We start from the raw sequence: 57,671 nt of genomic DNA, 5'->3' as shown, positions 1-57,671 counted from the left end.
TCCAGCCCTGAGTTCGGCATGATGACCTCGATGCTGTTCGGGAACGGCTCGGCGGACGCCTTCAGGCTCGCGGTCATCGGCGCCGGGAGGTCGCGGCGCTTCGGTCCCGCCGTCACCTGTGGGGACGCGCTGTCCAACGTGGCGGCCGTGGTGGATCGGATGGCCCGCACGCTCGGCTGACCGCTCCCGGTATCCCGCGCCGGACCGGCCGCGGGCCGGGCGTCCGGGGCGGGTGAGCGCCGCGGGCGGTGCGATCAGGGCGAGGGAAAGCACCAGTGAAGGTCTCGGTGTACTGCTCCGGTTCGATCACCAAGGGTTCTCGCGACCGCGGGAAGCTCACGTGGTCCGACACGGAGAGGATGGAGGTCGCCAAGGGAGCCGCGCCGCACGAGGTCGTCTTCCTCAACCCCGACGACCCGATCACCGACCCGGGCAACACCCTCGGGCAGTTCGGCCGTGACATGTACCAGGTCATGATCGCGACAGCGGTCGTGGTGGACGCGCGCGAGAGGCGGGGCCTGGGCATCGGCGTCGAGATGGCCGCCGCGGCGGCCTTCGGCACGCCCGTCGTCACCGTCGCGCCGCCGAACTCCAAGTACCGGGCCGACCTGCTCGAATATCGGGGAGCGACCGTCCACGACTATGTCCATCCGCACGTCGCCGCGCTGTCGGCGGCCGTCGTCGAGGACTTCCTGCGCGCCGGCGAGGCCCTCGCGGCGCTGGTGGAGGCCGGTGGCGTGCCCGCGACGGGCGACGTGCCCGGCTGGCTCGGCGGGGCGATCAGCGAATACCGCCACAACGTCCTCCACGGGGACGTCCCGATGCTGGAGGCGCTGCGGCTGCTCGACCGAACCCCGGGATGACCGGCACCACCTGAGGGCCGGCCCGGATCCTGGACGACCCGAAGGAGGCCCCATGGTGCTCGACACCGAAGGCAGCACCGCGGAACTGATCGAGACCGGGACGCACGGCTCCCGGCTCTACGTCGTGCGCAACGAGGCGCTCGAACGCATGCTCTTCGACCGCAACCTCATCGGGGCCGGATTCCGGCGCGCCTGCCTGGCGTCCAGCCGTCACTTCGCCGGCCACCTCGCCGACGAGTACGACCCGGCCAGGACGGCCGAGCTGGTGATCCTGAGCAAGGGGCTGGTGTACCAGCTCGGGGACGCGGTCCTGCGGCAGAGCGGGCACAATCTGCCGCTGAACCTGGTCGCCACCTCGCGCGTGGCCGTGTCGGGCGCGTCGGCGCACGTCGAGGTGCCCTACGCGCAGATCGAGGCGCCCGCCGACACGCTGCTGATCGCCGACACCGTCGCCTCCGGGGCCACCGTCATCGCCGCCGTCGGCCGCTACCTGGAGACGCACGCGCTGAAGCGGCTGTACGTCCTGTCCTACGCCGGGGCGCTGCGCGGGGCGCGGCGGATCGCCGCGTACTGCGCGGCCAGGGGCGTGCGTCCGACGTTCCTGTTCGGACTGGCCGCCTTCGGCCTCGGCCTGAACGGCTTCGACCTGTCCTTCCTGCACCCTGAGACGGTCACCCGGCGCGCGTACGTCGAACGGGCCGCGCGGCAGTTCTCCGGCAAGGCGGTCTCGGCGGTGGGATGGGACTTCGGCTCCCAGGTGACCGCGCCGGGCAAGTACCGGCGGCTGTGCTGGCTGGAGGCCGAGGTGTGGGGCCTGCACGGTAGCGACTGCCTTGCAGTGGCCGAACGGCCCGAGAGCTGGTCGGGGCTCGTCCACGAGCGCGCCGCCTACGCCGCCGCCCTCGGCCCCGGCTGGAAGCGCGTCATCGACGCCCCGGACAGGTGACCCGCGACAGCCGACCCGCCGGCCTCGGGGAGGCGGGCGTCCGCCGGTCGCCACGCCCGCCTCCGCCAGGACGACCCGGGGTCGCTCCGCCCGGCGATATCCATCAGGCGCTGCGCATGGTTCAGCGGCTGTAGTCCAGGAACAGCGTGCCGTTCTTGCCCCGTTCGACGTCGAGCAGCGTCCACGACTGTACGTCGTCGCCCTCGAACACCCGCCTGCCGTGCCCCACCACCGCCGGTGCGACGACCAGTCGCAACTCGTCGACGAGCCCGGCCTGCAGCAGGGAGCGCGCCAGGTCGATGCTGCCGTGGACGCCGATGTCACCGCCGGATCCCTGCTTGAGGGCGGTCACGTAGTCGCGCACCGGGGTGGTGACCGGGGTGGAGTTCGCCCACTCCTGAGTGAGCGGGCTGGAGGTGACGACGTGCTTGCGGGTGCCGTTGATGAAGTCGGCGAAGGGCTGGAAGTCCGACGTGGGCCAGTAACCGGCCCAGTAGTCGTAGGTCCCGCGTCCCAGCAGGACCTCGTCCTGGGTGGAGATGACCCGGTCGAGGTAGGCGATGAGCTGGGGGCCGTCGTCGGCCATCCAGTCGCCGTCCTCGAAGGCGATCCCGTCCAGCGACATCAGATGGTAGAGCACGATCTTGCGCATGTGGCACTCCTAGCCGTTGATCGCGTTCGTGGCGGAGATGCTACCGCGCTTGCGGCCCGATCCGAGCGGCCAGCCTGGCGAGAGGGCGGGCTCAGAGGCCGCCGGCCTCGCCCCATTTGCGGGCGTCGAAGGCACGCTCCGGGACGTCCTGCGGAAGGTCGGTCTTGATCTCTTCCACCATCTGGCTCGGCAGGATCCGCTCGGGCAGCTGCCCGAACCTGACGAAGCGCAGGAAGGCGTACTCCTCGTCGGTGAAGCGCTCCGCGGGCGCGTCGTCGTCCTGGCCCATCGGTGACCTCCTCGGTGCCGGATCCATTGTCACCGGCGGCCACCCGGAGCCGCAATGCGGGTCTTTCACCCGTTTCCGGGGTCGGATGATGTGACACAGGTCACGAGATGTCCGGTTTACAGCCATGTAATCGATTACATACCCTCATGAAATCGATTACATGGAGGACCGATGGCCCGGATCAAGGATGTCGCCGCGCAGGCCGGCGTCTCCGTCGCCACGGTCTCCCGCGTGCTGAACGACAGCCCGTCCGTCACCGAGGAGACCAGGAGCCGGGTGTACGCCGCGATGACGGCCCTGAACTACGTGCCGAACGCCGTGGCGCGCTCCCTGCGCACCGAGGCGACCCGGACGCTCGGGCTGATCATCGGCGACATCCTCAACCCGTTCTTCACCGAATTGGCGCGGGCCGTCGAGGACGGGGCGCGGGAGGCCGGATACACCGTGGTCATCGGCAACGCCGACGAGCGGGCCGACCAGCAGGACCACTACGTGCGCACCCTGCTGGAGCAGCGGGTGGACGGGCTGCTCATCTGCCCGACCGCCGAGGTCACGCCGCTCATCGAGGAGGTCGCGCGCGGCGGGCGGCCGCTGGTCTTCCTAGACCGGACCCTTCCCGGCCTGGACGTCCCCTCGGTGCGCGCGGACGGGACCGAGGCGATCAGACGGCTGGCCGGCCACCTGCGCGCCCTCGGCCACCGGCGGGTCGCCTTCATCTCGGGGCCCGGCACGCTGTCCACCGGCCGTGAGCGGACAAGGGCGTTCCTCATGGCGGCGGCCGAGACCGGGCTAGAGGTGCCCCCGGAGTACGTCCGGGTCGGCGACTTCCGGGCCGGCAGCGGGCAGGCGCTCACCGCCGCGTTGCTGGACCTTCCCGAGCCGCCCGAGGTCATCTTCCTGGGCGACAACCTCATGGCACTCGGTGCGCTGGACGAGATCCGGAAGCGGGGGCTTCGGATACCCGGCGACATCGGGCTGGCGTCGTTCGACGACGTGCCGTGGTTCAGTCACACCGACCCGCCGGTCACCGCGATCAGCCAGCCGACGGCGGAGCTGGGCCGCGGCGCGGTGCGCGTGCTGCTGGACATCCTGGGGGGAAGGCGCGCCGACTCGGTGGTGCTCCCCGCCCACCTCGTCGTCCGCGAGTCCTGCGGCGAAGCCCGACCGCACGCACGTCCCCCGGACGGGCACGACCGCACACCGGACGGGCACCCGGACACACCGGACGGGCACGAGGTCAGACCGGACGGGCACGGGGACACACCGGACGCGGTCGTCGGAAGGGGAACGGCATGAGCGAGCGGGGGGCGGGCCGCACGGACGCGCGGGAGGTCCTGCGGGTCGAGGGCCTGGGCAAGCGGTTCCCGGGCGTGGTGGCCCTGGACGGCGTCGACCTCGTGCTGCGCGCGGGAGAGGTGCACGTCCTGCTGGGCGAGAACGGCGCCGGCAAGAGCACGCTGATCAAGATGCTCTCCGGGGCCTACCACCCCGACTCCGGCCGCATCCTGGTGGACGGCGCGCCGGTCGAGATCCGTTCGGCGGCCGACGCCCGGCGGCTCGGCATCGCCACCATCTACCAGGAGTTCAACCTCGTCCCCCAGCTCACCGTCGGGGAGAACCTCGCCCTCGGACGGCCGCCACGCCGGTTCGGCCTGGTCGACACCCGGCGGATGCACGAGCAGGCCCGCGGGCTGCTGGCGCGGGTCGGCGTCGAGGTCGACCCGCGCACGAAGGTCGCCGACCTGGGCATCGCCCGCATGCAGATGGTCGAGATCGCCAAGGCGCTGGCGCTGGACGCCCGCGTCCTGATCATGGACGAGCCGACCGCCGTGCTGACGACCACCGAGGTCCAGCGGCTGTTCACCATCGTCCGTCAACTGCGCGACCAGGGGGTGGCGGTGGTGTTCATCACCCACCACCTTGAGGAGATCGGGCAGGTCGGCGACCGGGTGACCGTGCTGCGGGACGGGCGCTCGGTCGGCGAGGTGCCGGCGACGACGCCGCAGGAGGAGCTGGTCCGGCTCATGGTGGGCCGGCCCATCGACCAGCAGTACCCGAGGCAGGCCGCCGACGCGGGGCCGCCCCTCCTACGGATCAACGGCCTGACCAGGGCCGGCGCCTTCACCGACGTCTCCTTCGAGGTGCGGGCGGGGGAGGTCGTGGGCCTGGCGGGCCTGGTCGGCGCCGGCCGCACCGAGGTGGCGCGGGCCGTGTTCGGCGCCGACCGCTACGACTCGGGCGAGGTGCTGATGGACGGCCGCCCGCTCCCCCGCGGCGACGTGCACGCCGCGATGGAGGCCGGGCTCGGCCTGGTCCCCGAGGACCGCAAAGGCCAGGGGCTGGTCCTCGGCGCGGACGTCGCGGAGAACCTGGGCCTGGTCACCCTCCGCCGCGCGACCCGCGGCGGGTTCGTCGACCGCTCCGGGCAGCGGGCCGCGGCCGGCCAGGTCGCGGCGCGGCTCGGCGTGCGGATGAGCCATCTCGGCCAGGAGGTCCGCACGCTCTCGGGCGGCAACCAGCAGAAGATCGTGATCGGCAAGTGGCTGCTCGCCGACGCCCGCGTGCTCATCCTGGACGAGCCGACGCGCGGCATCGACGTCGGGGCCAAGGTCGAGATCTACCAGTTGATCAATTCCCTCACCGCCTCCGGGCACGCGGTCCTCATGATCTCCAGCGACCTGCCGGAGATCCTCGGGATGAGCGACCGCGTGCTGGTCATGGCCAGAGGCAGGCTCGTCGGCGAGCTCGACGCGGCCGAGGCGACACAGGACTCGGTGATGGCCCTGGCCGTCACCGAGGTGGAGGATGCTCGTGTCCACTGACGTGCTCACCCGGCGCCCCGCGCTGCGCGGGCTGCTCGCCGAGAACGGCCCGGTCGTCGCGCTGGTCGTGCTCGCGGTCGCGCTGTCGCTGATGTCCGGCGACTTCCTGACCGTGACGAACCTGCTCAACGTGGGCGTGCAGGCGGCGGTCACCGCGATCCTGGCGTTCGGCGCGACGTTCGTCATCATCACCGGCGGCATCGACCTGTCCGTCGGCGCGGTGGCGGCGCTGTCGGCGATCACGCTGGCCTGGACGGCCACCTCCGCCGGGCTTCCCTGGCCGGTGGCGGCGGTGGTCGCGCTGGTCGTCGGCCTGGCCTGCGGGCTGGTCAACGCCGCGCTGATCGCCTACGGCCGGCTGCCCCCGTTCATCGCCACGCTGGCCATGCTGGGCGTGGCGCGGGGGCTGGCGCTGGTCGTCTCGCAGGGCAGCCCGATCGCGATGCCCGACGCCGTCTCCCGTCTCGGCGACACGCTCGGCGGGTACCTGCCGGTCCCGGTGCTGGTCATGGCCCTCATGGGCGTGGTCACGGCGGTCGTGCTGAACCGCACGTACGCCGGGCGCGCGATGTACGCCATCGGCGGCAACGAGGAGGCCGCCCGGCTGTCCGGCATCAAGGTGGACCGGCAGAAGCTGATCACCTACGCCCTGTCCGGGGCGTTCGCCGCGATCGCCGGCATCGTCCTGGCCAGCCGCCTGGCCTCCGCGCAGCCGCAGGCGGCGTCGGGCTACGAGCTGGACGCCATCGCCGCCGTCGTCATCGGCGGGGCGAGCCTGTCCGGCGGCAAGGGCCGGGCGCTCGGCACCCTCGTCGGCGCGCTGATCCTGGCCGTGCTGCGCAACGGCCTGAACCTGCTGTCGGTCTCGGCCTTCTGGCAGCAGGTCGTCATCGGTGTGGTGATCGCGCTGGCGGTGCTGGTCGACACCCTCCGCCGCCGCGGCTCCGGCTGAACGCCCCGGCGCCGCGCCACCGTCACCGCCCCGGCGCCGCGCCACCGTCGCCGCCCCGCCATACGCCCGCGGCGGCGGCCGGGCGGCCGGGCGGCCGCACCGCCCGCCCAGACCGTCCATGCCCTCTGTCCCCGACCTTCCGAACCACCGCGACACCAACGAGGTAGACCATCATGCGAATCCCCGCCCTTGTCCTGGCCGGCGCGGCGCTCACCCTCGGGCTCGCCGCCTGCGGTTCCGGCTCCTCCGGAGGCGCCTCCTCCGGGGGTTCCGGCGGCTCAGGCGGCTCAGGCGTGAAGATCGGGATGTCGATCTCCACGCTCAACAACCCCTACTTCGTGCAGTTGCGCGACGGAGCCGAGGCCGAGGCCAAGAAGCTCGGCGCCACCCTGACCGTCACCGACGCGCAGAACGACGCGTCCCAGCAGGTCAACCAGGTGCAGAACTTCACCAGCCAGAGCATGAAGGCGATCATCCTCAACCCGGTGGACTCCGACGCCGCCGCGCCCGCCGTCAAGCTGGCGGAACGTTCCAGCATCCCGATCCTCGCCGTCGACCGCGGCGTCAACAACGCCCAGGTCGCCCAGACGGTCGCCTCCGACAACGTGGCCGGGGGCAAGCTCGCGGCCAAGGAGCTGGCTGAGCAACTGGGCGAGAAGGGCAAGGTCGTCGTCCTGCAGGGCGTCGCGGGCACCTCCGCCGCGCGCGACCGCGGGCAGGGCTTCACCGACGGCGTCAAGGCCTACGCCGGCATCCAGGTCGTCGCCCAGCAGCCGGCCGACTTCGACCGGACCAAGGGCCTGGACGTCATGACCAACCTGCTCCAGTCCCACCCGGACATCACCGGCGTCTTCGCCGAGAACGACGAGATGGCCCTCGGCGCCATCAAGGCCCTCGGCGCCAAGGCCGGCAAGCAGGTCAAGGTCGTCGGCTTCGACGGCACCCCCGACGGTCTCAAGGCGATCCAGGACGGCACCCTGGCCGCCAGCGTCGCCCAGCAGCCCGCGTTGCTCGGTCAGCAGGCCGTCCAGAACGCCGTCAAGGCCGCCGGCGGCGAGAAGCTGCCGGCCACCCTCGACGTGCCGGTGAAGATCGCCACCAAGGACAACCTCTCCGAGTTCTCGGCCTCCTGACCGTCATGGCCACCGATGAAGTGATCAACGACCGCCCCCCGGACGGCCCCGGCGACCCCCATGCCGCCGGGGGCGCACCAGGGCCGCGGCCGTACAGCCCCGCCACGACCCCCGGCGCCGACCCAGACGAGCCCGTCGCGACCACCGGCAGCAAGCCGGACGAGCCTGTCGCGGCCACCGGCGCCGGGCCGAGTGGTGGTGGCGCGGCGTGGCCGTACGACGTCGTGGTCGTGGGGTCGGTCAACATGGACCTGGTGGTCCGCGTCGACCGGCGTCCTCGCCCCGGCGAGACCGTCCTCGGCTCGGACCTGGCCACCTATCCCGGCGGCAAGGGCGCCAACCAGGCCGTGGCCGCCGCCCGGCTCGGCGGGCGCGTGTCGATGCTCGGCCGGGTCGGCGACGACGCCTACGGCGGGCTGCTCCGCGAGGCCCTCGAACGCGACGAGGTGGACCTCCGCCACCTGCGGCCGACGGCCGCGCCGACCGGGGTGGCGATGATCTCGGTTGGGCCGGAGGGCGACAACAGCATCATCGTCTCCCCCGGCGCGAACGCACGGCTGAGCGAGCAGGACGTGGCGGAGTCCGGCGACCTGCTCCGTTCGGCCCCGATCGTCTCCCTCCAATTGGAGACGCCCCTGCCCACGGTCCTCGCGGCGGCGCGGGCGGCGCGCCGCGTGGTCCTCAACCTCTCGCCGCCCGCTCCTGTGCCGGACGAGTTGCTGGCCCGGTGCGATCCGCTCGTCGTGAACGAGCACGAGGCCGCGATGGTGCTCGGCGTGGCGGCGCGGCCACACGTCCAGGCCAAGGCGCTGCTCGCCCTCGGCCCCCGGTCGGTGGTGATCACCCTGGGCGCGGACGGCGCCCTCGTCGCCGGCGCCTCGGGGATCACCGCGATCCCCAGCCCGCGGGTCGAGGTGGTGGACACCACGGGCGCCGGGGACGCGTTCACCGGCGCGCTGGCCTGGCGGCTGGCGCGCGGTGACAGCGTCGCCGCCGCCGCGGCGTTCGCGGTGCGGGTCGGCGCGGCGACGGTGCGCGCGGCGGGGGCTCAGAGTTCGTTTCCGACCTTGGAGGAGGTCGAGGGGCCATGAAACGCACGGGCATCCTTAACGCCGCCCTCGCCGGGGCCATCGCCCGGCTCGGGCACACCGACGAGGTGCTGATCTGCGACAGCGGCATGCCGCTGCCGTCCGGCGCGCAGGTCGTGGACCTGGCGTTCCTGCCAGGGATCCCCTCGTTCGCCGACGTGCTGGACGGCATCCTGGCCGAGATCGTGGTCGAGAGCGCCATCGCCGCCCAGGAGGTCCGCTCGGCCAACCCCGGCTGCGCCGCCCTGCTGGCAGAACGGCTCCCCCGCCTGTCGCATGTGCCGCACGAGCGGCTCAAACACCTGACCGGCGCCTGCAAGCTCATCGTCCGCACCGGCGAGGCCCACCCCTACGCCAACGTCATCCTCCGCTGCGGCGTCGCCTTCTGACCGGTCGGCCCCCTTCCAGGGACGCCCCCCAGCAGCCTGTCACTTCACCTCGCGACCGCCTCAGCACCCTGGTTACCGGCCCGTCAACGAAGTGGCCCCGGGAAGACCATGGTCAAGAGCAGCAAGGACGCCTCACGCGGTCGCCTCAGCACACCCCATGGCCGGTCCGTCACCGAAGCGGCCGGCGGAAGGGCCATGGTCAAGGGCGGCGAGGATGCCCTTCGCGGTCGCCTCGGGCATCTCGGCGTGCGGGTAGTGTCCGGCGCCCTCGACCAGCAGAAGCGCAGCCGGACCGCCCAGCTTGGCGGCGATCGACCGCGCCTCGGCCGCCGGGTCGGCGAAGTCGCGGTCCTTGGTGCCCATGACCACCAGCGCCGGACAGCGCACCTCCGGATAGCGGGTCACCACCCCTGCCAGGGACACCTCGATCTGGGCGCGCAGCGCCGCCGCCCGTCCCGGCTCGCGCAGGTTGGTCCTGATCGCGCGCAGGTGGTCGTCGAAGTCGGCGGGCCGCGCCGTCGGGTAGGACGAGCGCAGGAACATGCTCCACAGATACGGACTGCGGCCCACCGCCCGCGAGGCGAGCCTCATCCACGACTTGACCGGCGTGTCCCCGGAGAACGAGCCGATCAGCACCAGCTCGGCGACCAGCCCGGGCTCCCGCGCGGCCGCCCACACCGCCGAGGCGCACCCGATGGAGTGCCCGACCACGATGGCCGGACCGCCGAGTACGCGGGCGAGGGCCAGCACGTCCTCTCCGATCGGCACGACGTCGTAGCTCGGCCAGTCGGCGCTCGACTCCCCATACCCGCGCACGTCCATCGCCGCCACCCGGTACCCGGCCCGCGCCAGACGCGGCCCCAGGAACCGGAAGGTCGCCCGCGTGTCCCCCATCCCGTGCACCAGGATCATCGGCCGCCCGTCCTCGGGCCCCGTCACGTCGTAGGCGACCCGCCCCCCGGCCCTTTCCAGAAACCTGGTCCGCATCGCCGCTCTCCTCCCACTTGACGAGAGCACCGCTCTCCCGCAGGACCAGTCAACACGAGACCACCCATCACCGTCAAGAGCAGTGCTCTCGAACAAGTGCACTGCCTACCATCCCCCATGGCGGCAGAAGGACGCCGCTCCCCCACCGCAACCAGGCGCCGCCACCGCCGTGACCTTCTCCCACCGGGTCAGAAGGCGGTCTTGGTCAGCCAGCGGTCGAGGAGGGGCCGGTCGCCGAAGAGCTCGTAGCGGTCCTCGGCCGGGTCGCGGCGGCCGTAGAGGAGGAGAAGGAGATCACCGGCGGTCCCGCGTACGGCGACGTCGCCCTTTCCGTGGCCCCGCTCCCAGGTGAAGCCGCCGGGCACCAGCGTCACCGTCCACTCCCCCGCCTCGCCGGCGTCCGTGGCATGGAAGTGCAGCCGCTCTCCGCTCCCCGCCGGCTCGGCGAAGCCCTCGGTGAGCCACGGGGCGACCCGCAGATTGTCCAGGAGTTCCTCGGACCCGTCCACCGCGACCGGCACGGCGATGTCCGGCTCGCGCCCGAGCGCGATCTCGGCGTCCGCCCGGTGCACCGTGGACTCGTGCAGCATCCGCCGCGCCCAGAACACCGAGTTCGTCTCGCCTCCCCATGACCACACCGGGACCTCGCCCCCCGCGGCCCGCAACGTCGTCACCAGGGTTTCGCCGCCCTCTGCCAGCCAGGAGGAGTACTCCGCGTCGTCCTCCGGCAGCTTCACCGGCACCTCCCGCGACGTGACCGGCGTCCGGGTCCGCTCACGGACGATGTGCTCCGCCCACCGATGGATGATCCCGACGTGCCTGACCAGCTTCCCCACCGTCCACCCCGGACAGGTGGGCACCTCCACCGCGAGGACGGCCCCCTCCACGACCTCCGCGAGCCGCGCCACCTCCGCCTCGACCGCCGAACAGTACCTCTCGTGCGACCAGCCATCTCCCACAGTCATGCCCGTGAGCGTAACCCCGCACCGTCCCCACACCGAGAGAGAAACCCGCCCCGGCGGCATTACATGGTGACGCTTCGGACACCAGATCATCGGTCGGACATGTGTCACAGTAATGGCAAATGGCGATGAAACCTCCACAACAACCGCAGAGAGTCCTGGCGCGAAGACGCCCATAGGCGCACAGAATGGCAACCAGAGGGCTGGAACGAATGCTTTTAGGGGACCCGTGACCCGAAGCGCGCTATGGTAACCCGTACCTACGTCGCGTAAGGTTGAGGGACCTTCGCTGTGCGGTTCGGCAAGGCCGACGTTGGAACATCTCAAGGCGTCGGCTCATCCGGGCAGGCCCGGCGGGGTGCACTCCTACGTCACGCCTGTGCACGCATCGTGTCATGGCACGTGTATTTTCGGCCATGATTGCGCCGGGGAGGCATCCGCGTCTCGGTGAACCCCACCGGCCGCGGGTATCCCTCGGCTCGACGACGCTCTTGGATGGGGAGAGATGTGCTGACCGAGCACGATGTGCCGCCGACGCGTGACGTGAGGCTGCAAGATGGCGTGCCCACAAGGAGCATCCCCTACGGGCGAGACGGCCGGCTCGCCGTCACCGAGTGGGGCGACCCCTATGGCACTCCCGTCTTCTTCTTCCACGGCACTCCCGGATGCCGCGTGGGGCCACTGCCGAAGACATCCTTCCTCTTCCGTCACCGCATCAGGCTCATCTGTTACGACCGCCCTGGTTACGGCCGTTCCACCAGGCGTGAGAAACGCGCGGTGAGCGACGGCGCCGACCAGGTGCGCACCATCGCCGACCGGCTCGGCATCGAGCGTTTCGCGGTCGTCGGCCGATCGGGCGGCGGGCCGCACGCACTGGCGTGCGCGGCGCTCCTGCGTGAGAGGGTCACCAAGGCGGCGACCCTGGTGACGCTGGCGCCGCCCGACGAGGGCCCCGACGGCATGGGCCGCCGGTGGTACGACGACATGGCGCCCTCCAATATCAAGGAGTACGAGGCCGCGTCGCAGGGCACCCGGTATTTCACCGAATTCCTCGAGCCGAGAGCCCAGGATATCCGCGAGAAACCGACCTCCCTGATCCGCGGGTTCTTTCATGAACTTCCGCAGTCCGATCGGCGTATCGTCATGAATGCGGTCGTCCGTAAATCGCTGACCCAGGGTTATGAAATCGCGTTGAAGAGCTCTTTCGGCGGCTGGGTGGACGACGCCGTGGCATTCCGCAACCCGTGGGGGTTCGACCTGGCGCTCATATCGGCCCCCGTCCGACTGTGGCACGGCGCGGATGACATCTTCTCCCCCGTGAGTCACACTGGATGGCTCGCCGAGAAGATACGCGGCGCCGAACCGCTCATCCAGCAGGGCGTCGGTCATTTCTCGGCCATTTACGCCCTGCCCAGCCTTCTCACCTGGCTCACGGCCGGGGCGTCGTCCTTCGCCCGGCCGGCCTACTGCGGATGAGCGCGAGCGCCGCCTGACCCACGGGTTCGGCACGGCCGGGCCCAGGCCGTCCAACGGCCTGGGCGTGCGGCGTACGGGCGCGCGTGGTCAGACGGGGAGCGCCTCCAGGTCCAGGGTCATCCGGCGGTCGCCTTCCAGGAACTCCAGCAACTGGTGGGTTTCGCCGAGCACGGCGCGGAAGGAGTTCAGCGTCTCCTCCCGCAACGACCGCGCCTCGGAGTCGTGGTCGGCGTAGGACAACGTCTTGGCGAGGTTGGCCGAGCAGGCCAGGGTGTCGGGGTGCGTCGGTCCGAGCGTGTCGCGCAGCGCCTGGAGCGTCGCGCGCTCCAGGCGCAGCGCTTCACCGAGGTTTCCCAGGTCGGTCAGGCAGTTGGCGTAGTTGACGGCGCTGTACAGGGTGTAAGGGTGGTTGTCTCCGAGCATGACTTCCATGGCGCGGAAGGTGTCGGCGGCCATGCCCGCGGCCTTCTCGGGGGACTCGGCCTCGCGAACGTAGATCGACAGGTTGTTGGCCGCGATCAGCGTGTAGGGATGCTCGGGTCCCAGCATTCCCGCGAACGCGTCGCGCACCTTGCTCACGATGTCGCGGGCCTGGCTCTTCTCACCCAGCGCGGCGAGGTCGGAGGCCAGGTTGATGCGGCAGACCAGCGTGTCGGGGCTCTCCACGCCGTACACCCGCTCGAACAGCTTGCTGGTCTGCTCGGTGAGCTGGAACGCCTCGGAGTAGAAGCCGGCCTTCCGCAGGGAGACGCCGAGGCTCTTCGCGGTGCGCAGCGTGTCGGGGTAGTCCTCGCCGAGCAGCGTGCGGTGCTGCTCGTACATCTGCCGCAGCAGCTGCACCGACTTGGTGTACTCCCCGGCGTCCCGCAGGTCGCCGCCGAGGTTGGCGCCGGAGAACAGCGTGTAGGGGTGCTGCGCGCCCAGGACGAGGATGCGGCGCTGGTAGGTGTCCTCGTCCACGTCCCGGGCGTCGGCGAACCTGCCCACCGTGCGAAGCGACACCGCCAGGTTGTTGGCCGCGGCCAGGGTGCGCGGGTGATCGTCGCCGAAGTTCTCCTTCAGCCGGTCGAAGGTGTCGGTGGCCATCCGCAGCGCGTCGGCGTACTCCCCCAGCGCGCGCAGGTCGGCGGCCAGCCCCCCCGCCGTCATCAGCGTGTGGGGATGGTTCTCGGCGTTGGCGCCGAAGAAGACCCGCTGCCGGGTGAGCACCTCGTCGTCGGTGCGCCGCGCCTCGATGTAGAGGCCCTGCGATCGCAGGACGTTGGCCACCTGGAACCGCAGGTGCAGGATCTGCCGCTCGATCGTCTCCAGTTCCTGATCATCGGGGGCGGGTTCGGGATCGCCCGTGAGCCGCCCGCGGACGAGGGGGTAGCGCACGAGCCACGCCGCCTCCAGTTCCTCGCCCAGGGCGATGGCGTCCTCGAACTGGCCGCGCCGCCACAGATAGCGCACCCGCTCGATCAGCAGGTCGCGGATCGGCTCCCTGCCCCACTCGATGGCCTTCGACGGATCGAGGTGCGGCCAGATCTTGTCGTACTCCTGCCACTTGCTCTGGTCGTCCACGTCGCTGTCCCACGGCCGGGCGCGCACGAGGATGGCGTGCACCTCGCGCGCGGCCGTGACCTGCTCGTCCTCCGACATCCGGTGGCGGACCATGCCCTGCACGAGCCGGTGGACGACCACGGACTTGATGGCCTGGTCGAGCCGGGCCAGCCCGAAACGGCTGATCTCCTTGATGACCCGTCCCATGACGAGCTTCTCGCGCAGCGCCGGGTCGTAGGGCACCAGCGCGCGCCTGGCCTCGTCGCTGTAGAGCATGTCGATGGAGATGGCCTCCGGCGCGAAGAAGGCGCAGAGCTGGAGCAGCCGGGTGCCGGCGGGCGAGCGCTGCTGCAGCTCGGTGAAGGACACCTCCCAGGCCGCCGCGACCGGGGTCGGGTAGTTGGCCGGCTTGTTGAGCGACAGGACCTGCGACATCTTGGTCTTGAGCTGGTCGACGTAGTCACCCGGGGCCATGCCCGTCTCTGAAAGCCAGGCGGCGGCCTGCTCGATGGCGAGGGGCAGGTCGCCGAGAGCGTCCGCCACCATGTCGGCGTCCTCACGGCTCAGCGCACCGACCCGCTGCACCAGGTGCTGCACGCTCTCTTCGCGGGTGAAGACGTCGACCTCGAGCGGGGTGGCGAGCTGTGACCACTCCTGCCCGCGGGAGGTGATGATGACGTGGCCGTGCCCGCCGGGCAGAAGGTTCTCGATGTCGGCCGGCTCGTGCGCGTTGTCGAACAGCAGCAGCCAGCGGATCTGGGTGTCGCGCTGCAGCTTGCGCCGCAGGCTCTGCAGAACGTCCTCGACGTTGTCGCCGACCGGGATGCCGAGGTGCTCCGCCAGGTCGACGAGCGCGGGAATGGCCAGGGCCGCCTGAGCGGAGGGGACATACCAAAGCACGTCGTAGTCGGCGGTGAAGCGGTGGGCGTACTCCAACGCCACCTGGCTCTTGCCGATGCCGCCCAGGCCGTGCAGCGCCTGCGGCACGACCGCGGCGGTGTTATTGCCGCCGATGAGCTGGTCGCGCAGCCGCTCCAACAGCGTGCCGCGGCCGGTGAAGGCGGTGTTGCGGGTGGGCAGGTTGCTGATCACCGGCTGGGTGCGGGGGAACCGCGCGCCGGAGGAGGCCGTCGCCGACAGGCTCTGCACGTCGCGCGGCGACTGGCCGAGCGCCCGCATGACCGCCATGGTGGCCTGGTCCTCGTCGATGCGGACGAGATCGACGGCCGGCGGGTCGCTGAAGGGGTAGGCCGTGCGCATGTCGGCGACCCGCACCGGCACCACGACCGGGCGCCCGGCAGAGCCGGCACCGGCCGACAGGCCCGGCCACAGCTCGCGTACCCGGGGCGAGCGGACGTAGGCGGGAGAGAGCACGGCGATGAAGTGGTCGACGCCGCCCCGCTCGGGCCTGGCGTCGGAGGGCTCGTCGAGGGTCTCGCAGTGCATGTGGACCCGGAAGTCGGCGCGGACGAGCAGAGACTGCAGCCACTCCGCCCAGATGCGGTCCTCGGGGACGTAGCTGAGGATCACGTCCCCCGGTGCGACCGGCCGGACACGGGTGAACAAATCGCGATAGCGGAGCCGCTGCTTCTCGTCGATGGGTACGTTGCTGAGCTCGATGCCGGTGACGACCTCGGTGAGGCTCTCGTAGGCCTTGAGCATCGAGCGAGCCGTGTTGGGGACGTCCACGAACGCCGCGAGGATCTCCTCGAAGGCGTAGAAGGGGCGGTAGGGGATCTCGACGGAGGCCCAGTAGCGGTCGGGCTCGGCCCTGCCGGGGCCGGTGAGGAAGCGGTCGAACTTACTGCGGGCGTAGGCCCGTCCCGCGTCGAGCTTCTCCTTCTCGGCGCTTTCTTCGACCCGCATGGGGACGGGGAAGATCTGCATGCTGCGGCCGGTGCTCGCCTGGCTGACGTCACGGGCGACGTTGGCCGCGCCCTCGATGCCCTGGTCGCTGAGAGTGAAGCAGTCGACGAGCCGGTCGGGCAGGTGCATCGTGCAGATGTCGGCGATGTCGCTCAGTCCGGTGCGGCTGTCGATCAGCACGAAGTCGTAATCGCGTTTGACACTGGACCGCAGCGCGTCGAAGAACAGGCCGCCGCCGAGTTGGTCCCAGAAATTGTCCCAGTCGAACGAGGCGATCAACGACGAGTACTCGCGGTTCTGCCTGCCCGCGGACATGAAGTCCAACCGGCCGGGGGCAGGAAATCCGTTCCACTTCAACGGGGTCACATACGGATGGACCTGCGCGTACTGCTCATACCAGTCGTCGGGCCGCGGCTCGTCCAGAACGGCCGCCCACGCGTATTCCTGCAGCATTTCGACGACACCCGGCGTATCGCTGATGCCCGCGGTCAGGAATGGATGGAAGAACTTGTGCAGCCCCGGCGACTCCAGGTCCCAGTCGATGGCCAGCACCTTATGGCCGTTGCTCGCGAGGATCCACGCGGTGTTGGCCAACGCCATCGTGCGTCCCGTTCCACCCTTGTACGAGTAGAAGGTGATGATCTGACCTTCTTGGTGGTCACGCATCTCGATCCTCACGGTTTATCCGATTCTCTGCGCCATCCGGTCCCCGCAGTCTCAGGCGCGAGGCCTGCGGCCCGGTGGGAGGATGAGCCGTCGTATGCTTGAGATACTGATTTCCCACGCGGTGCACAACGGCGCGCAGAGTGCGGCCGAACTCTTCGATGGTCGATGTATCCCGTGCCGAAATCCTAGAGCTCATTCGCCCTTCCACGAGCCTGCGGCGCAGAACCTCCTCCAATTTCCGCGCCAGCTCGCCTTCGAGCCGATACGTCTGATCGTCGTCGCGGTTCCAGGGGACGATGATGTCGATCCACGGCTTGTCCAGATCGTCCAGCCGCCTGAGTTGCCGGAGCAGTTCGGGATCGTCGCCCGCCCACGGGTCGATGATGAGCACCGCGGGCGCCGAGGGCGGCTGGGACCCGAGCACCTCCTCGGCACTGTCGCGCAGAATGAGAACCTCGGGGGCGTACTCCAGGTTGCGCACCAGATCGGTCGCGTAGTCCGCCAGAGTGGTCGTGCTCTGCGGATAGTACGGATTCCACTCGGCGTCCTCACCCCCGTAATAGGCGCCGCTCCTGGCGGGGGCCCTCTGGGCCGGGGCCAGCACGATCTGCAGTTTTCGGCGGGGATAGCCGGTGAAGGCGTTGTGCACCGCCTGGTAGCTCATCTCCTCGCCCGGCAGCACGCGAGAGGACTCGGCCGCGTCGACGATGCGCTGGGCCAGTTCGGCCACCGACGCCTCGTAGGCCTGGTTCAGATCGGTGCGCATCATGCCGTAGAGGCCGAGCCGCTGGTAGGTCTCGCCCATCGCCGCCGCGTCGAACTTGACCTCCTCGGTCGCGGCCGGCACCTTCGGCGGCGGCGTCGGCACCCACAGAGCGGGGACGATCGCCTTGATCTGCTCCGACTCGCTGACCGACCGCCTCACCCGGCGCGCGAAGACCGCCCACTCGCGCCCGCAGCGCTCGCTGACGAAGTAGCGCGGCGCGTAGAGCGGGACGAAGACGCGGCACGACCGCAGCGCCGCGGCGGTGCGCGGCGACCAGCCGGCCCGTGGCCGCTCGTCGTCCATGTAGCCCACCACGTCGGAGTCCCCGAGCGCCGTCGACTCGGCGACCACGCGCGACAGCCTCTCGAAGAACGCCCTGACCCACTCGTCCGGGTCTCCGGTGTCCTCGGGCCCGTATTTCGGCGTCGGCTCGTAGCTGAGAAAGAAGTAGGGAGCGCGATGGTCGATGTCGCCGGGCGTCAGAATGGACATGTCACATCACCTCGCCCGCGCGATGACGGGAATAGGGGCGGCCGCGTACCGCGTCCCGCTCAGCACTGCGCCTCATCGAAGACGTTCCTCAGGTTGGTGAAAACCGCGGGGTCGCACGGCGCCAGACGCGTGCTCGTCGCGACGTCGACGATCGCGGTCGCTATTTCGAAGGTCGCGCTGACATACCCCTTGTGGAAGTCCTTCATGATCGCCAGTCGGTAGAGGCAGTCTCCTCCCGGCTCGGGGTGGCGCACCTGAAGCTCACTGGCGACCTTCGGGAGGTGGTTCATGTCGACCGGAGCCCACAGCACGGGAAGGATCGCGGTGAAGGGGTAGTACCGTTCGTTCCGGTGCAACTCCACGCGGCGGGCGAAGGCGTCCCACTCCTTGCCGCAGAATTCGCTGGTGAAATATTTGGGCTGGTACAGCGGCACGAAGACCTTGCAGGTCGCGAGGGCATGCATGATGTCGGCGTTCCAGCGGTTGCCACCGAGTATCGTGCGGTCGATGAATCCGGCCGGCACCCCGTCCGGATGGTCGGTCAACTGCATGATGTGGCGGCACAGATCTCTGTAGAACTCGACGACATGGCCATCTTGCTCCCCGCTGTCGGTCGGCCCGATATGGCGGTAGGACAAGAAGAAAAACGGCCCGCCCAGTCCATCGCCGGAGAACGATCCGTCTGCCATGAGGTTCCGTCTCCCGACCTCGCGGTTGCTCCTCCCCACCCAGAGGAAGCCGGACGCGGAAGTGTTCGAACACTTACCACGATAAAGGTAATGCAACGCGACCGCCCATCAATGGTCAAGCGCTACACGGCATCTGTTTCAGATGAAGCACACAGAAGATCGCGTAAATCAGTCATCAGACCATGATTCGACCGTAGCCCGTATTTTCCCGACGAACCGTTCGCCGAGCGGGGTGAGAGACCCGCTGTCGATCAGCGTGCCGCACGCGGCGAGGGTGCCGGAACGCCAGCGCCGATACCGGATCTCCGCGGCGCGGGTGTCGGCCTCCGCGCCGCCGTGCCGCCGCACCCGCCAGAAGTCGGCGACCGCCACGTGCGCGTAGGTGCCCTGGAGCAGCCCCTCCAGCGGACGCCTGTCCGCGCGCCAGGGCGCCTCGTACAGCCTGGTGTCGCTCTGGTGGTACAGGTGGAGCTTGTACAGCCCCAGCAGGTCCATCACGGCGCCCAGTTTGACGTGCTGGAACTCGTGCATCATCAGCAACGCCAGCGTGGCCGGGTCGCCGGGAAGGGCGACGCCGATCGCGCCGCCGGCGTACCTGGCGGTGGCGCTCGCATCGGCGTCCGGCCCTGCCGAGGCGAGCGGCGTCATCACCCGCAGCCCCGCGGCCAGGGCGGGGGCGTAGGCGGCGTGGTCGGCGAGGATGAGGTCCCATGCCCGCGCGAACATCTCCTGCCATTCCTCCGCCCGCTTCCGCGACAGCCGCGGCGAGACCGGCGTCTCGTAACAGTCCCGGTGGGGGTCGGTGTCCTCCAGGACCACCGAGAGGCCCTCCGCGGCGAGCCGGCGGACCGGCCGCCAGTCGCCGCCCGCCCGATCGTCCAGCCGGACCTCCCAGCGGCGGCGGCCGGCGGTCACGGCGAACCCGCCGGGACCGGTCTCGACCCGCGCCTCGGCGACGCGCCCCGTCACCAGGCCGCCCAGCGTGGGCAGATGCAGCAGCCCGCCCGTCACCGGAACGGTGAGCCGCGCCACGACCCCGGCGCGGACGGCCGCCGCGAGGACGATGTTCGCCAGGTAGCCCGGCTCGGGCGCGGCGTGCGCGCCGCTCTCGCGGCACCGCTCGGCCCACACCCGCACGTACGGATGGTCGAGGACCCGCTGCAGCGCGTCCCGATGATCGCGGTCGAGGGCCAGGAGCAGGTCCCATGCCCCCGGAACGCCGGGCAGGCCCGTCTCGCCCACTCCGGTCACCAGCATGCGGCGGATGAACCTCTGCCCGCTCTCCAGCCGGGCGATCACCTCACCTCCGCCGTAACCGCTCCCGAGAGCGTCGAGCTCATCCTGGGGGATCGGCAACGCCGCGGCGGAGACGACGGGCGCGCTGCCGCGCGGCGGCGGGGAAGCACCTCGTGCCCGGTCGTCGTGCTCGTGGATGTGCGTGACAAGCCTGAGCAGATCAGGGCAGTACACGCTGGGGTTGAGGAACCCGGCGCCCGCTCGGTACCGGTGGGCGTACAGCCCTCCGCCGCAGCTCGTGACCACCGGGCAGCTCTGGCAGGTCTCGCACAGTCCTTCCAGGCCGGCGCGGCGGCCGGCCATGCTCGGCGACGCGGCGAGCTGGTCGAGCGTGTGGGTGAAGACATCGCACCCGGTGGCGGGGGCGCCGTCGTAGGCGGTCTTGAGGGAGTCGACCTGCTCGTACCGGCCGTCGGTCTCGATGACCGCCAGGTCGCATTCGTCCAGGCCGAACGCCTCGGTCAGGCTTCCCTGCCCGCGGCCGGTGCGGATGATGGAGTCGAACATCCGCACGCCGACCGGGCGGCCGTCCTTCGCCCACCGGTCGAAGATCGCGATGAGCCAGTCGGCGTACTCGGTCTCACTACGGGGGCGAGGTGGAGGGTGGTCCCACGTCGCGTGCGGCAGGAGGAAGTCGACCACCGGCGGGTCGAGGGCGATCAGCGCCTCGTAGACGGCGACCGGGTCGTTCCGCACGTCGATGGTGCACAGCAGTCCGGCGTAGATGCCGGGGTAGGTCCTGCGCAGCAGGTCGATCCCTCTGATGACCCTGTCGTAGCTCCCCCGGCCATCGGCGTAGCGCCGGTGCAGATCGTTGGCCGGCCGGTCACCGTCCAGAGAGACGCCCACCCGCACGCCATGGGCCGCGAACAGGCGGCAGAAGCGGTCGTCGAGCGTCACGCCGTTGGTGTGGACGCGCAGGTCGAGGCCGCACACCCCCTCCAGGGCACCGCGCAGCCCCACGATGGCCTGTTCGAGCAGGTCGTGTCCCGCCAGCAAGGGCTCCCCGCCGTGCAACACCACGTGCACGGCGGGAAGGCGGTGCGCCCGGGCGTGCTCGGCGATGCGGTCGGCCGCCGCCGTCAGCGTGTCCGGCTCGATGACCTTCGGACGGCGGCGCCAGCTCTGGTCGGCGTGCTCGTACACGTAGCAGTGGTCACACGCGAGGTCGCACCGGCTCGCGACCTTGAGCACGAACTGTCGGAACGGCACCGGGTTGTCCCTTGAAGCCGCCGGCCTCCTCAGATCGAGGAGTTGAAGGCCGCCACGGAAACTTTCACGACGGCCTTCGGGGGAACCGTGTCAAAGAGATCCTTGTACTGCGCCGTCTCTAGCAATTGGGTGAGTGGCAGGACGGACAGATCTTCGACCGAGGGAAGCATCGTGCCGTCTCCAGAGTTCCGCATGCCTTTACCGTTCTGCTTGGGGGGCTGGAATTATTCGCGAGCGAGCTTCGGATCGATGGACCAACCTGGCCGGCGGCGGCGCTCTCGCGCCGTGGGCGCTGGGATGATGCGGTGCCGGACTCCCGCATGTGCGCCCCAATCGGCCGATCATGGGACTTCCGACCGGCTTCGTTTTGACATTACTACCCTGGTTTCGTTTTTGCACCCCGGAAAGCGGGATCTTACTTTCTGTACACAGTCCCCCGGGGCCGGTCAGGCGCGTTTGTTTCCGACCTTTTCTCCGGCTACCGGTCACGGCGAAACGGCGAGGCGATAGCGGGCCGCCGGCGCCCGCCGGGCGCTCCCGGCGCCATCGCGATCCCCACCGCCGGGCGGGCGGTCGCGCGGGGGCGCTCCGGGGCGGACGGCCGGGGAATCCGGGGTGACAGGACATTGACGGCGGAGTCAAGGGCGGGTAGGTTCGCTGCTAATTAAAAGGAAAGCTTCCTAACAGTTTCGTTGTGACGACGAGGTGGGGAGGTTGCCGCCATGCCGCGGTCTCCGCCGGTCCTCCGCCAGTTCGCCCCGTACCGCCGCCCTCAGTGAATGCCGGGCGAAGCCGCCCGCGCGGCCGCCCGCCGGGTTCCCGGCCCCCCGTGCCGCGTGCCTCCCGCCGGGTTTCCGGCCCCGCGCGCCGGGCCGGGTTTCCGGCCCCGCGCGCCGCCCGCCGTACATACGTCCTCATCGACCCCCCAATTCGCATCCGCCCGATGGACGTGGAGCACAAATGAGATACAAGTTCGCCAAGGTCCTGCTCGCGACGGGGGCAATGCTCCTGCCGCTCGGGACGGCGGTCGCGTTCGGGCCGAGCGCCTCCGCCACGGTCGCGGTCGCGAGCCGCGCCGCCATGGCCGCCGCGTGGGCCCCGAACACGGCTTACACCGTGGGCACCGTGGTCAGCTACAACGGCGTCGACTACCGGTGCGTCCAGAGCCACACGTCGCTGGTCGGCTGGGAGCCGCCGAACGTGCCCGCTTTGTGGACGCCGGTCACCGGCGGAGGCGGCGACACCACCGCGCCCAGCGCGCCCGCCGGTCTGCGATCCACGGCGACCACCTCCTCCAGCGTCTCGCTGGCGTGGAACGCCTCCACCGACAACGTCGGCGTGACCGGCTACAACGTCTACCGCGGCTCGACGCTGGTCACCACCGTCACCGGCACGAGCTACACCGACACAGGTCTGTCGGCCGGCACGGCCTACGCCTACACCGTCAAGGCGCGCGACGCCGCGGGCAACCTGTCGGGCGCGAGCACCACGCTCAACGTCACCACGGCGACCGGTGGCGGCGACACCACCCCGCCGAGCACGCCCGGCAGCCTGCGGTCCACCGGCACCACCTCCTCCAGCGTCTCCCTCGCCTGGAACGCCTCCACCGACAACGTCGGCGTCACCGGCTACAACGTGTACCGCGGCGGCACGCTGGTCACCACCGCGACCGGGACGAGCTACACCGACTCCGGCCTTTCGGCCTCCACGGCCTACACCTACACCGTCAAGGCGCGCGACGCCGCGGGGAACCTGTCGGCCGCGAGCAACCAGGTCAGCGCCACCACCCAGCCCGGCGGGGGCGGCGGCGGGAACAAACTGCTCGGCTACTTCGCCGAGTGGGGCGTCTACCAGCGCAATTACCACGTCAAGAACATCGAGACCAGCGGGTCGGCCGCCAAGCTCACCCACATCAACTACGCCTTCGGCAACGTCACCAACGGCCAGTGCGCCATCGGCGACTCCTACGCCGACTACGACCGCGCCTACACCGCCGCCGAAAGCGTCGACGGGGTGGCCGACACCTGGGACGCGGGCGCGCTGCGCGGCAGCTTCAACCAGCTCCGCAAGCTCAAGGCCAAGCATCCCGGCCTGAAGGTGCTGTGGTCCTTCGGCGGCTGGACCTGGTCGGGCGGGTTCGGGCAGGCGGCGGCCAACCCGGCCGCGTTCGCCAACTCCTGCTACAACCTGGTCGAGGACCCGCGCTGGGCCGACGTGTTCGACGGCATCGACATCGACTGGGAGTACCCGAACGCGTGCGGCCTGAGCTGTGACGGCAGCGGCGCGGCGGCGTTCAGGAACCTGATGTCGGCGCTGCGCTCCCGCTTCGGGTCCAGCTACCTGGTCACCGCCGCGATCACCGCCGACGGCACCTCGGGCGGCAAGATCGACGCGGCCGACTACGGCGGCGCCTCGCAGTACATCGACTGGTACAACGTCATGACCTACGACTACTTCGGGGCCTTCGCGGCCAACGGCCCGACCGCCCCGCACTCGCCGCTGACCTCCTACAGCGGCATCCCGACCCCCGGCTTCTACTCCGACGCGGCCATCCAGAAGCTCAAGAGCAAGGGCGTCCCGGCGAGCAAGCTGCTGCTCGGCATCGGCTTCTACGGCCGGGGCTGGACCGGGGTCACGCAGAGCGCCCCCGGCGGCAGCGCCTCCGGCGCGGCGCCCGCCACCTACGAGGCCGGCATCGAGGACTACAAGGTGCTCAAGACCCGGTGCCCGGCGACCGGCACCGTGGCCGGCACCGCCTACGCGTTCTGCGGCAACCAGTGGTGGAGCTACGACACCCCCAGCACGATCTCGGGGAAGATGAGCTACTCCAAGAACCAGGGTCTCGGCGGCTCCTTCTTCTGGGAGCTCAGCGGGGACACGACCGGCGGCGAGCTGATCACGGCGATGCGGAACGGGCTGGGCTGAGCCCGGCATCAGGTCGCGAGAACAAGGACAGGAACAAGACGAGAACAAGGACAAGGGCGAAGACGACCGGCGCGCCGTCACCTGGGGACAGGTGGCGGCGCGCCGCCGCGTGTGGTCAGGCGGATGCCGTGCCGGCCAGGCGTGGGAGCTCAGCCAGGCGCACCTCGCGGTAGGCGGCCGCGAGGAGCAGGCGCTCCAGTCCGCGCAGGTAGCCTTCCATCGCCTCCGGCGGGAGGTAGGCGGTGTCGGCGGTGAGCGAGATCCCGAGGCCGGCGGGCTCGTCGGTCACGTGCAGGCAGAACCTGCAGTTCAGCTGGTCCAGCTTGACCGGCCAGGTCACCCTCGTCTCGTCGAGGGAGGCCCGGACGGCCGCCTCGTCGTGCTCGGCGGCGACGATCCGCGGCGGCTCCACCAGCCGCTGGTCGTTGAAGCAGCAGTAAGGGTGGACGCTCTCGCTGCGCTCGGCGCTCACGGCGTCGACCACCCGGCGGAGCTCCAGCGGGTCGAACCTCGTGTGCTTGTAGGCGCGCAGGGACGACGCCCACGCCGAGCGCAGCAGGCTCTCGAAGGTCTCGTCGGTGAGGTCGAGGACGAACAGGCCGTCCTGCGCGAGCGGCGTGACCACCTCACGGTCGCGCACGTGGAAACGGTTGTTCACCACGGGGAGCATGGCGCAGGTGCGATGTCCCGTCACCTCCCCCACCATCGCGGCGGCGCCGGCGAGGAGCACCGTCGTCTGGCTCACCCGGTACCGGCCGGAGATCACCTGCACGGCGGTGCCCATGGCCGGGGACGTCATCGCCGCCCGCCAGAACCGGGGCCGCCGGGGCGGGCCGGCCGGGGCGCCGAACATCGAGGGCGCGATGCGGCGGTACTCCCGCTCCCAGAAGGCCAGCGCCGAGGAGGAGACGCGCAGGCCCGCGGGCGACGACTGCTCGCGGGCCAGGTCCAGCGGCTGACGCGGCGGCGGCCCGGGGAGGGCGCCCCGGCGCAGCAGCAGCCGCAGGTCGCGCACGGCGACGTCGGCGCCGTGCCCGTCCGCGGCCAGATGGCAGAACACGATCACGACGGACCGGACGTCGCCGTCGCACGTCACCAGGCCGATGCGCACGGGCCACTCGGCGTGGTAGTCGAAGACGGGCGCGGCCAGACGCTCGAGCATGTCCTCCGCCGTGCGCCTGAGGTCCGCGGCCGGACACTCCACGACCTCGACCTCCAGGGCCCCCGAGCGCTCCACCGCCTGGTGGACGTCACCGTCGGCCTCACGCAGGCGCGTGCGGAGGGACTCGTGCCGGGCGACCAGCGCCGCGAGCGCCTCCAGCACCACCCGCTGCGGGTGCGGTGCGATCGTGACGACGCGGCCGAAGTTGAAGTAGTGGTCGCTCGGCATGGTCCGGCACATCGCCAGCCATATCGACCGCTGCCCCCAGGCGAGCGGCGCCGTCCCTGACCGCTCCCCGCGGAACTCCAGCCGCGTCCTCATCGGCCGCTCACCGGTGGGCGGCCGAGGCGTCGAGGATGTGGGCCACCAAAGAGTCCAGGCCGTCGAGGAAGCTCACGTCGCGGCCCAACTCGACCTCCACCCCGAACTCCTCCTCGATCGCGTCGATCAGGCGCAGGGTGGTCAGCGACGTCACCCCGGCCGCGGTGAACGAGACGCCCGGCCGCAGCACCTCCTCGGCGGCGATCTCGCCGTCCGAGGCCGTCACCACCATGTCGGCGACGCGCCTGCGCACCGTCGCGGTGTCCAGGGCCGCCGACGTGTCATCAGAGTCGGTCATGTCATCTCCTGTCCGGACGATCTGATCGCGTGTACCACGCCGTCGATGGTAGGGGTGTCGAAGAAGACGTCCAGATCGACGTCCACCCCGAGGTGCTTGCGGATGCGGCTCGCGATCTGGGTGACGGTCAGCGAGTGGCCACCGAGCTCGAACAGGTCCTCGTCGGGCCGTATGCCGTCGAACCGCAGCACCTCCTCCCAGATGCGGGTGACCTCGGCCACCAAGGGATCGGTCTCGGCCGGCGGCGGGGACTGCGGGGCGGTACGCGACGGCGGATCGGGCAGGGCGGCACGGTCGAGCTTGCGCGCCGGAGTCAGCGGCAGGCGCTCCAGCTCGACGAAGACGCCCGGCACCATGACGCCCGGCAGCACCCGTGCCAGGTGCTCGCGCAACCGGGCGCTCATCTCCGGGCCCGACGCCGTGTCCGGGTCCGATGCCGTCTCCGGGTCCGAGGGAGCCGGCGGGACCGACGCGTCTGACAGAGCCGACGGAGCCGACCGGTCTGACGGAGTCGACGCGTCCGACGCGTTGGACGGGGCCGACGGGGCCGACGGGGCCGAGGTGTTGGACGGGGCCGACGGGGCCGAGGCGTTGGACGGGGCCGTCTTCGGGACGACGTAGGCGACCAGGCGCTGCTCGTCCTCCCGCAGGACCACGGCGGCCTCGGCGACGAGCGGGTGCTCCAGCAGTCTGGCCTCGATCTCGCCCAGCTCGACGCGGTGACCGCGGATCTTGACCTGGGAGTCGGCCCTGCCCAGGAACTCGATCAGCCCGTCCGGCCGTCGCCTGCCGAGGTCGCCCGTGCGGTACAGCCGCGCTCCCGGCGGGCCGTGAGGGTCCTGCGGGAAGCGTGCGGCCGTCAGCTCGGGACGGTCCCGGTACCCGCGGGCGACCCCGTCCCCGCCGATGCAGATCTCGCCCGGGACCCCGACGGGGACCTGCGCCAGGCGCTCGTCCAGCAGGCGGATCGTGGTGTTGGCGAGCGGGCCGCCGATGGTGACCTCGGCCAGCGTCTGCGGGATCTCCGCGATGGACGACCACACCGTGGTCTCCGTCGGGCCGTAGACGTTGACCAGACGGCCCACCCGGTCGCGCAGCTCCCGTGCCAGCGGCAACGGCAGCGGCTCGCCCCCGCTCAGCGCGACAAGGCCCGGCGCGTCGAACCCCGCGTCCAGCAGCAGCCGCCAGCTCGACGGCGTCGCCTGCGCGTGGGTGACGGACTCGGCCTCGATCAGCCGTCGCAGCGCGGCGCCGTCCCTGGTGCTCGCCTCGGGCACGACGACGACCCGGCTCCCGGTGATCAGCGGGAGCAGCAGTTCCAGCGCCGAGATGTCGAACGCCAGGGTGGTCAGCCCGAGCCACACGTCCCCGTCGCCTGCTCCGAGCTCGCCGCGCATGGCGAGCAGGAGGTTGGTCAGCGAGCGGTGTTCCACCTCGACGCCCTTGGGCCGGCCGGTGGATCCGGAGGTGTAGATGACGTACGCGAGGTCGCCGGAGGCCGGGGACGCCAGGTTCACGGGGCCGGCCGCGCCGGGCCAGGAGGCCAGCTCCCCGAGCTCGAGCACCGGCATGGGCGCCTCGGCGTCACCGAGCGGCTGGGGACGATCGCCGGCCGAGGTCGCGGACGTGTCCGATGTGATCGACGTGTACCGCCCGTTCGGCGTGTCATGTCCGTTCGGCTTGTTCGACGTGTACCGCCCGTTCGGCGCGTTCTCCCCGTTCGGCGTGTTCGGGGTGTCCTGCCCGTTCGGCGGGCCGATGATGCCGGACAGATCCGGGGCGCCGGTGACGCAGGGCGGGCCGCCGAGCCGCTCCGGGGCCAGCACCAGGGAGACCCGCGCGTCCCTCAGGACGAAGGCGAGCCGCTCGGCGGGGTAGGCCGGATCCAGCGGCAGATAGGCGGCGCCCGCCTTCAGGACGGCCAGCACGCCGGCGACCATCTCCGGCGATCGCTCCAGGTGGAGGGCGACGACCTTGCCGGGGCCCATACCGCGTTCCCGCAGCGCTCCCGCCAGCCGGCCGGCGGCCGCGTCCAGCTCGGCGTAGGTCACCTCGCGGTCGCCGGACACGACCGCCACGGCGTCCGGGGCCGCCCGGGCGCGCCGCTCGAACAGCTCGGTCACGGTGAGGTCGGGGAAGGTCCTGCGGGTGGCGTTCCACCCCTCCAAGGCCTCCCGTTCCTGCGGGGTCAGCACCGGAAGGTCGCCCACGCGCAGGTCGGGCCGGTCCGCGAGGCTCTCGATCACGGTGCGCAGATGCCCGGCCAGCGCCTGGACCGTGCGCGGGGCGACGGCGTCCGGGCTGAACTGCAAGCCGAGGGTGAGCCCGGCGGAGGAGCCGACCGCCTGGATGTGCAGGGCGTTGCGGGCCGCCCCGCTGAACACCGTCCATTCGACGGTGACGTCGAGCCCGGGAAAGACCGGGTCGGGGTCGCGTTCCCGGTAGCTGAGCGAGACGGGCGCGAGCGCGGCGCGCGGCGCGATGCCGCCGACGGCCTGGGTGAGCGGCACGCGGCGGAACCGGTACACCTGCCGCAGTTCATCGCGGACGGCGCCGGCGAACTCGGCGAAGGTCATGTCGAGCGCGGGACGGGTCACGACCGGCAGTTCGTTGACGAACAGGCCGACCAGGTCGCGGGTGCCGGCCGTCCGGGTGGACATGTCGACCGCGACGACGACCTGCTCGTTGCCGTAGCGGCGCAGCAGGGCGTGCAGGGCGGCGAGCAGGAACTCGAAGTCGGTCACGCCGAGCGCCGTGGCGGCGCGGGCGATGTCGTCGAGCGCGACCTCGATCGTCTCGCCGGGTTCGGCCGCCCGCACGGCCCGGGCGGGGCCGGGGAGGATGGGCTCGCGGGGGTCGCTCCACCGGGACCGCCAGAACGCGGCGGCCTCGTCCCGGCTCGCGGCGACCTCCTCGCGCTCCTCCTCCACATACCGGGCGTAGGAGCCGGTGAGGACGGGCAGGCCGGCCGGGGCGCCGGTGACGCGCTCCCGGTAACAGGCAGCGAGGTCCCGTACCAGGACGTCCTTGGACATCCCATCGAAGACCAGGTGGTGCGCGGTGAAGACGAGCACGTGGCGCACCGGGCTCAGCGTGAGGACGGCGAAGTCCGCCAGCGGGCCCCGGTCCAGGTCGAAGGCCCGCTCGACGTGCGCCCGCACGGCGGCGTCGGGGTCCCCTCCGGCCTGACCGGAGAGGTCATGGAGTTCGACGGACGGCGGGACGTCCGCGGGGACCAGGCGGACCTCGCCGTCCCGCTCGACCGGCACGGTCGCGAGCACCGGGTGCCGGGCGAGGACCGCCTGGCACGCCCCGCGCATCGCCTCGACATCCAGGCCGCCTTCGAACGTGACGACCAGCGGCATGCGGTAGGCGTCCCCGGCCGCGCCGGTCCGCTCGGTGATCCAGATGCCGTGCTGGGCGAACGAGGCGGGCGGATGGGTGTCAAGAGGAGTGCGCGGCATGGTCGCCTTCCGGGGTAGCGAGGAGCGTCCGCAGTTCGCGTTTGAGTACCTTTCCCGCGGCGTTCTTGGGCAGGGAGGGGAGGACCAGCCATCGGGCCGGCAGTTCGTGACCGGCGAGCCGGTCGGCGAGGAAGGCCCGCAACTCGGCGGTGGACACCCCGGTCCCCTGGACCACCCTCGCCGCCTGGACCATCGCGGAGTCCCGGACATCTCCGGCGTCCGATTCGCCCGTCAGGTCCGCAGTGGCCGCGGCATTCGAGGCGGGCTCGGGGTCCTGGACGGTCGCGGAATCCTGGACGGTCGCGGGGGTCGAGGCCGGCTCGGCGCGGGGGACGACGGCGGCCGCGACGGCGGAGCCCATGACGGGGTGCGGCACGCCGAACACGGCCGCCTCTGCGACGGCCGGATGCTCGTGGAGCGCCGCCTCGATGCGCAGGGTCGAGATCTTGAACGCGCCCGACTTGATGATGTCGCTCTCGCGGTCGAGCAGGTACAGATAGCCGTCCTGGTCGAGATGGCCGATGTCGCCCATGCGCACCCACCCGTCGCGGAACACCCTCCCGGCGGCGTCGCCGTCCCGGTCGTAACTGCGGGGATCGGTCGGCGAGCGCAGCCAGACCTCACCGGGCGTCCCCGGCGGGACGGGGCCCTCGCCGTCGGAGATCATCAGGGTCCCGCCGGAGGCCGGCCGGCCCACCGAGTCCGGCCGCGCGGGGTCGAAGACCATGGTCGTCTGGGCCGGGGCGGCCTCGGTCGAGGTGTAGTAGTTGACGATGGTCGCCCGGGGGAAGGCCGTCGTGAGCGCCGTGGCGACGGAGGGTGCCAGGGCCGCCGCGGTGGACCCGAGCAGCAGCACGCTCGACATGTCGTACTTATCTGTCACGCCGGAGTTGAGCAGCTCGATCGCCATGGAGGGGACGAGGAAGACGGTCCCCACCCGGTAGGTCTCGATGAGCCGGGCGAACCGGGCGGCCGTGAAACGCGGCAGGGTCAACGCGCCCGGACGGGCGTCCAGCGCGTTGATCAGCATCGTCTGCCCCGCGTTCGTGCCGATCGGAAAGGCGTGCAGGAAGTACCGGGAGTGGGCGAGCGGGCGGCGGCGCGGGTCGCGCGAGCAGCCGAAGGTCAGGTTGGCGTGACTCGCCACGACCGCTTTCGGCTCCCCCGTCGTGCCGGAGGTGTAGAGGATCTGCGCGGCGTCCCCCGGCCGGACCGACACCTCGTCCAGGCCGTGGGCATCGGCGCGGCCGTCCCCACCAGAGTCGCCGTCCGCGCTGGGCGTGCCGTCCGCGCTGGGGCTGAGGTCGGAAAGGGTCACCGTCCACAGGTCCGCCTGTGGCGGAGTCCGTCCCGCGCCGTGGACGACGGCCGCCGCCGAGCTGTGCGCGAGCAGCCGGTGCAGCTCGCCCGGCGGCAGGGCGGCCGCCAGCGGCACCGCGACACCCCCGGCCTTCTGCGCGGCGCAGTAGGCGATGGCGTAGTCGATCCACTCGTTCTCGCCGAAGACGAGGCCGACCCGGTCTCCGTGCCGCAGCCCGCGGCGGAGCAGGCCCAGCGCCGCCTCGTCCGAGTGGCGGTCCCACTCCGCGAAGGTGAGCGAACCGACGTCGTGGACGGTCAGCGCGACGCCCGCGGGTTCGGCCGCGGCGCGGGCGGCCAGCAGCCCCGGCACGGTCGAGATGACGGGGAGGACAGGCGCGGTCCTCGCACGCCCGGCGCGTTTGGCGGGCTTGACGCGCTTGGCGGGCGTCGGCGGCGGAGGCACGTGCGTGGCGGGGTCTCCCGGCTCTGCCGGCGTGGGGGGTTCGGCGGGCGGGCGCCGGCCGGAGACCGAACCTAGGGCGTCCGAATTCGGTCGCAGAACGCTGGAATCCGGTCGCAGAGTGGCGGAATTCGGTCGTGGGGCGTCCGAATCCGGTTGTGCGGCACGCACAATGCACCTCCGAGTAATGCGCGCGTGCGAAATTGCGGCGTCACCCGGGTCGGCGCGGACCTCAATCGGAGAACGACCGTCTTCCCCTGTGGTGGAGCATGTGATTCATGAACTCCGAGCGCCCGGCCCCTGATGAAGCAGGCGTTCACTCCCCGTTTCGCCGCCTTTTCGGCTGGCGGACAGCCCCCCTTGGGAGCGCTCCCATATTGCGCTGTGGCCGCAGCCGTGTCAAGGGTCCGCGAGCGCGAAGTCCTTGGTTCCAGGGGTTCACGAGGCGATACGCCCACGGTCACGGACGCCGGGCGGCGGACGCGAACGACCGACCGGGACGGCAACCGACGACCGGCGACGGCGACGGAGCGCACTGGGCCGGCGACCGTTCGAGAAGATCGGGCGAGTATTGACAATTCCCATTTCGCGTTCATAGCGTACGGCTCATTGTTCGATACCGCGTAAGTGCGTTTTCTCGCGCACAATGCCTTCGAGGCGACATATCCGCTGCACCGCGCCGCCTCCCACCGAGGAGGAAACCGGACCGCTGAAAGACGAGCTCACCGTGGCCTCACCATCGAAGCCCGCCGACTCCGGCGAGGGCGCCTCTCTGTCATCGCGGCACCGGTCCCTGCTCGCGCGCCGGCTCGCCTACCGGCCGCCGCTCGCCGAGGAACCGTCCCAGCCCGGCGACGCCCCCGCCCGGCCCGCGACCGACGACGGCCGGTCCGCGCCGGACGGCGCCGGGCCGGCACGCGACGATAGCCAGCCGGCGCCGGACGACGGTCCGCGGGTGGTGGACGACGGTCCGCGGGTGGTGGACGAGGCGCCGTTGTCCGCGGGGCAGGAACGGCTGTGGTTCCTCCAGCGGTTCGACCCCGCCGACGCGTCCTTCAACATCTTCGTCACCGAGCGCCTGCGCGGTGCCCTCGACATCGATGCCCTCGGCCGGGCCCTGGACGAGATCGTCTCCCGCCACGGGACCCTCCGCACCCGCTTCCGCGGCGAGGAGCGCCCCGTCCAGCAGGTTCTGGCGCCGGCGCCGGTTCCCGTCGAGCACCTGGACCTGTCGGCGCTCCCCGGCGACGACCGGGAGGGGCGGGCGCTCGACCTGGTGGCCGAGCGGACCAACCGGCCGTTCGACCTCGCCCAGGCGCCGCCGCTGCGGGTCTCGCTGCTTCGCCTGTCCGCCGAGGAGCACGTGCTGTGCCTCGTCGTGCACCACATCGTCGCCGACGGCTGGTCTCTGAACGTGCTGTACCGCGAGCTGTCCACGCTGTACGCGGCGTTCCGCCGGGATGAGCCCTCGCCGCTGCCGCCGCTTCCCCGGCAGTACGCCGAGTATGTGCGCGCCGTCCAGGACGACGACGGGGCGGGCGACCTGGCGTACTGGAAGGAGCGGCTGGCCGGCGTTCCGCCCCTGGAACCGCCCGCCGACCGGCCCCGGCCGGCCGAGCGGACCACCCGCGGCGCCGTCCATGTGACGCGCGTCCCCCTGGAGGTCGCCGAGGCCGTCGAGCAGGTCGCCCGCAAGCATCGGTGCACGCCGTTCATGACGCTGCTCGCGGCCTACCAGGTGCTGCTGTCCCGCCATACCGGGCAGACCGGCTTCGCCGTCGGCTCCTCGGTGGCCGGGCGCGGCGAGACCGACCTGGAACCCGCCATCGGGTTCTTCTCCAGCACCCTGGTCCTGCGCGCCGACCTCGACGGAGACCCGACCTTCTCCGACCTGCTCCGCCGGGTGCGCAAGGACACGCTCGGCGCCCTCACCCACCAGGCCGTGCCGTTCGAGCGGCTGCTGCTGGAACTGCGGGTCCCGCGCGACCTCGGCCGCACCCCGCTGTTCCAGACGATGTTCATCCAGCAGAACCAGGCCGACGCCGAGCACGGACGGCTCAGCCTGCCCGATCTGCGGGTCGAGTCCTTTCCCCCGGGCTTCCGGTACACCAAGACGGACCTGTCGCTGGACCTCACCCGTGACGCCGATGGGCTGTTCCTCGCCTTCACCTACAACACCGACCTGTTCGACGCCGCGACCATCGCCGGGCTGGCCCGCCGCTACGAGACGGTGCTGAGGTCGGTCGCGGCGGATCCGGCCGAGCGGGTATCGCGGCTCGCGGTCATGCCCGCCGACGAGTACGAGCGGGTCCTGCGGACCTGGAACGCCACGGCCACCCCGGTGCCCGCCGCGACCGTGCCCGAACTGTTCGCGGCCCAAGCCCGCGACACCCCGCACGCCGTCGCGGTGAGCGACGCCACGCGGGCTCTGACCTACGCCGCGCTGGCCGCCCGTTCCGACCGGCTCGCCGAGCGCCTGCGCGCCGCCGGGGCGGCCCGGGGATCGCTCGTCGGCGTGCACCTGGACCGGTCGGCCGAGATGGTCGTCGCCCTGCTCGCCGTGATGAAGGCGGGCGCCGCCTACGTCCCCCTGGACCCGGCCTTCCCTCCGGCCCGCGTGGCCTACGTGCTGGCCGACTGCGGGGCGACGGTGGTGGTCACCGGCGAGGAGCCCGAGGAGCGGCTGCCCCACGGCGGGTTCACCTCCGTCCTGGTCCGGGCGGGTGGCGACGACGAACGGGCCGACGACGACGACGACGAGCCTGACGGCGATCACGACGCGTGGACCGGCGACGGCGACGGGCGGGTCGACGGCGGGCGGGTCGACGGCGGGCGGGTCGACGGCGGGCGGGTCGACGGCGGGCGGGTCGACGGCGGGCGGGTCGACGGATGGGTCGGCGACAGCGGGCGCGGCGGCCGGGTGGACGCGGGCCATGACGTCCCCGGCCCCGACGACCTGGCCTATGTCATGTACACCTCCGGGTCGACGGGGTCGCCCAAGGGGGTCGCGGTGCCCCACCGCGCGCTGACGAACTTCCTGTGGGGGATGCGCTCGCTGCTGGACGCGCGTCCAGGCCAGGTGTGGAGCGCGGCGACGTCGATGGCGTTCGACATCTCGGCGCTGGAGCTCTACCTGCCGCTGGTCACCGGCGGCCGGGTGGCCGTGGTCGACGGAGCCGCCGGCATCGGCGGCCTGACGGGCGAGGGGGCGCCCGGCGCCCGTTCCGCGCGTCCCGCACGGGTGACGCACGTCCAGGCGACGCCGTCGGGCTGGCGCCTGGTGCTCGCGGGCGGCGACTTCGACGGCGCGGCGGTGACCGCGCTCACCGGAGGCGAAGCGCTGCCGGGCCCGCTGGCCGAGGAGCTGCGATCGAAGGTCGCGCGGCTGGTCAACGTGTACGGCCCGACCGAGACGACGATCTGGTCGACCGCCTGGGAGGTGCCCCCCTCCACCGGCGAGGTCGGCATCGGCCGGCCCATCGCCAACACCACCGTGTACGTCGTCGACGCGGCCATGAACCTCGTGCCGCCCGGCGTGCCCGGCGAGCTGCTGATCGGCGGGGCGGGGCTCGCCCACGGATACCTCGGCAAGCCGTCGCTGACGGCGGAGCGCTTCGTGCCCGACCCGTTCGGGCCCCCCGGCGCCAGGCTCTACCGCACCGGAGACCGGGTGCGGTGGCGCGCGGACGGGACGCTGGTGTTCCTCGGCAGGTTCGACGACCAGATGAAGGTGCGCGGGCACCGGGTCGAGCCGGCCGAGGTCGAGGCCTGCCTGCTGCGCCACCCGCGGATCGGGCAGGCCGCGGTCACCGTGCGCGACGACACGCTCGTGGCCTATCTCGTCGCCACCCCGGCCGGATCCGGCGACGCCGGCCCGCAGGACGCCGGGGCCGGTGGGCCGCAGGGCGAGGAGGTCCGGGGCGAGGAGGTGCGGGAGCACTGCGCGCGGACGCTGCCGGCGGGCATGGTGCCGAACCTGGTGGTGTGGCTGGACGCGCTGCCGCTGACCCCCAACGGCAAGGTCGACCGGTCGGCGCTGCCCGAGGCCCGTCCGGCGGCGGCGCGGACGCCCGGCCGCGCGCTCGGGGACGATCCGGTCAGCCGTGCGGTCCACGACATCTGGTGTGACGTGCTGCGCCTGGACGGCGCGGGCCCGGACGAGAACCTGTTCGACCTGGGCGGCCACTCGCTGACGATCACCCGCCTGGCGGCCCGCGTCCGCCGGCGGCTCGACGTGGACCTGCCGCTGCGGGTCTTCTACGACACACCGACGATCGCCGGCGTGGTGGCGGCGATCAGCTCCCGGGGGACCTAGATGACCGACGCGCGGCGGGCGGCTCCGCTCACCTTCGGGCAGGAGCGGCTGTGGTTCCTGAACCGCCTGGACCCCGGCGACGCCTCCTACAACATGTTCCTCGCCCTGCGCCTGCGCGGCCCGCTGGACGTCGCCTCGCTGTCCAGGGCCTTCGACGAGCTGGCGCGCAGGCACGAGCCCCTGAGGACCCGCTTCCCCGTGACGGAGACGGGGCCCGTCCAGAGCGTCCACCCGCCGTCGTCGCCGGTCCTTGAGACGGTCGACGCCGGACCGGGAGAAGGACGTCTGGCCGCGCTCGTGGCCGAGCGGACGAACGCGCCCTTCGACCTGACCGTGGACGCGCCCCTGCGGGCCGGTCTGCTTCGCGTCTCCCCCGACGACCACGTGCTGAGTGTGGTCCTGCACCACATCGCCGGGGACGGCTGGTCTCTCGACGTGCTGATGTCCGAGCTGGCCGTGCTCTACAACGCGTTCGTGCGAGGGGAGCCCGCACCGCTGCCGCCGTTGCCGCTCACCTACGCCGACCACGCTCGCGCGGAGCGGAACGCCGGAATGTCGCCGGACCTTCTGACGTACTGGCGTGACCGGCTGGCGGACGCGCCCGTCCTCGCGCTGCCCCTGGACCGGCCCCGTCCGGACTCGCGCTCGTCCGCCGGGGGCTTCGTCGTCCGCCGCGCCGCGCCCGGCCTGCTCGACCGGCTGGCCGCGCTGGCGCGCGAGGAGCGGTGCACGCTGTTCATGGTGCTGCTCGCCGCCTACCAGGTCCTGCTGTGCCGGCACAGCGGGCAGTCCGACGTGTGCGTGGGCTCGCCCGTCGCCGGGCGCGACCGGGTCGAGCTGGAGCCTCTGGTGGGCTACTTCAGCGACACGCTCGTGCTGCGCGGCGACCTTTCCGGCGATCCCACGTTCCGCGAGGTGCTGGCGCGGACCCGTGAGAGCGTCCTGGCCGCCTACGAGCACCGTCCGGTGCCCCTGGAACAGCTCGCGGCGGGCGCGCGGAACGGCCGGGAGCCCGGCATGACGCTGTTCCAGACGCTGTTCACGTTGCAGAGCGCCGGTGACCCGGTCGCCGCCGCCGGCGCGCTCACCGGCGTCGAGGTGGAGGCGGTGGACCCGGGGTTCCGGCAGGCGAAGTTCGACCTCCTGCTCGACCAGCTCGGGGACGTCTCCGTGTTCGGTCACAACGCCCAGGTGCTGGACACCGGGACCGTGGAACTGCTCGCCGACCGCTGGATGGTGCTGCTGGAGCGGATCGCCGACGCCCCGGGGGAGCCGGTCATGCGGCTGCCGCTGCTGGCTCCCGGAGAGCGGGAACGGCTGCTCGCCTGGTCCGACGGCGGCCCCGCCGAACGGTGCCGCGACGACGACCCGGCAGAGCCCTGGTCCGGCGACGGCTCTGTGGGACCGGGTGCCGACGACCACATCCAGGGACCGGACGTCCACGTCGACCATGGGGAACCAGGTGCCGGCGTCCACCATGGGGAACCAGGTGCCGACGACCGCTTCCAGGGACCGGGCGCTCACGTCCCCCATGGGGAACCGGCTGACCACGACGGTTCCGGGGGACCGCCTGAGACCGGTGGCGCGGTGGAAGCCTCCGAAGGCGTGCTCGCGGCCGTGGCCCGGGCCGCCCGCCTGTGGCCGCGGGCGGCGGCCCTCGTGTGCGGCGCCACCGTGGTCTCCTACGGCGAACTGGTGGGCCGGGCGAACGCGCTGGCGGCGCGACTGCGCGAGGCCGGCGTGCGGCCCGGAGACCTCGTCGGGGTGAGCATGCCCCGTTCCGTGGACGCGATCATCGCGCTCGTGGCCGTGTGGACGGCCGGGGCGGCGTACGTGCCGCTGGACCCGGCCTACCCGCAGGAGCGGCTTGAGCTGATGGCGTCCGGCGCGGGAGTGCGCCATGTGGTCACCCCGGACGGAGTGACCCGGCGCGAGGCTCCCGAGTCCCCGCACCGGCAGGGCGTTCCCGATGGACACGCCGCCTCGAACCCCGGCGGACACGCCACTCCGGCCGGGCACAACGCTCCCGACGGACACGGCGCTCGTAACGGACGCAGCGCTCCGGTGGAGGCCGGCACGGCCTACGTGCTTTACACCTCCGGGTCGACCGGGGCTCCGAAGGGAGTGGCCGTCGGGCATCGCGCGCTGGACGTCCGGGTCGGGTGGATGACCAGGGCGTACGGGCTCGGCCCCGGCGACCGGGTGGTGCAGTTCTCCTCGCTCGGCTTCGACACCCACGCGGAGGAGGTGTGGCCGGCGCTCGCGACCGGTGCGACTCTCGTCCTGCTGCCCGACGGCCCCGAGTCGCTGCCCGACGTGCTGGCGCGCGACCCGGAGATCAGCGTGCTGGACCTGCCCACGTCGTACTGGCACCGGCTCGTCGAGGTGCTGGAGGAGATCCGCTGGCCGTCGCGGCTGCGGCTGGTGATCCTCGGCGGCGAGCAGGTGGCGGCGCCCGCCGTCGGCGCGTGGCTGTCGCGGTTCGGGGACGCCGTCCGGCTGGTCAACACCTACGGGCCGACCGAGGCGACGATCATCGCGACCTGGGCCGAACTGCGGGACGGCGACCACCGCCCGCCGATCGGACGGCCCCTCAGCGGCACCCGGGTCCACGTCCTGGCCGACGATCTCTCCCTGGTCCCCACAGGGGTGCCCGGGGAGCTGTGCGTCGGTGGCGACGGCCTGGCCGACGGATACCTCGGGCTCCCGGAGCTGACGACGGCCCGGTTCGTCCCCGATCCGTACGGGCCTCCGGGCGCCCGGCTGTACCGCACCGGTGACCGGGCGCGGTGGCGGCGCGACGGGACCCTTGAGTTCCTCGGCCGCCTGGACGACCAGGTGAAGGTCCGCGGGCACCGGGTGGAGCCGGGCGAGGTCGAGGCGCGGCTGCTCCTGCATCCGGGCGTCTCGCAGGCGGCGGTGGTCGCCAGGGACGACACCCTGGTCGCCTACGTCGTCGGCTCCGCCGCGCCCGACGAGGTGCGCGCCCACGCGGCGCGGGCCCTTCCCGGCCACCTGGTGCCGGGCGTGGTCGTCCCGCTGGACCGGCTGCCGCTGACGCCGGGCGGGAAGGTCGACGCGCGGGCGCTGCCCGCGCCGCGCTTCCAGCGGGACCCGGCCGTCGCGTTCGTCCCGCCGCGGACCGACGCGGAGCATCTCGTCACCGCCATCTGGGCGGAGGTCCTCGGCCTGGACGAGGTCGGCGCGGGGGACGACTTCTTCGCCATCGGCGGCCACTCGCTGCACGCCGTCCGGGTGATGTCGAGGATCCGGTCGATCGCCGAGCTCGACGTCCCGATCAAGGAGCTGTTCGCGCACCCCACGGCCGCCGCGCTGGCGGCCGTGCTCGAGGAGCTCCTGATCGCGGAGATCAGCGGGCTGAGCGACGAGGAGACCGAGCGGCTGCTGGCCGCCGCCCAGGACGCTCCGGCGGAGCCCCGGCCATGACGTGCCGACCCGACGTGCCGACCCTGACATGCCGACCTTGACACCCCGTCCGGCGACACCCCGTCCGGCGACACTCCGTCCGGCATCTCCGGGCGCACCCGCGAAGCGAAGGGAGGGCGGGGCCGGCTCCCCCTCGGCGCGAGCCGGGGACCGCGCCCCGGACATCCGATGGCCGAGCCTGTGACAGGAGTCCAGAGAGGGCAGAGTCCCCCCGGCGTTTCGGAAGGGACCGCGGTTCAGCTGGGCGGGACGCCCCCCGCCACGCTCAGCGCGGCCAAGCAGGCGCTGCTCGCCCAGCGGTTGCGGCGGCGTCCGGGGTCGCAGGCCCGTGACCTCATCCCGGCCCGGCCCGCCGGTGTCGCCCCTCCGCTCTCGTACGCGCAGGAGCGGCTGTGGTTCATGGACCAGCTCGTGCCGGAGGCCGCCGCCTACACGATCGTCCTCACGCTGCGGCTGGGCGGCGCGGTCGACGCCCAGGCGCTCTCGACGGCGGTCGGCCAGGTCGCCGACCGGCACGAGGCGCTGAGGACCCGCTTCCCCGCCGGGGACGACGGCCGGCCGGCCGCCGTGGTCGAGGAGTCCGCCGGCGTGCGGCTCGCCCGCGCCGAGGCCGGTTCCGAGCAGGAGGCCCGGCTGATGGTCCGGGAGCTGGCCGCCCGGCCGTTCGACCTGGCCACCGGTCCCCTGTTACGGGCCCTGCTGATCCGGCTGGACGCCGATGACCACGTCCTGGCGCTGGCCGTGCACCACATCGCCTGCGACGGCTGGTCCTGCGACCTGCTCACCTCGGAGATCCTCGCCCGCTACGAGGCCCGCGCCCACGGCGACCCCACCCGGCCCGCTCCTGCTCGGTCTGCCCCCACCGGGCACGCGTCCGCCGAACCGGAAACGATGCGTGCCGCTCCCGCCCGGCCCGTGCCCGCCGAACCGGAAACGATGCGTGCCGCTCCCGCCCGGCCCGCCCCCACCTGGCCCGTGCCCGCCGGACCGGAAGCGGTGCGTGCCGCTCCCGCCGAACGCTCCCCCGTCGGGCTCTCCCCGGGAGATACCGCGCCCGGCGAACCCACACCGGGTGAGCCCGCTCCGGGTACGCCGGCCTGCGGTGGGCCCGCACCCGTCGAAGCCGCCTCCGTCGAGCGTCCGTCGCTCGACTACGGCGACTTCGCGTTGTGGCAGCGGCGCGACCAGGCCGGGGACGGCGACCTGGCCTACTGGCGAGAGCGGCTGGCCGGGCTCCCGCCCCTCGATCTGGTCACCGACCATCCCCGCCCACACCGGCAGACCTTCACCGGGGCGTCGCACGGTTTCCGGCTCGCCGCCGAGGAGGCGGCGGCGCTGCGCGACCTGGCCTCCCGCCACGGCGCGACACTGCACATGGTGGTGCTGTCGGCCTGGCAGGCGCTGCTCGGGCGGTACGCCCGGCAGGACGACTTCGCGGTGGGCTCCCCGGTGGCCGGGAGGTCCAGGCCCGAACTGGAGGGCATGGTCGGCTGCTTCGTCAACATGCTGACCATGCGGGCGGACCTGTCGGGCGATCCGGCGTTCACCGAGTTGCTGGCGCGCACCAGGGAGTCCGCCCTGGACGCCTACGCCCACCAGGACCTGCCGTTCGAGCGGCTGGTGCAGGAGCTGAACCTGCCGCGCGACGTGTCACGGCCGCCGCTGTTCCAGACCATCTTCGCCATGCAGAACTACGGCGGCCAGGCACGTCCGGCCGGCGGACCGACCGGCGGACCGGCCGGCGGACCGATCGAGGGGCCGGCCGTCGCGCCCTTCCCTGTGGAGGCGATCTCGACCCGGTACGACCTGGAGCTGTACGCGGGCGAGGACGCAGGCGGCCTCGGCCTGCTGCTGACCTACAACACCGGCCTGTTCGCGCCGGACACCGTCACCAGGATGGCCGCGCATCTGACCATGTTCCTGCGTGCGGTCGCCGTCCGCCCCGGCGCGCGCCTGTCGGAGATCGGCGTCCTCGGCGAGGACGAGCGCGCCCAGGTGACCGCCGGCTTCAACGCCACCGACGCTCCCTTCCCCGCCGGCGCGACCCTGCACGGGCTGGTCGAGGAGCAGATCGCCCGGACGCCGGACCGCATCGCCGTCACCTTCGAGGGCGCCTCGCTGACCTACGCCGAGCTCGGCGCGTGGGCCGACCGGATCGCCCGGCGGCTGCGCTCGCTCGGGGCGGGGCCGGGGACGCCGGTGGCGGTGTGCGCCGAACGCTCCCTCGAACTGGTCGCGGGGCTGCTCGGCGTGCTGAAGTCGGGCGCCGCCTACGTCCCGCTGGACCCGGACTACCCGGCCGACCGGCTGGCCTTCATGCTCGCGGACTCGGGCGCGCAGATCATCCTCACCCAGCGGCGCCTTCGCGGGACTCTCCCCGAGGCGCCGAGCGGCGCCCGGGCGCTGCCGCTCGACGACCCCGCGGAATGGCCTCCCGGCGACCACACCGAACCCGCGCCCGCCGGCGACGTCACCGGAACACCCCGCGCGGACCCCGGGGACGTCGCGTACATGATCTACACCTCGGGTTCCACCGGGCGCCCGAAGGGAGTGCCCAACGCGCACCGGGGCATCGTCAACCGGCTCGACTGGATGCGGAAGCGCTTCGTGCTCGGCGAGGGCGACACCGTCCTGCAGAAGACGCCCGCGAGCTTCGATGTGTCGGTGTGGGAGTTCTTCTGGCCGCTGCTCGCCGGGGCGCGTCTGGTGCTGGCACGGCCGGGCGGCCACAAGGACGCCGCCTACCTGGCGGAGCTGATCCGCGCGGAGCGCGTCACCACTCTGCACTTCGTCCCCTCGATGCTCGCCGTGTTCCTCGCCGAGGACGGCGCGCGGGCCTGCACGTCGCTGCGGACGATCATCTGCAGCGGCGAGGAGCTCCCGCCGGACCTGGCGCTCAGGTGCCGGGCGGCGCTGCCCGCCGAGCTGCACAATCTCTACGGTCCCACCGAGGCCGCCGTCGACGTGTCGGCGTGGGCCTGCGAGCCGGCGGCGCTGTCCGGCCTGGCCCGCGTCCCGATCGGCGCGCCGATCCAGAACATCCGCCTGTACGTGCTGGACGCCGGGATGGAGCCGGTGCCGATCGGGGTGCCCGGTGAGCTGCACATCGGCGGGGTGGGGGTCGCGCTCGGCTACCACGACCGGCCGTCGTTGACGGCGGAGCGCTTCGTCCCCGACCCGTTCGGGCCACCGGGCGCGCGGCTCTACCGGACGGGCGACCTGGCCCGCTGGCGCCCGGACGGGACGATCGACTTCCTCGGCCGGTTGGACGCCCAGGTCAAGGTGCGTGGCCTGCGCATCGAGCCCGGCGAGATCGAGGCGGTGCTGCGCGAGCAGCCGGGGGTGAGCGACGCCGCCGTCGTCGTGCGCGAGGACCGGCCCGGCGACAAGCGCATCGTCGCCTACCTGGTCGGCGAGGCCGAGACGGCGCCGCTGCGCGCCGCGCTCAAGCTCCGCGTGCCCGACTACATGGTGCCCTCGGCGCTGGTGCGGCTGGAGGCGCTGCCGCTGTCGCCGAACGGCAAGCTCGACCGCAGGGCGCTGCCGGCCCCGGCGCTCCTGCGGGAGGAGTCCACGGCGTTCGCGCCGCCCGAGACCGGCACCCAGGAGTCGATCGCGGCCGTCTGGCGCGCCGTGCTCGGCGTCGAGCGCATCGGCGTCGACGACGACTTCTTCGACCTCGGCGGCCACTCGCTGCTGGCCACCCAGGTGATCGCCGGGATGCGCGCGGCGCACGGCGCGGGGGTCTCGGTGATGGACCTGTTCCAGAACCCGACGGTGCGCGAGCTGGCCGCGCTGGTGGACACCCCGGCCGCGGAGCGCGGCCCGCGGGGGCTGCTGTACGAGCTGACGCGGCCCGTCCCGGCCGAGCGGCGCGTGCTGTCGCACGTGTGCGTCCCCTACGGCGGGGGGAGCGCGGTGGTCTACCAGCCCTTGGCCGACGCGCTGCCGGAGGGGCACCGGCTGTTCTCGGTCGCCATCCCCGGTCACGATCTCGGCGTCGAGGAGGAGCGGCTGCCCTTCGACACCTTGGCCTCGGCCTGCGTGGCCGAGATTCTCGCGAAGGTCGACGGGCCGCTCGCGCTCTACGGTCACTGCGGCGTCGGGTCGGCGCTGACCGTGGAGATCGCGCGGCGGCTGGAGGCCGCGGGACGCGAGCTGGAGGTCGTCCACATCGGCGCGATGTTCCCCTTCGCCCGGCCGGGCAACCGCGTGATGGAGGCCCTGTCGAAGATCGCCCGGATGGAGTTCCTGCGCTCGGACCAGGAGTACACCAACTGGCTCATCTCCTGGGGCCTGGAGCTCGGCGACCTGGACCCGCGGCAGGTCAGGCACATCATCCGCAACATGCGCGCGGACTCGGAGGAGGCCGAGGCGCACTACACGCGCCTGCTCGCCGAGGGCGTCGACCGGCTGCGCGCGCCCGTCGTCACCATCGCGGGCGAGCGCGACCCGAGCACCGAGTACTACCAGGAACGCTTCCGCGAGTGGCATTTCGTCGCCGACACCTCGGCGGTCGTGGTGCTGGCCGAGGCCGGGCACTTTTTCCTGAAATACCGGGCGCAGGAGCTGGCCGACATCGTCACCGGCGTCCACCGGACCCTGGACGCCGCGCGGCCCTCCGGTCGGGAGGGGCGCGGGCCCGGCGAGGCCGGCGAGGCCGGCTGGTGGCTGCACGACGTCTCGCGCTCCGCACGGCCGGTGACGGCGAGCGGCCCGCGGCCGAGCATGAAGCGCTTCGTCACCGTGGCCGCGAGCCAGATGGTGTCGATGACCGGCTCGGCGCTCACCGAGTTCGCCATCCCCATCTGGGTCTACCTGCAGACCGGCTCGCTCGTGCGTTTCGCGCTGTTCGCGGTGCTCGGCCTGGTGCCGGGCATGCTCGTCGCCCCCCTGGCCGGCGCGATCGTCGACCGGTCGGACCGGCGGCGGGTCATGCTGGCGGGCGACATCGCGGCCGGCGGCGTCCAGACGCTGCTCGGCGTCCTACTGTGGACCGGCAACCTCGCGACCTGGCACATCTATGTGCTGATCGTGGCCCTGTCGGTCGCGCTGCAGTTCCAGCGCCTGGCGTACGGGTCCTCCATCCCGCAGTTGGTGCCCAAGCACTATCTCGGCCATGCCAACGGGGTCGCGCAGATGGCCAACGGCGTGACGCAGTTGGTCGTCCCGCTGGTCGCGGTGGGGCTGATGGCCTCGATCGGCCTCGGCGGCATCGTGGTCATCGACATCGCCAGCTACGCCTTCGCCGTCGCCGTCCTGCTGTTCACCCGGTTCCCCGCGAGCATGGCCTGGCGGCGCAAGGAACCCGTCCTGGCGGAGATCGCCAACGGGTTCCGGTACAGCTGGGGCACCCCCTCGATCAGGGCCATGCTGCTGTTCTTCGCCGCGCTCAACATCTTCCTGTCCCCGCTGTTCCTGCTGATCTCGCCGCTGGTGCTGTCGTTCGGCACGCTGACCGACGCGGGCAATATCGCGTTCGTCTCCGGGGCCGGCGTGCTGGCCGGCGGGTTCGCCATGACCGTCTGGGGCGGCCCCCGGCGGCGGCGCCTTGCCGGCATGATGGCGTGCACGCTCGCGCTCGCGGCGTTCTGCCTGGTCACCGGCCTGCGGCCGGACCTGCTGACGATCGCCGCCGGGGCGTTCGGCATGGCCCTGTCGCTGACCGTCGTCAACGGCATCTACGCCACGATCGTGCAGGTCAAGGTGCCGCAGCGCTTCCACGGCCGGGTGTTCGCGCTCAACACCCTCATCGCCTGGTCCACGCTGCCGATCGGGTTCGGGCTGGTCGCGCCGTACGGGAGCCAGGTGTTCGACCCGCTGCTCGCCCCCGGCGGGCCGCTCGCGGGGAGCGTGGGCGCCGTGATCGGGGTGGGCGAGGGGCGCGGCGTCGGACTGATGTACGTCGTCTTCGCCCTCGCCATGGCCGCTCTGGTCGCCGGGGCGTCGCGGGTGAGGACCCTGGCCCGGTTCGACGCCGAGGTCCCCGACGCCGCGCCCGACGACCTGGTGGGCTACGAGGCCCTGCGCCGGCGCGGCGCGGGCGCTACCAGTCCTGCGACAGGCCCGACATCCGACGCAGATACTCCTCCTCGTCGATCTCGCCCGCCGCGTAGCGCCGCTTGAGGATCTCCTTGGGGTGGTCGGCGGCGGGGATCTGCCGCGCGCGGTCGGCCACGTAGGTGCGGGCCAGCATCAGCACACAGCTGACGATGATGATCAGTCCGACGAGCAGTAGAAGGGTTTTCACGCCGACCTCCGGTTCCTGCGGCTTGCCCGAACCGCGGGCTCGCCGCGGCGCTGAGCACGGCGCCGGGCCGGGGGACGCCGCGGTGCCCGGGTGCCGCGCTCCAAGTCTCGCAGGTCCAGGGGCCTGCGGTAACGTCCCGCAGGTCGGCCCGGTCTCGGGCGCCCGTACGCGCGGCCGGCCGCCCGGGCAGGGCGTGACGGCGCGACAATCGGGGTGGCGAGCATGCACAATCTTCCCCGGACCTCAGAAGCGAAGGCGGACCAGGATCGTGACGATCTCCATCCATCAGAAGATCGCCGAAGAGCTCGGCGTGCGCGAGCGGCAGGTGCAGGCGGCGGTCGAGCTGCTCGACGGCGGCGCCACCGTGCCGTTCATCGCCCGCTACCGCAAAGAGGCGACCGAGATGCTCGACGACGCGCAGCTGCGCGCGCTCGAAGAGCGGTTGCGCTACCTGCGCGAGCTGGAGGAGCGGCGCACCGCGATCCTCGAGTCCGTCCGCTCCCAGGGCAAGCTCGACGACGCCCTCGAAGCGCAGATCATGGCGGCCGACTCCAAGGCGCGCCTGGAGGACATCTACCTGCCCTACAAGCCCAAGCGGCGCACCAAGGCGATGATCGCCCGTGAGGCGGGGCTGGAGCCACTGGCGGAGGAACTGCTCGGCGACCCCTCGCGCGACCCGCAGACCGCCGCCGCGGCGTTCGTGGACGCCGAGAAGGGCGTCGCGGACGCCGCCGCCGCGCTGGAGGGCGCGCGGGCCATCCTGGTCGAGCGGTTCGCCGAGGACGCCGACCTGATCGGCGCGCTGCGCGAGCAGATGTGGTCGCAGGGCCGCCTGGTCTCCCGGGTCAGGGAGGACAAGCAGGAGGCCGGCGCCAAGTTCTCCGATTACTTCGACTTCGCCGAACCGTTCACCAAGCTGCCCTCCCACCGCGTGCTGGCCATGTTCCGCGGCGAGAAGGAAGAGGTGCTCGGCCTCACGCTGGAGCCCGAGGAGGCGCCCGCCGAGGACGGCCCGAGCGGCTACGAGACGCGCATCGCCCGCCACTTCGGCGTCGCCGACCGCGGCAGGCCGGCCGACCGGTGGCTGATGGACACCGTCCGCTGGGCCTGGCGCACGCGCGTGCTGGTGCACCTGGGCATCGACCTGCGCATGCGCCTGTGGCAGGCGGCCGAGGAGGAGGCCGTCCGCGTCTTCGCCACCAACCTGCGCGACCTGCTGCTCGCCGCGCCCGCCGGCACCCGCCCGACCATGGGCCTGGACCCCGGCCTGCGCACCGGCGTGAAGGTCGCCGTCGTGGACGCCACCGGCAAGGTGGTCGCCACCGAGACGATCTACCCGCACGAGCCGCGCCGCCGCTGGGACGAGTCGATCGCCGTCCTCGAGCGGCTGGCCCGCGAGCACCGCGTCGAGCTGATCGCCATCGGCAACGGCACGGCCTCCCGCGAGACCGACAAGCTCGCCGGCGACCTGATCAAGCGGCATCCCGACCTGAAGGTCACCAAGATCGTCGTGTCGGAGGCCGGGGCCTCGGTCTACTCCGCCTCCGCCTACGCCTCCCAGGAGCTTCCCGGGCTGGACGTGTCGCTGCGCGGCGCCGTCTCCATCGCCCGCCGGCTGCAGGACCCGCTCGCCGAACTGGTCAAGATCGACCCCAAGTCGATCGGCGTCGGCCAGTACCAGCACGACCTGGCGGAGACCAAGCTCTCGCGCTCGCTGGACGCGGTGGTGGAAGACTGCGTGAACGCCGTCGGCGTGGACGTCAACACCGCCTCGGCGCCGCTGCTGACCCGCGTGTCCGGCATCGGCTCGGGCCTGGCCGAGAACATCGTGCAGCACCGGGACGCCAACGGGCCGTTCCGCTCCCGCCGCGCGCTGAAGGAGGTGCCCCGGCTCGGGCCCAAGGCCTTCGAGCAGTGCGCCGGCTTCCTGCGCATCCCCGGCGGCGACGACCCGCTGGACGCCTCCAGCGTCCACCCGGAGTCATACCCGGTGGTGCGGCGCATCCTGGACGCCACCAGCGGCGACATCAGGACGCTGATCGGCGACACCGCGGTGCTGCGCAAGCTGCGGCCCGACCAGTTCGCCGACGACACCTTCGGCCTGCCGACGGTCACCGACATCCTCAAGGAACTGGAGAAGCCCGGGCGCGACCCGCGGCCCGCCTTCCGCGCGGCGACGTTCAAGGAGGGCGTGGAGAAGATCTCCGACCTGGAGCCCGGCATGCTGCTGGAGGGCGTCGTCACCAACGTCGCCGCCTTCGGCGCGTTCGTGGACGTCGGCGTGCACCAGGACGGCCTGGTCCACGTGTCGGCGATGTCGCGGACGTTCGTCAAGGACCCGCGCGAGGTGGTCAAGCCGGGCGACATCGTCCGGGTGAAGGTCCTGGACGTGGACATCCCGCGCAAGCGCATCTCGCTGACGCTCCGCCTGGACGACGAGGCCGCGGGCAAGAACGCGGCCCAGGGACAGGGCAGAGGCGGCCAGGCGCAGGGACGCGGCGGCCAGGACGGCCAGGGCGGCCAGGGCGGCCAGGGCGGCGCGGGCGGCCGCGACCGCAGGGGCGGGCAGGGGCAGGGCAGGGGCGGCGGGGACGGCCGGCGCGGCGGCGGCCGTGGCGGGCAGGACCGCGGCGCCCCGGCGGGCGGCGCCCTGGCCGAGGCCCTGCGCAAGGCCGGTCTGGACAAGGGCCTGAAGTAAGCCGGGCGCGTCTCCCCGGAAGGCCGCGGCCGGCCTTCCGGGGGCGCCATCGCCTCAGGAGATGCCTCCCGGGGCGTCACCGCCTCAGGAGATGCCTCCCGGGGCGTCACCGCCTCAAGAGATGCCTCCCGAGGGAGCGTCGCCGCCCCGGGGAAAGCCTCCCGGGAGCGTCACCGCTTCAGGAGAAGTACCGCCGGGGGTTGTCCACCAGCATCTGCTCGATCTGGGCGTCGGTGACGCCCTTCTCGCGCAGCGCCGGGAGGACGTCCTGGTGGATGTGGCCGTAGTTCCAGTTCGGCGCGATCTGCGGCACGGCGTCCCACATGTGGCCGAAGTAGTCGTAGAAGCAGGCGGCGTCGTGGCTGAGCACCAAGCGGTCGGCGTAACCGCGGGCGCACAGGCTCACGATGGTGTCCACCCGCGCCTCGGTGGGGTTGTACAGGTCGAGCCCGAAGCGGTCCATTCCCAGCGTCGCGCCCGTGTCGGCCAGGGCCATGAGGTGGTCCAGGTCGTTGCTGTCGCCGGAGTGGCCGAGCACGACCTTGGTGAGGTCGACGCCCTCCTTGGTGAACAGGTCCACCACGGCCAGGCCCGACCGGGTGGAGGGGTTGGTGTGGACCGTGATCGGCACCCCGGTGCGCACGTGTGTCCGGGCCACCGCGCGGCAGATGCGCTCGACGCCCGCGGTCATGCCGTAATGGTCGATCGCGCACTTGAGGAACGCGGCCTTCACCCCGGTGCCGGCGATGCCCTCGGTGATGTCCTTGACGAAGTCGTCGACCATCGGCTCGGGGATGTCGACCACCGTCCCGGGGCCGCGGTGGGCGTAGTGGAAGGGGACGTCCATGTAGCTGTAGAGGCCGGTGGCCACGATGATGTTCAGCTCGGGCACCTCGGCGGCCACCCGCTGGATGCGCGGGATGTACCGGCCGATCCCCCACACCGTCGGGTCCACGATGGTGGTGACGCCCCTGGCGACCAGGGCCCGCAGCTTCTCGACGGCGTCGGCGACGCGGTACTCCTCGTCCCACCAGCCGTCCTCGCCCTGGTCGGCGAGGTGGCCGGGGTCGACGACGAAGACGTGCTCGTGCATCAGCGTCTGGCCGAGGACGCCCACGTCCACCGGACCGCGTACGGTTTCGACGACCGGCATGGGACCTCCAGGGGTGACACCGGCGGCAGAGGTGCCCGTACCGTAGGACGCCGCGCCTCCGGCGTCAACGGACACGCCGGGGGATGCGGATGCGCGCCGGGAGGGGACCTGCGTTCCTGAGGGGCCTGTTCGAACGGATAATCTTTCGGCTGTTCGGAAAACGTCAACAGCCCACCTAGGGGAACGTCATGACGCAGGCTCCAGTCAAGGTCACCGTCACCGGCGCCGCAGGCCAGATCGGCTACGCGCTGCTGTTCCGCATCGCCTCGGGTCATCTGCTCGGCCCTGATGTGCCGGTGCGGCTGAGCCTGCTGGAGATCCCGCAGGCCGTCAAGGCCGCCGAGGGCACCGCCATGGAGCTCGACGACTGCGCCTTCCCGCTGCTCCGGGGCATCGACATCAGCGACGACGCCGGCCGCGCCTTCGAGGGGACCAACGTCGCGCTGCTGGTGGGCGCCCGCCCCCGCACCGCGGGCATGGAGCGCGGCGACCTGCTCCAGGCCAACGGCGGCATCTTCGGCCCGCAGGGCAAGGCCATCAACGACCACGCGGCCGACGACATCCGCGTCCTGGTCGTCGGCAACCCGGCCAACACCAACGCGCTGATCGCCCGCTCGCACGCGCCGGACGTCCCCGCCGAGCGGTTCACCGCGATGACCCGCCTGGACCACAACCGGGCGCTGTCGCAGCTCGCCGCCAAGCTCGACGTCCCGGTGACGGCCATCACCAAGATGACGATCTGGGGCAACCACTCCGCCACCCAGTACCCCGACCTCTACAACGCCGAGGTCAACGGCAAGATCGCCGCCGAGCAGGTGGACGAGGGCTGGCTGCGCGACACCTTCATCCCCACGGTCGCCAAGCGCGGCGCGGCCATCATCGAGGCGCGGGGCGCGTCCTCGGCGGCCTCGGCGGCGAACGCGGCGATCGACCACGTGCACGACTGGGTGAACGGCACCGCCGAGGGCGACTGGACCTCCGCGGCCCTGCCCTCCGACGGCTCCTACGGCGTCCCTGAGGGCCTCATCTCCTCCTTCCCCGCCGTCTCCCGCGGCGGCCGCTGGGAGATCGTCCAGGGTCTGCCCGTCAACCCGTTCTCCCGCGAGCGCATCGACGCCTCGGTGCGCGAGCTCGGCGAGGAGCGCGACGCCGTGCGGGAGCTCGGCCTCATCTGATCCCGTCCGCGCTCTCACGGGGCGTTCAGGCCGCCGCGGCGGGGCGGACGCGCGGCCCGGCTCCGTCGAGGCGCGCCGTCACCCGGGCGCGGGCCCGGGCGCCGTCGCGGCCGACCGCGGCCGACAGTCCGATCAGCACCAGGACGACGACCTCGGTCACCACGACGAGCCGCTGGGTCAGCCCGGCCGGGACGGCCCCGGGGTCCATGCCGAACATGCGCACCACGTACGGCACCAGGACCAGGATGAGGAAGCCCGCGGCGGCCAGGCTCAGGCCGCGTAACGCCGCCGCGTGCCGGCCGCCGCGCGCCGCGATGGCCAGGCCCGCCACGGGCATGCTGACGAACGCGGCGAACGCGGCATAGCGGTGGATGCCCCCGGACATCGACAGCGACATCCCCGGCCGGTCCGTGGGGAACGCGGCGATCATCAGCATGCACGTGCTCCACACGCCCAGCAGCGCCACCGTCGCCCGGCCGGTCCCGCGCCGGGACATCTCCACGGCCAGCATCGCCGCCCCGAGGGCGAAGAAGGTCAGCGAGGTCCCCAGCAGCCACCCGTGGGGGTGGAAGGCGTACTCGCTGATCATGCCGTGCAGCGGGTCGAGGCCGGAGGTCAGGTGCAGCGCCATCATCGCGACGGCGCCGTTGGCGAGGGCCGCGAACCCGCCGGCGGTCAAGGGAGAGGTCGTCATGCCCTCGACTGTCGCCTCCGGCGCGCCGCGCGGGCATCGGAGATCGGCCGGAGCGAGCCCTGGGGCATCCCCGAGCCGACCCCTACTCCACCAGGGGCGGGACGGGTCCGGCGCCGGGGCCGGGCTTCGGGGTTCGCGCCCGCCACCAGCGGCGGCGCCCCTGACCCGTCCCCCGGCCCCGGGCCTTGCGTCAGGCCTTCTGACGGGCCTCGGAATCGGCGATGTCGCCCGCGTCGGCGGGGGCCAGCTCGGGCTCCGACGCGCGCATCCAGCGGGTGCCGTAGGGCTCCAGCTCCAGCGACACCCGCCCGCCCGGGCCGATCTCGACGGTGCCGTCGATGAGCAGGTCCGTCAGCACCTTGCCCTCGTCGAGGCCGTCGAGGGTGAGCTCGCAGGAGACCGTCTCGTCGGCGAAGTTGTGCACGGCGAGGACCGTCTCGCCGTCGATGTCGGAACGGTTGGCCAGCACGGCCGGCGCGCCGGTCTCCAGCACCTCGTACCGTCCCCAGGCCAGCTCGGGACAGCCCCGGTACTGCTCGATGAGCTTGGTGATCCACATCAGCAGCGAGTCGGGGTCGCGCCGCTGGGCGCTCACGTTGACGTGCTCGGGCCCGAACTCGCCCTGCACCATCGGGTTGCGGAAGTTCTCGGGGTCGGCGGTGGAGAACCCGCCGTTCTCGTGCGGCGTCCACTGCATCGGCGTCCGCACCGCCTCCCGGCCCTTGACCGCGAGGTTCTCGGCCATGCCGATCTCCTCGCCGTAGAACAGCACGGGGGTGCCCGGCAGCGAGAACAGCAGGCTGTACACCATTTTGATCTTGCGCAGGTCGCCGCCGAGCATGGAGGGCAGGCGGCGGCGCAGGCCGCGGCCGAACAGCTGCATGTCCTTGTCCGGGCCGAAGGCCTCGAAGACCTCCTTGCGCTCGGCCTCGCTCAGCTTGTCCAGCGTCAGCTCGTCGTGGTTGCGGACGAACGAGGCCCACTGGCAGTCCTTGGGCGGGGCGGGGCGCTGCCGCAGCGCGTCGGCGAGCGGGCGGGAGTCGCCGCGCGCGAGCGAGAGGTACATGCGCTGCATGCCGATGAAGTCGAAGCACATGGTGACCTCGTCGCCGAGGTCGTTGCCGAAGAACTTGCGCAGGTCGGGGTACTCGAGGTTGACCTCGCCGAGGAGCATGGCGCTGCCGTCCCTGCGGTTCATGAACGCCCGCATGTCGCGCAGGAACTCGTGCACGTCGGGCAGCCCGGCGTCCTTGGCCTTGTGGTCCACCGCCTTGCCCGTCTCACCGCCGTCCTGGCCCGCCTTGGCGCCATTCTCGCCGGAGGGCTCCTCGTCGGCCTCCTCCTTCTTGCCGACGTCCTCGACGAGGAAGGGCACGGCGTCGACGCGGAACCCCGACAGGCCGAGCTCCATCCAGAAGCCCAGGATGCGGGCGATCTCGTCGCGCACCTCGGGATTGGCGACGTTGAGGTCGGGCTGGAACCGGTAGAAGCGGTGGTAGTAGTACTGGCCGCTGCCCTCGTCGTACTGCCACAGGGAGTCCTCGGCGTCGGGGAACACCACGCTCTTGGGGTCGTCCGGCTCGGGGGTGTCGGACCAGATGTACCAGTCGCGGTGGGGGGAGTCCCGGCTGGACCTCGCGTCCTTGAACCAGGGATGCTCGTCGGAGGTGTGGTTGACGACCAGGTCGGCGATCACCCGGATGCCGCGGTCGCGCGCCACCCGCATGAACTCGACGAACTCCCCCAGCGTGCCCAGCCGCGGATCCACGCTGTAGAAGTCGGTGATGTCGTACCCGTCGTCGCGGTCGGGGGTCGGGAAGAACGGCATCAGCCAGATGCAGGTCACACCGAGCCGTTCGAGGTGATCGATGTGCTGCACGGCGCCCCGGAAGTCGCCGACGCCGTCGCCGTTGCCGTCGGCGAAGGTCTCGACGTCCAGGCAATAGACGACCGCGTTCTTCCACCACAGGTCTGAGGTATAAGTCAGTCTCACCCGGCCGCCTCTACCCCAAGAAGGGGCAAAGTATCGGGCGGCGGAGACGGGGTGGCCTTACCCGGAGAAATCTGAGGGCCCGCACCGCGAGGCGGTACGGGCCCGGAGGAGACGTCGCGTCAGATGACGGTGACCTGCTCCGCCTGGGGACCCTTCGCCCCCTGGACGGTCACATAGGTGACGCGCTGGTTCTCGTCCAGGCTGCGGTAGCCCCCGGAGGTGATCGCCGAGTAGTGCACGAACACGTCGGCACTACCGTCGTCCGGGGCGATGAAGCCAAAGCCCTTTTCGGCGTTGAACCACTTGACGGTACCTTCAGACAACTCTGCTTCTCCCTGTTAGGGCTTCACCGGTCCGCCGGGTCGGCGGCACGGGGCTGCGTAGCGGACCATACCCTGCTGCATCCACGAAACCGCTGAAGAAGCAAGAACGACCGCTGCCAGGAACTTCCCGCGGGCGCTTTCAAAAAAGACGTGCGAGGAAACTACGACTGCAACATCGCCGACAGTACCCGCCCGCCCCCGGAATCACAAACGCATCACTCGTGTCCCGGGCAAAGAAATCATGAGCTCCGCGTGAGGTGGCTCACGCCGGCTCGGCGAGGTACCAGCGGGCCTGTCCGTCACCACGGGTGAGCGAGTCGAGCCGGCGCGGCAGCTCCTTGCGGGAGAACGGGTCGCGGGTGGCGTTGCGGATGTGGATGCCCACCGCGTACATGTCCCTGACCTCCATGAGGGTCGGGTAGCCGTGCCAGGCGCGCAGGTCGAAGCCGTAGGCGCCGGCGAAGTCGTCGACCTGCGCGGCCGTCAGGCCGAAGCGGCGCTGCCCGTGGTAGGTGTGCACGAGGTCCCACTCGCGGGGGCCGACGGCGACCCCGTCCCAGTCGCACAGCACGGCGTGGCCGTCCTGACAGCGCAGCAGGTTGTCGATCCAGGCGTCGCCGTGCAGCAGCACGGGAGGCCCCTCGGTGCCGAGGTCGGCCCAGCGCGAGGTGAGCTCGGCCACCCGGTCGCGCAGCCAGGCGCGCTGGCCGGGGGTCAGCACCTCCTTGCGGTGCTCGACGGACTCGCGCACCTCCGCCAGCGGGTCGGCGAGCCGCTTCAGCGGGAACGGCGGCACAGGCAGCAGGTGGAGGCTGCGCAGGATGTCGCCGAGCTGGGTGGTCGTCGGTCTTCCGCTCGCCGGCACGTAGTGCCAGAAGGTGACCACCCGCCCGTCGTACACCAGCGGCTGGTCGCACAGCTCGTCGGCCGGGCGCACCGTGGGGAAGCCCTGGTCGGCCAGCCACCGGGCGACGGCGAGCACGACGGGCAGCCGTGTCATGGCGTCCGGCGCGGTGGCGATGCGCACCACGATCTCGTCGCGGAGCTTGAACACGGCGTTGCTGCGCACCCGGAGCAGCTGCGCGTCCCTTGCGTCGAGGCCGACGCTCTCGCACACCTCCCCCAGGATCGCCGCGGCCTCGTCCGCCAGCATGTTCATGGCCGCTCCAGCGCGAGCTGCGGGCCGGCTTCCGCGAGCAGATCATGGAGATGTCGCGCGGCGGGGGTGCGGCGCTGGGCCCTCGGGATGATCGCCAGCAGGGCGCGGGCCCGGGTGACCACGATGGAGGTGCGGTGCTCGGGCGGCACCTGGGTCAGGGCCTGCTCGGCCAGCCGGCACGCCTGGTCGTAGTCGCCCTCGCGCGCCACGTGGCCCGCCTGGTCGAGCAGCACGAGCACGGGGTCGATGGTGTACGGGCTCGCGGACCGGGAGATCCACTCTTGCACCTGCTCGGCCTCGCCGAGCTCGATCAGCGTGCCCATGCGGTAGAACTGCAGCCGCCGCTCGGAGAAGCGGAAGGCCAGGTGGTCGGCGCCCTCGCGGGGCATCCGCGAGAAGATGCGCTCGGCCTCGGCCAGCGCGACGCGGGCGGCCTGGTGCTCGCCCATGCGGGCCAGCGCCCGCGCCTCGGCCGCGGCGCCCAGGGCCGCGGGCGAGCTTGGAGCGCTCCCGGCCAGCATCCGCGCCTCGCGGGCCAGCCGCACGGTCTCGGTGAGGTCGCCGTAGTAGTAGGGCAGCATGGCCTCCTGGGCGCGCACGAGCGCGCGCAGCCGGACCTCGCCCATGTCGTCGGAGGCGGCCCGCGCGGTGCCGTACCAGGCGTGGGCCTGACGGGTGTCGCCGAGCTTCATGAGCGCGTCGGCCGACAGCAGCGCGAGCATCGTGGTGGCGTTCAGCAGGCGGCGCTGGGTGGCGGCGGGCTGCCGGGCCGAGACCAGCCTGCGGACGTCGGCGATCTCCAGCATCAGGCGGTACAGCATCGGCAGCGGCGCGCTCTTGATGTACTCGCGGCGGTAGCGCAGGACCTGCTCGTCGAGCCGGTCGAGCTGGTCCTCGCTGACGGTGGCGGCGGCGAGCGTGCGGTCCACGTCCTGGCGGGTGCGCTCGACCTCGGCGAGCAGGCGGCCGTTGAGCGGCAGACCGGAGCTGAGCAGCGCGTGGTGGAACAGGGCGCGGCGTTCGGCCTCGTCGTCCAGGTCGGCGGGCGCCGGGCGCGGCCGGGGCTGGGCGGCGTCCTCGACGGGGAGCGCGGGGGCCGGGATGGTGTGGCCGGCGGCGACGACCACGACGTTCGGCCCCTCGCCGTCGTCGCAGTAGTCGGCGGCCAGGCCGAGGCGCACGGCGTTGGCGGAGTACAGGCGCGCGATCTGGTCGATGGTCTGCGGCCGGGGGCGGGCGCGGTTGTTCTCCCAGGCGTTCAGCAGGTCGATGCTGGCGCGCGGCAGCCCGAGGGAGTGGGCCTCGCAGAGCCGTTCGAGCTCTTCGATGGCCTGCCGGGCGGACCAGCCGCGCGCGAGGCGGTGGGCCTTGAGCAGGCTGACCCCGCAGCAGCCGTTGATGGCCTGGGCGGTCTGCCACAGGGTCCACTGGCGGGACACGGCCTGCTCACGCCAGCGTCGCGCACACGCCGGGGAGTGTTCTCCACGGGCCATCTCTCGCCCTCCGCCACTGGAGTGTTCGGCCTTACGGATGTTTCCCCGATGTTAACCAGCCGGCACCTATTAGCCCACAGCGTTATGGGACTGATGCCTGGGCATCCGCGTGGTTTCCACGTAAACCTCCGGTCCGATCGACGGTATTCCACTTATCAGTGGATTTGCTCCGATTGCCGGTAGGAGCGGCCGGGTTCAGTCTGGTCCCCATCCGGTCACCGATGTCCCCGCTGGAGACCAAAGATGAGAACCGCAGAACCGAGCGTTCATTCGGCTGAGGCACTCGACCACCTGGAGCGACTCGCCGCGCAGCTCGAAGCGCACGCGTTCCAGGTGCGCCTGACGGCCCGCACCGGCCTGTATCCGCGCCTGCGCGTGATCAACCCCATGGCCCCGGCCGTCACCGAGGACGTCCTGGCCGCCAACGCGGCCGACGGCGAGTGGTGGTTCTGGCTGTCGTGGGCCGGCCGCATCGGCCACGCCTCCGACATCGTCACGGCGGCGGAGCGCATCGCCAGCGTCCTGCACGTCATCCGGCGCTGACCCCAGACCGTACGGCTCGCGCGACCACGCCCCGCGCGAGCCGTACACATTCCAGGCGGTCCGCACGCGGACCCGGAGACGGTGACCGGCCACCGGCCGAGGTACGGAAATTTGCCGGAATTGTCGTGCGTCGTCCAAGCTACAGATGTGGCGCCCAAGAAGATCATCATCGACTGCGACCCGGGGATCGACGACGCCCTGGCGATCACGCTCGCGCACGGCAGCCCCGCGCTCTCGATCCTGGGGATCACCACGGTCGGGGGCAACGTCGACCTGGGCCACACGACCGGCAACGCGCTGCGGCTGCGCGAGTTCCTCGGCTTCCCCGGCGTCCCGGTCGTCCCCGGCAGCGCCGGCGCCCTGCTGCGCACCCCGGTGGACGCGGCGTCCGTCCACGGCGAGCACGGACTCGGCGGAGCCGTCCTGCCCGAGGCGACGCTCCCCGCCGACGACGGGCACGCCGCCGACTTCATCATCGACACCCTGCGGGCCGCGCCGGGCGAGGTCACGCTGGTCGCGATCGGCCCGCTGACCAACGTGGCGCTGGCCCTGCTGCGCGAGCCGAGGATCGTCGAATGGGCCCGCGAGTTCGCCATCCTCGGCGGCTCCTCCACCCGGGGCAACTTCTCCCCCGCCGCCGAGTTCAACATCGCCGCCGACCCCGAGGCCGCGGCCATCGTGTTCGACGCCGGCTGGACGGTCACCATGATCGGGCTGGACGTGAGCCGGCGGGCGCTCGCCGTCGGCGAGGTCGTCGACCGCATGCGCGCGATGGGCCGGCTCGGCGCCGACCTGCTGGTGCCGTGCGTGGAGTTCTACGGCATGGTCACCGCCGAGGAAGGGCCGGCCATCCACGACGCGTGCGCGATCGCCTACCTGATCGACCCCACGCTGGTCGACGTGGTGCCCGCGCTGGTGCAGGTGGAGACGGCCGGCCGGTACACCTCGGGGATGACCGTCACGCACTTCGACCTCGGCGACCGCGTGCCCAACGCGCTGGTGGGCACCGGCCTGGACGTCCCCCGGTTCTGGGACCTGCTGCTCGGGGTGTACCAGGACGTCGCCCGCCGGCTCGACCCCACCCTCTGACCGCCCACGCCCCCAGCCTGGGCGGCCACCCCCGCGAGCCGTCACGCGGGAGCCGCCGGACCGAGCGGCACGCCACGCCGGGCGGCACGCGTGGCGACGGTGGCGTGGCCAGGGGGCTTCCTGCGAGCATGCCGTCCCATGGGGACAACGCTCCGATGGCCGCTCGCGGTGGCCTGCCTGGCCCTGGCACTCGCGCCCGCCTGCGCCGGCGACCAGGGCGGCGCCCGGCTATGTCCGCGAGGGCAAGGGGTATGCCACCCTGGCCGTCGGTTGCACCGGCGGCAAGCACCGCAGCGTGGCCATGTCCGAGCAGATCGGC

36 protein-coding genes and 2 pseudogenes (1 of these 38 running past the window's edge) are annotated in these 57,671 nt (G+C 72.1%); 19 read left to right on the top strand and 19 right to left on the bottom strand.

The annotated features are described in order from the left end of the window. The 3 genes from ABZU32_RS10325 to ABZU32_RS10315 form a co-directional block, all read left to right on the top strand. On the top strand, positions 1 to 180 hold the 3' portion of the coding sequence (locus ABZU32_RS10325) for a hypothetical protein (RefSeq protein WP_354919854.1). The gene continues 1,104 nt to the left of window position 1, outside the view; 180 of the gene's 1,284 nt are visible here — the last part of the coding sequence; its start codon lies off the left edge, out of view; its stop codon occupies positions 178 to 180. A 95-nt stretch (positions 181 to 275) separates the two neighbouring features. Continuing rightward, positions 276 to 863 (top strand): hypothetical protein, encoded by a 588-nt coding sequence (locus ABZU32_RS10320; RefSeq protein WP_354919851.1) that lies wholly within the window; start codon positions 276 to 278, stop codon positions 861 to 863. Between the two features lie 52 nt (positions 864 to 915). After that, on the top strand, positions 916 to 1,809 hold the full coding sequence (locus ABZU32_RS10315) for a hypothetical protein (RefSeq protein ID WP_354919849.1): 894 nt from the start codon (positions 916 to 918) through the stop codon (positions 1,807 to 1,809). A gap of 121 nt (positions 1,810 to 1,930) precedes the next feature. Here the strand turns inward: ABZU32_RS10315 and ABZU32_RS10310 are convergent, their stop codons facing one another. Together ABZU32_RS10310 and ABZU32_RS10305 are read right to left on the bottom strand one after the other, a co-directional pair. Then, the gene (locus ABZU32_RS10310; protein ID WP_354841016.1) at positions 1,931 to 2,461 is read right to left on the bottom strand and encodes a dihydrofolate reductase family protein; all 531 of its coding nucleotides are present in this window, start codon (positions 2,459 to 2,461) and stop codon (positions 1,931 to 1,933) included. A gap of 91 nt (positions 2,462 to 2,552) precedes the next feature. After that, the gene (locus tag ABZU32_RS10305) at positions 2,553 to 2,750 is read right to left on the bottom strand and encodes a hypothetical protein (protein ID WP_354919846.1); all 198 of its coding nucleotides are present in this window, start codon (positions 2,748 to 2,750) and stop codon (positions 2,553 to 2,555) included. A gap of 171 nt (positions 2,751 to 2,921) precedes the next feature. Here ABZU32_RS10305 and ABZU32_RS10300 point away from each other — a divergent pair, with 171 nt between their 5' ends. The 6 genes and pseudogenes from ABZU32_RS10300 to rbsD all read left to right on the top strand — a co-directional run bounded on the left by ABZU32_RS10300 (position 2,922) and on the right by rbsD (position 9,134). Beyond that, entirely contained in the window at positions 2,922 to 4,046 is a 1,125-nt protein-coding gene (locus ABZU32_RS10300) for a LacI family DNA-binding transcriptional regulator (RefSeq protein ID WP_354919843.1), read from the top strand. After that, positions 4,043 to 5,572, top strand: coding sequence for a sugar ABC transporter ATP-binding protein (locus tag ABZU32_RS10295; protein ID WP_354919840.1), 1,530 nt, complete (start codon positions 4,043 to 4,045; stop codon positions 5,570 to 5,572). The genes ABZU32_RS10300 and ABZU32_RS10295 overlap by 4 nt, the downstream gene beginning before the upstream one ends. Further along, positions 5,556 to 6,512, top strand: a pseudogene (locus tag ABZU32_RS10290) (ABC transporter permease); the annotation flags it as partial. The gene ABZU32_RS10295 and the pseudogene ABZU32_RS10290, both read left to right, overlap by 17 nt. A gap of 185 nt (positions 6,513 to 6,697) precedes the next feature. Then, positions 6,698 to 7,657 carry a D-ribose ABC transporter substrate-binding protein gene (locus ABZU32_RS10285; RefSeq protein ID WP_354919837.1) on the top strand — a complete coding sequence of 320 codons (960 nt, stop codon included), beginning with the start codon at positions 6,698 to 6,700 and terminating at the stop codon, positions 7,655 to 7,657. Positions 7,658 to 7,662: 5 nt separating this feature from the next. Further along, on the top strand, positions 7,663 to 8,748 hold the full coding sequence (locus tag ABZU32_RS10280; protein ID WP_354919834.1) for a ribokinase: 1,086 nt from the start codon (positions 7,663 to 7,665) through the stop codon (positions 8,746 to 8,748). Beyond that, positions 8,745 to 9,134, top strand: a complete 390-nt coding sequence (gene rbsD, locus ABZU32_RS10275) for a D-ribose pyranase (RefSeq protein WP_354840999.1) — start codon at positions 8,745 to 8,747, stop codon at positions 9,132 to 9,134. The genes ABZU32_RS10280 and rbsD overlap by 4 nt, the downstream gene beginning before the upstream one ends. 132 nt (positions 9,135 to 9,266) lie before the next feature. Here the strand turns inward: rbsD and ABZU32_RS10270 are convergent, their stop codons facing one another. Both ABZU32_RS10270 and ABZU32_RS10265 read right to left on the bottom strand, forming a co-directional pair. Beyond that, positions 9,267 to 10,121: an alpha/beta hydrolase gene (locus ABZU32_RS10270; protein WP_354919831.1), complete on the bottom strand. Its 855-nt coding sequence runs from the start codon at positions 10,119 to 10,121 to the stop codon at positions 9,267 to 9,269. 188 nt (positions 10,122 to 10,309) lie between these two features. Then, positions 10,310 to 11,086: a maleylpyruvate isomerase family mycothiol-dependent enzyme gene (locus tag ABZU32_RS10265; RefSeq protein ID WP_354919828.1), complete on the bottom strand. Its 777-nt coding sequence runs from the start codon at positions 11,084 to 11,086 to the stop codon at positions 10,310 to 10,312. 504 nt (positions 11,087 to 11,590) lie between these two features. Here ABZU32_RS10265 and ABZU32_RS10260 point away from each other — a divergent pair. Beyond that, positions 11,591 to 12,559, top strand: a complete 969-nt coding sequence (locus ABZU32_RS10260) for an alpha/beta hydrolase (RefSeq protein WP_354919825.1) — start codon at positions 11,591 to 11,593, stop codon at positions 12,557 to 12,559. An 87-nt stretch (positions 12,560 to 12,646) separates the two neighbouring features. Here the strand turns inward: ABZU32_RS10260 and fxsT are convergent, their stop codons facing one another. The 4 genes from fxsT to ABZU32_RS10240 all read right to left on the bottom strand — a co-directional run bounded on the left by fxsT (position 12,647) and on the right by ABZU32_RS10240 (position 21,088). Continuing rightward, a complete protein-coding gene (fxsT, locus tag ABZU32_RS10255; protein WP_354919823.1) occupies positions 12,647 to 16,633 on the bottom strand; it encodes an FxSxx-COOH system tetratricopeptide repeat protein in 3,987 nt (1,328 codons plus the stop codon). Then, positions 16,626 to 17,891 (bottom strand): TIR-like protein FxsC, encoded by a 1,266-nt coding sequence (locus ABZU32_RS10250; protein WP_354919820.1) that lies wholly within the window; start codon positions 17,889 to 17,891, stop codon positions 16,626 to 16,628. Before ABZU32_RS10250 ends, fxsT begins: the two co-directional genes overlap by 8 nt. A 59-nt stretch (positions 17,892 to 17,950) precedes the next feature. Continuing rightward, the gene (locus ABZU32_RS10245; protein WP_354840985.1) at positions 17,951 to 18,580 is read right to left on the bottom strand and encodes a TIR-like protein FxsC; all 630 of its coding nucleotides are present in this window, start codon (positions 18,578 to 18,580) and stop codon (positions 17,951 to 17,953) included. A 168-nt stretch (positions 18,581 to 18,748) separates the two neighbouring features. Further along, entirely contained in the window at positions 18,749 to 21,088 is a 2,340-nt protein-coding gene (locus ABZU32_RS10240; RefSeq protein WP_354919817.1) for an FxsB family cyclophane-forming radical SAM/SPASM peptide maturase, read from the bottom strand. Between the two features lie 960 nt (positions 21,089 to 22,048). Here ABZU32_RS10240 and ABZU32_RS10235 point away from each other — a divergent pair. Beyond that, positions 22,049 to 24,013, top strand: a complete 1,965-nt coding sequence (locus ABZU32_RS10235) for a glycosyl hydrolase family 18 protein (RefSeq protein WP_354919814.1) — start codon at positions 22,049 to 22,051, stop codon at positions 24,011 to 24,013. Between the two features lie 115 nt (positions 24,014 to 24,128). Here the strand turns inward: ABZU32_RS10235 and ABZU32_RS10230 are convergent, their stop codons facing one another. The 4 genes from ABZU32_RS10230 to ABZU32_RS10215 are packed head-to-tail and all read right to left on the bottom strand — an operon-like array spanning position 24,129 to position 30,930. Beyond that, the gene (locus ABZU32_RS10230) at positions 24,129 to 25,496 is read right to left on the bottom strand and encodes a condensation domain-containing protein (protein ID WP_354919811.1); all 1,368 of its coding nucleotides are present in this window, start codon (positions 25,494 to 25,496) and stop codon (positions 24,129 to 24,131) included. 7 nt (positions 25,497 to 25,503) lie between these two features. Further along, positions 25,504 to 25,794, bottom strand: coding sequence for a phosphopantetheine-binding protein (locus ABZU32_RS10225; RefSeq protein WP_354919808.1), 291 nt, complete (start codon positions 25,792 to 25,794; stop codon positions 25,504 to 25,506). Further along, positions 25,791 to 29,258 carry an amino acid adenylation domain-containing protein gene (locus ABZU32_RS10220; RefSeq protein ID WP_354919805.1) on the bottom strand — a complete coding sequence of 1,156 codons (3,468 nt, stop codon included), beginning with the start codon at positions 29,256 to 29,258 and terminating at the stop codon, positions 25,791 to 25,793. Before ABZU32_RS10220 ends, ABZU32_RS10225 begins: the two co-directional genes overlap by 4 nt. Next, entirely contained in the window at positions 29,239 to 30,930 is a 1,692-nt protein-coding gene (locus ABZU32_RS10215; protein WP_354919802.1) for a class I adenylate-forming enzyme family protein, read from the bottom strand. The genes ABZU32_RS10220 and ABZU32_RS10215 overlap by 20 nt, the downstream gene beginning before the upstream one ends. A gap of 817 nt (positions 30,931 to 31,747) precedes the next feature. On the opposite strand from ABZU32_RS10215, the gene ABZU32_RS10210 reads away from it, so the two are divergent. The 3 genes from ABZU32_RS10210 (at position 31,748) to ABZU32_RS10200 (ending at position 44,908) form a co-directional block, all read left to right on the top strand. Further along, entirely contained in the window at positions 31,748 to 35,335 is a 3,588-nt protein-coding gene (locus ABZU32_RS10210; RefSeq protein ID WP_354919799.1) for a condensation domain-containing protein, read from the top strand. Beyond that, on the top strand, positions 35,336 to 38,782 hold the full coding sequence (locus tag ABZU32_RS10205) for an amino acid adenylation domain-containing protein (protein WP_354919796.1): 3,447 nt from the start codon (positions 35,336 to 35,338) through the stop codon (positions 38,780 to 38,782). Between the two features lie 168 nt (positions 38,783 to 38,950). Continuing rightward, positions 38,951 to 44,908 (top strand): amino acid adenylation domain-containing protein, encoded by a 5,958-nt coding sequence (locus ABZU32_RS10200; RefSeq protein WP_354919793.1) that lies wholly within the window; start codon positions 38,951 to 38,953, stop codon positions 44,906 to 44,908. Here the strand turns inward: ABZU32_RS10200 and ABZU32_RS10195 are convergent. Then, positions 44,829 to 45,032: an SHOCT domain-containing protein gene (locus tag ABZU32_RS10195; protein WP_354840957.1), complete on the bottom strand. Its 204-nt coding sequence runs from the start codon at positions 45,030 to 45,032 to the stop codon at positions 44,829 to 44,831. The two genes, ABZU32_RS10200 and ABZU32_RS10195, sit on opposite strands and share 80 nt — an antisense overlap. A gap of 268 nt (positions 45,033 to 45,300) precedes the next feature. Between ABZU32_RS10195 and ABZU32_RS10190 the strand changes: the two genes are divergently transcribed. After that, positions 45,301 to 47,730, top strand: a complete 2,430-nt coding sequence (locus tag ABZU32_RS10190) for a Tex family protein (RefSeq protein WP_354919790.1) — start codon at positions 45,301 to 45,303, stop codon at positions 47,728 to 47,730. A gap of 178 nt (positions 47,731 to 47,908) precedes the next feature. Here the strand turns inward: ABZU32_RS10190 and ABZU32_RS10185 are convergent, their stop codons facing one another. Beyond that, positions 47,909 to 48,883 (bottom strand): phosphotriesterase-related protein, encoded by a 975-nt coding sequence (locus ABZU32_RS10185; protein WP_354919787.1) that lies wholly within the window; start codon positions 48,881 to 48,883, stop codon positions 47,909 to 47,911. Between the two features lie 188 nt (positions 48,884 to 49,071). On the opposite strand from ABZU32_RS10185, the gene ABZU32_RS10180 reads away from it, so the two are divergent. Continuing rightward, on the top strand, positions 49,072 to 50,058 hold the full coding sequence (locus ABZU32_RS10180) for a malate dehydrogenase (RefSeq protein WP_354919784.1): 987 nt from the start codon (positions 49,072 to 49,074) through the stop codon (positions 50,056 to 50,058). A gap of 25 nt (positions 50,059 to 50,083) precedes the next feature. Here ABZU32_RS10180 and ABZU32_RS10175 read toward each other — a convergent pair whose 3' ends face one another. The 5 genes from ABZU32_RS10175 to ABZU32_RS10155 all read right to left on the bottom strand — a co-directional run bounded on the left by ABZU32_RS10175 (position 50,084) and on the right by ABZU32_RS10155 (position 55,666). After that, entirely contained in the window at positions 50,084 to 50,752 is a 669-nt protein-coding gene (locus ABZU32_RS10175) for a DUF998 domain-containing protein (RefSeq protein ID WP_354919781.1), read from the bottom strand. Between the two features lie 190 nt (positions 50,753 to 50,942). After that, a complete protein-coding gene (locus tag ABZU32_RS10170; RefSeq protein WP_354919778.1) occupies positions 50,943 to 52,745 on the bottom strand; it encodes an alpha-amylase family protein in 1,803 nt (600 codons plus the stop codon). 119 nt (positions 52,746 to 52,864) lie between these two features. Continuing rightward, positions 52,865 to 53,068, bottom strand: a complete 204-nt coding sequence (locus ABZU32_RS10165; protein ID WP_248959313.1) for a cold-shock protein — start codon at positions 53,066 to 53,068, stop codon at positions 52,865 to 52,867. A 262-nt stretch (positions 53,069 to 53,330) separates the two neighbouring features. Beyond that, positions 53,331 to 54,227: an aminoglycoside phosphotransferase family protein gene (locus ABZU32_RS10160; RefSeq protein WP_354840939.1), complete on the bottom strand. Its 897-nt coding sequence runs from the start codon at positions 54,225 to 54,227 to the stop codon at positions 53,331 to 53,333. Then, positions 54,224 to 55,666, bottom strand: coding sequence for a helix-turn-helix transcriptional regulator (locus ABZU32_RS10155; protein WP_354840936.1), 1,443 nt, complete (start codon positions 55,664 to 55,666; stop codon positions 54,224 to 54,226). Before ABZU32_RS10155 ends, ABZU32_RS10160 begins: the two co-directional genes overlap by 4 nt. Before the next feature lie 297 nt (positions 55,667 to 55,963). Here ABZU32_RS10155 and ABZU32_RS10150 point away from each other — a divergent pair, with 297 nt between their 5' ends. The 3 genes and pseudogenes from ABZU32_RS10150 to ABZU32_RS10140 all read left to right on the top strand — a co-directional run. After that, positions 55,964 to 56,263, top strand: coding sequence for a hypothetical protein (locus tag ABZU32_RS10150; protein ID WP_354840933.1), 300 nt, complete (start codon positions 55,964 to 55,966; stop codon positions 56,261 to 56,263). A gap of 147 nt (positions 56,264 to 56,410) precedes the next feature. Continuing rightward, positions 56,411 to 57,352: a nucleoside hydrolase gene (locus ABZU32_RS10145; protein ID WP_354840930.1), complete on the top strand. Its 942-nt coding sequence runs from the start codon at positions 56,411 to 56,413 to the stop codon at positions 57,350 to 57,352. Positions 57,353 to 57,578: 226 nt separating this feature from the next. Then, positions 57,579 to 57,671, top strand: a pseudogene (locus ABZU32_RS10140) (RNase adapter RapZ); the annotation flags it as partial.

The sequence above is a fragment of the Sphaerisporangium sp. NPDC005288 genome, from assembly GCF_040607475.1.
GTDB lineage: Bacteria > Actinomycetota > Actinomycetes > Streptosporangiales > Streptosporangiaceae > Sphaerisporangium > Sphaerisporangium rhizosphaerae.
This window is presented reverse-complemented; position numbering and strand designations above follow the sequence as displayed.

What these genes read in the sequence shown, in the direction of transcription:
- ABZU32_RS10280 (WP_354919834.1), top strand. Translation starts at nt 7,663, where the DNA reads ATGGCCACCGATGAAGTGATCAACGACCGCCCCCCGGACGGCCCCGGC.
- ABZU32_RS10295 (WP_354919840.1), top strand. Translation starts at nt 4,043, where the DNA reads ATGAGCGAGCGGGGGGCGGGCCGCACGGACGCGCGGGAGGTCCTGCGG.
- ABZU32_RS10175 (WP_354919781.1), bottom strand. Translation starts at nt 50,752, where the DNA reads ATGACGACCTCTCCCTTGACCGCCGGCGGGTTCGCGGCCCTCGCCAAC.
- ABZU32_RS10310 (WP_354841016.1), bottom strand. Translation starts at nt 2,461, where the DNA reads ATGCGCAAGATCGTGCTCTACCATCTGATGTCGCTGGACGGGATCGCC.
- ABZU32_RS10300 (WP_354919843.1), top strand. Translation starts at nt 2,922, where the DNA reads ATGGCCCGGATCAAGGATGTCGCCGCGCAGGCCGGCGTCTCCGTCGCC.
- fxsT (WP_354919823.1), bottom strand. Translation starts at nt 16,633, where the DNA reads ATGCGTGACCACCAAGAAGGTCAGATCATCACCTTCTACTCGTACAAG.
- ABZU32_RS10185 (WP_354919787.1), bottom strand. Translation starts at nt 48,883, where the DNA reads ATGCCGGTCGTCGAAACCGTACGCGGTCCGGTGGACGTGGGCGTCCTC.
- ABZU32_RS10270 (WP_354919831.1), bottom strand. Translation starts at nt 10,121, where the DNA reads ATGCGGACCAGGTTTCTGGAAAGGGCCGGGGGGCGGGTCGCCTACGAC.
- ABZU32_RS10265 (WP_354919828.1), bottom strand. Translation starts at nt 11,086, where the DNA reads ATGACTGTGGGAGATGGCTGGTCGCACGAGAGGTACTGTTCGGCGGTC.
- rbsD (WP_354840999.1), top strand. Translation starts at nt 8,745, where the DNA reads ATGAAACGCACGGGCATCCTTAACGCCGCCCTCGCCGGGGCCATCGCC.
- ABZU32_RS10200 (WP_354919793.1), top strand. Translation starts at nt 38,951, where the DNA reads ATGGCCGAGCCTGTGACAGGAGTCCAGAGAGGGCAGAGTCCCCCCGGC.
- ABZU32_RS10235 (WP_354919814.1), top strand. Translation starts at nt 22,049, where the DNA reads ATGAGATACAAGTTCGCCAAGGTCCTGCTCGCGACGGGGGCAATGCTC.
- ABZU32_RS10180 (WP_354919784.1), top strand. Translation starts at nt 49,072, where the DNA reads ATGACGCAGGCTCCAGTCAAGGTCACCGTCACCGGCGCCGCAGGCCAG.
- ABZU32_RS10245 (WP_354840985.1), bottom strand. Translation starts at nt 18,580, where the DNA reads ATGGCAGACGGATCGTTCTCCGGCGATGGACTGGGCGGGCCGTTTTTC.
- ABZU32_RS10150 (WP_354840933.1), top strand. Translation starts at nt 55,964, where the DNA reads ATGAGAACCGCAGAACCGAGCGTTCATTCGGCTGAGGCACTCGACCAC.
- ABZU32_RS10285 (WP_354919837.1), top strand. Translation starts at nt 6,698, where the DNA reads ATGCGAATCCCCGCCCTTGTCCTGGCCGGCGCGGCGCTCACCCTCGGG.
- ABZU32_RS10225 (WP_354919808.1), bottom strand. Translation starts at nt 25,794, where the DNA reads ATGACCGACTCTGATGACACGTCGGCGGCCCTGGACACCGCGACGGTG.
- ABZU32_RS10230 (WP_354919811.1), bottom strand. Translation starts at nt 25,496, where the DNA reads ATGAGGACGCGGCTGGAGTTCCGCGGGGAGCGGTCAGGGACGGCGCCG.
- ABZU32_RS10205 (WP_354919796.1), top strand. Translation starts at nt 35,336, where the DNA reads ATGACCGACGCGCGGCGGGCGGCTCCGCTCACCTTCGGGCAGGAGCGG.
- ABZU32_RS10305 (WP_354919846.1), bottom strand. Translation starts at nt 2,750, where the DNA reads ATGGGCCAGGACGACGACGCGCCCGCGGAGCGCTTCACCGACGAGGAG.
- ABZU32_RS10160 (WP_354840939.1), bottom strand. Translation starts at nt 54,227, where the DNA reads ATGAACATGCTGGCGGACGAGGCCGCGGCGATCCTGGGGGAGGTGTGC.
- ABZU32_RS10250 (WP_354919820.1), bottom strand. Translation starts at nt 17,891, where the DNA reads ATGTCCATTCTGACGCCCGGCGACATCGACCATCGCGCTCCCTACTTC.
- ABZU32_RS10315 (WP_354919849.1), top strand. Translation starts at nt 916, where the DNA reads ATGGTGCTCGACACCGAAGGCAGCACCGCGGAACTGATCGAGACCGGG.
- ABZU32_RS10220 (WP_354919805.1), bottom strand. Translation starts at nt 29,258, where the DNA reads ATGCCGCGCACTCCTCTTGACACCCATCCGCCCGCCTCGTTCGCCCAG.